48 protein-coding genes and 1 tRNA gene (1 of these 49 running past the window's edge) are annotated in these 57,671 nt (G+C 56.5%); 20 read left to right on the top strand and 29 right to left on the bottom strand.

The window, feature by feature from the left end:
* Window positions 1–284: the end of an ABC transporter permease gene (locus tag AC2TAD_RS13785; RefSeq protein ID WP_480868330.1), read on the top strand. Its footprint begins 970 nt before the window's first position; the window shows 284 of its 1,254 coding nt (coding positions 971–1,254); its start codon lies beyond the left edge, outside the window; the stop codon is at window positions 282–284.
* A 24-nt stretch (window positions 285–308) separates the two neighbouring features.
* On the opposite strand, the gene AC2TAD_RS13780 is transcribed toward AC2TAD_RS13785, so the two are convergent.
* From AC2TAD_RS13780 to AC2TAD_RS13735, 10 genes are all read right to left on the bottom strand, one after another.
* Entirely contained in the window at window positions 309–2,228 is a 1,920-nt protein-coding gene (locus AC2TAD_RS13780; RefSeq protein ID WP_480868327.1) for a beta-galactosidase, read from the bottom strand.
* Window positions 2,225–3,085 carry an SMP-30/gluconolactonase/LRE family protein gene (locus tag AC2TAD_RS13775; protein ID WP_480868326.1) on the bottom strand — a complete coding sequence of 287 codons (861 nt, stop codon included), beginning with the start codon at window positions 3,083–3,085 and terminating at the stop codon, window positions 2,225–2,227. Before AC2TAD_RS13775 ends, AC2TAD_RS13780 begins: the two co-directional genes overlap by 4 nt.
* Complete coding sequence (locus AC2TAD_RS13770; RefSeq protein WP_170355118.1) at window positions 3,082–3,687, bottom strand: 2-dehydro-3-deoxy-6-phosphogalactonate aldolase; 606 nt, start codon at window positions 3,685–3,687, stop codon at window positions 3,082–3,084. Before AC2TAD_RS13770 ends, AC2TAD_RS13775 begins: the two co-directional genes overlap by 4 nt.
* Entirely contained in the window at window positions 3,684–4,577 is an 894-nt protein-coding gene (locus AC2TAD_RS13765) for a 2-dehydro-3-deoxygalactonokinase (RefSeq protein ID WP_170355117.1), read from the bottom strand. The genes AC2TAD_RS13770 and AC2TAD_RS13765 overlap by 4 nt, the downstream gene beginning before the upstream one ends.
* A 4-nt stretch (window positions 4,578–4,581) precedes the next feature.
* Window positions 4,582–5,346, bottom strand: a complete 765-nt coding sequence (locus AC2TAD_RS13760) for an SDR family NAD(P)-dependent oxidoreductase (protein WP_480868323.1) — start codon at window positions 5,344–5,346, stop codon at window positions 4,582–4,584.
* Complete coding sequence (locus tag AC2TAD_RS13755) at window positions 5,346–7,055, bottom strand: IlvD/Edd family dehydratase (protein ID WP_353392030.1); 1,710 nt, start codon at window positions 7,053–7,055, stop codon at window positions 5,346–5,348. The genes AC2TAD_RS13760 and AC2TAD_RS13755 overlap by 1 nt, the downstream gene beginning before the upstream one ends.
* A 13-nt stretch (window positions 7,056–7,068) precedes the next feature.
* Window positions 7,069–8,409 carry an alpha-galactosidase gene (gene melA / locus AC2TAD_RS13750; protein ID WP_480868321.1) on the bottom strand — a complete coding sequence of 447 codons (1,341 nt, stop codon included), beginning with the start codon at window positions 8,407–8,409 and terminating at the stop codon, window positions 7,069–7,071.
* Window positions 8,410–8,431: 22 nt separating this feature from the next.
* Window positions 8,432–9,280: a carbohydrate ABC transporter permease gene (locus tag AC2TAD_RS13745; protein ID WP_170355113.1), complete on the bottom strand. Its 849-nt coding sequence runs from the start codon at window positions 9,278–9,280 to the stop codon at window positions 8,432–8,434.
* Between the two features lies 1 nt (window position 9,281).
* Window positions 9,282–10,205 carry a carbohydrate ABC transporter permease gene (locus tag AC2TAD_RS13740; protein WP_480868319.1) on the bottom strand — a complete coding sequence of 308 codons (924 nt, stop codon included), beginning with the start codon at window positions 10,203–10,205 and terminating at the stop codon, window positions 9,282–9,284.
* Between the two features lie 96 nt (window positions 10,206–10,301).
* Window positions 10,302–11,561 carry an ABC transporter substrate-binding protein gene (locus AC2TAD_RS13735; protein WP_480868317.1) on the bottom strand — a complete coding sequence of 420 codons (1,260 nt, stop codon included), beginning with the start codon at window positions 11,559–11,561 and terminating at the stop codon, window positions 10,302–10,304.
* A 139-nt stretch (window positions 11,562–11,700) separates the two neighbouring features.
* On the opposite strand from AC2TAD_RS13735, the gene AC2TAD_RS13730 reads away from it, so the two are divergent.
* The 8 genes from AC2TAD_RS13730 to AC2TAD_RS13695 all read left to right on the top strand — a co-directional run bounded on the left by AC2TAD_RS13730 (window position 11,701) and on the right by AC2TAD_RS13695 (window position 21,593).
* Window positions 11,701–12,507, top strand: a complete 807-nt coding sequence (locus AC2TAD_RS13730; protein WP_209196248.1) for an IclR family transcriptional regulator — start codon at window positions 11,701–11,703, stop codon at window positions 12,505–12,507.
* The gene (locus tag AC2TAD_RS13725) at window positions 12,504–13,562 is read left to right on the top strand and encodes an ABC transporter ATP-binding protein (protein WP_209196247.1); all 1,059 of its coding nucleotides are present in this window, start codon (window positions 12,504–12,506) and stop codon (window positions 13,560–13,562) included. The genes AC2TAD_RS13730 and AC2TAD_RS13725 overlap by 4 nt, the downstream gene beginning before the upstream one ends.
* Window positions 13,563–13,715: 153 nt before the next feature.
* On the top strand, window positions 13,716–14,675 hold the full coding sequence (locus tag AC2TAD_RS13720) for a dihydrodipicolinate synthase family protein (RefSeq protein WP_480868314.1): 960 nt from the start codon (window positions 13,716–13,718) through the stop codon (window positions 14,673–14,675).
* Window positions 14,666–15,598, top strand: coding sequence for a 4-hydroxyproline epimerase (locus AC2TAD_RS13715; RefSeq protein WP_480868312.1), 933 nt, complete (start codon window positions 14,666–14,668; stop codon window positions 15,596–15,598). The genes AC2TAD_RS13720 and AC2TAD_RS13715 overlap by 10 nt, the downstream gene beginning before the upstream one ends.
* A complete protein-coding gene (locus tag AC2TAD_RS13710) occupies window positions 15,595–16,833 on the top strand; it encodes an NAD(P)/FAD-dependent oxidoreductase (protein ID WP_170754101.1) in 1,239 nt (412 codons plus the stop codon). The genes AC2TAD_RS13715 and AC2TAD_RS13710 overlap by 4 nt, the downstream gene beginning before the upstream one ends.
* 9 nt (window positions 16,834–16,842) lie before the next feature.
* Window positions 16,843–17,868 carry a trans-3-hydroxy-L-proline dehydratase gene (locus AC2TAD_RS13705; protein WP_480868310.1) on the top strand — a complete coding sequence of 342 codons (1,026 nt, stop codon included), beginning with the start codon at window positions 16,843–16,845 and terminating at the stop codon, window positions 17,866–17,868.
* 111 nt (window positions 17,869–17,979) lie between these two features.
* Complete coding sequence (locus AC2TAD_RS13700; protein ID WP_480868309.1) at window positions 17,980–19,140, top strand: tetratricopeptide repeat protein; 1,161 nt, start codon at window positions 17,980–17,982, stop codon at window positions 19,138–19,140.
* 239 nt (window positions 19,141–19,379) lie between these two features.
* Window positions 19,380–21,593, top strand: coding sequence for an NADP-dependent isocitrate dehydrogenase (locus AC2TAD_RS13695; RefSeq protein WP_480868307.1), 2,214 nt, complete (start codon window positions 19,380–19,382; stop codon window positions 21,591–21,593).
* A 227-nt stretch (window positions 21,594–21,820) separates the two neighbouring features.
* Here AC2TAD_RS13695 and AC2TAD_RS13690 read toward each other — a convergent pair whose 3' ends face one another.
* The 12 genes from AC2TAD_RS13690 to AC2TAD_RS13635 all read right to left on the bottom strand — a co-directional run bounded on the left by AC2TAD_RS13690 (window position 21,821) and on the right by AC2TAD_RS13635 (window position 37,579).
* Entirely contained in the window at window positions 21,821–22,927 is a 1,107-nt protein-coding gene (locus AC2TAD_RS13690; RefSeq protein WP_170355103.1) for a transporter substrate-binding domain-containing protein, read from the bottom strand.
* Between the two features lie 44 nt (window positions 22,928–22,971).
* On the bottom strand, window positions 22,972–24,234 hold the full coding sequence (locus tag AC2TAD_RS13685) for a peptidoglycan-binding protein LysM (RefSeq protein WP_480868305.1): 1,263 nt from the start codon (window positions 24,232–24,234) through the stop codon (window positions 22,972–22,974).
* A gap of 19 nt (window positions 24,235–24,253) precedes the next feature.
* Window positions 24,254–25,042, bottom strand: a complete 789-nt coding sequence (locus tag AC2TAD_RS13680) for a PP2C family protein-serine/threonine phosphatase (protein ID WP_480868303.1) — start codon at window positions 25,040–25,042, stop codon at window positions 24,254–24,256.
* Window positions 25,043–25,045: 3 nt separating this feature from the next.
* On the bottom strand, window positions 25,046–26,062 hold the full coding sequence (locus AC2TAD_RS13675; protein WP_480868302.1) for an FHA domain-containing protein: 1,017 nt from the start codon (window positions 26,060–26,062) through the stop codon (window positions 25,046–25,048).
* 207 nt (window positions 26,063–26,269) lie between these two features.
* Window positions 26,270–28,411 (bottom strand): serine/threonine protein kinase, encoded by a 2,142-nt coding sequence (locus AC2TAD_RS13670; protein ID WP_480868300.1) that lies wholly within the window; start codon window positions 28,409–28,411, stop codon window positions 26,270–26,272.
* Between the two features lie 336 nt (window positions 28,412–28,747).
* Window positions 28,748–30,034, bottom strand: a complete 1,287-nt coding sequence (locus AC2TAD_RS13665; protein WP_480868298.1) for a dynamin family protein — start codon at window positions 30,032–30,034, stop codon at window positions 28,748–28,750.
* Complete coding sequence (locus AC2TAD_RS13660; RefSeq protein ID WP_480868297.1) at window positions 30,031–32,073, bottom strand: dynamin family protein; 2,043 nt, start codon at window positions 32,071–32,073, stop codon at window positions 30,031–30,033. The genes AC2TAD_RS13665 and AC2TAD_RS13660 overlap by 4 nt, the downstream gene beginning before the upstream one ends.
* A 67-nt stretch (window positions 32,074–32,140) precedes the next feature.
* Entirely contained in the window at window positions 32,141–32,986 is an 846-nt protein-coding gene (locus tag AC2TAD_RS13655; protein ID WP_480868295.1) for a hypothetical protein, read from the bottom strand.
* 23 nt (window positions 32,987–33,009) lie between these two features.
* Window positions 33,010–33,411: a hypothetical protein gene (locus tag AC2TAD_RS13650; RefSeq protein WP_480868294.1), complete on the bottom strand. Its 402-nt coding sequence runs from the start codon at window positions 33,409–33,411 to the stop codon at window positions 33,010–33,012.
* 32 nt (window positions 33,412–33,443) lie between these two features.
* Window positions 33,444–35,147 (bottom strand): dynamin family protein, encoded by a 1,704-nt coding sequence (locus tag AC2TAD_RS13645; RefSeq protein ID WP_480868292.1) that lies wholly within the window; start codon window positions 35,145–35,147, stop codon window positions 33,444–33,446.
* Between the two features lie 8 nt (window positions 35,148–35,155).
* Window positions 35,156–37,168 (bottom strand): dynamin family protein, encoded by a 2,013-nt coding sequence (locus tag AC2TAD_RS13640; protein WP_170754041.1) that lies wholly within the window; start codon window positions 37,166–37,168, stop codon window positions 35,156–35,158.
* Between the two features lie 3 nt (window positions 37,169–37,171).
* Window positions 37,172–37,579 (bottom strand): hypothetical protein, encoded by a 408-nt coding sequence (locus AC2TAD_RS13635; protein WP_174821893.1) that lies wholly within the window; start codon window positions 37,577–37,579, stop codon window positions 37,172–37,174.
* Between the two features lie 296 nt (window positions 37,580–37,875).
* Between AC2TAD_RS13635 and AC2TAD_RS13630 the strand changes: the two genes are divergently transcribed.
* Window positions 37,876–37,960 (top strand) — tRNA-Leu (locus tag AC2TAD_RS13630).
* Between the two features lie 35 nt (window positions 37,961–37,995).
* Here the strand turns inward: AC2TAD_RS13630 and AC2TAD_RS13625 are convergent.
* A complete protein-coding gene (locus tag AC2TAD_RS13625; protein WP_480868290.1) occupies window positions 37,996–38,238 on the bottom strand; it encodes a hypothetical protein in 243 nt (80 codons plus the stop codon).
* Window positions 38,239–39,309: 1,071 nt separating this feature from the next.
* Between AC2TAD_RS13625 and AC2TAD_RS13620 the strand changes: the two genes are divergently transcribed.
* The 4 genes from AC2TAD_RS13620 (at window position 39,310) to AC2TAD_RS13605 (ending at window position 43,870) form a co-directional block, all read left to right on the top strand.
* The gene (locus tag AC2TAD_RS13620; protein ID WP_170754025.1) at window positions 39,310–40,515 is read left to right on the top strand and encodes a YcaO-like family protein; all 1,206 of its coding nucleotides are present in this window, start codon (window positions 39,310–39,312) and stop codon (window positions 40,513–40,515) included.
* Complete coding sequence (locus tag AC2TAD_RS13615) at window positions 40,512–41,825, top strand: TfuA-like protein (protein WP_480868288.1); 1,314 nt, start codon at window positions 40,512–40,514, stop codon at window positions 41,823–41,825. Before AC2TAD_RS13620 ends, AC2TAD_RS13615 begins: the two co-directional genes overlap by 4 nt.
* A 31-nt stretch (window positions 41,826–41,856) precedes the next feature.
* Window positions 41,857–43,158 (top strand): gluzincin family metallopeptidase, encoded by a 1,302-nt coding sequence (locus tag AC2TAD_RS13610; protein ID WP_480868287.1) that lies wholly within the window; start codon window positions 41,857–41,859, stop codon window positions 43,156–43,158.
* Window positions 43,159–43,297: 139 nt separating this feature from the next.
* The gene (locus AC2TAD_RS13605; RefSeq protein ID WP_170355087.1) at window positions 43,298–43,870 is read left to right on the top strand and encodes a pentapeptide repeat-containing protein; all 573 of its coding nucleotides are present in this window, start codon (window positions 43,298–43,300) and stop codon (window positions 43,868–43,870) included.
* A 54-nt stretch (window positions 43,871–43,924) separates the two neighbouring features.
* On the opposite strand, the gene AC2TAD_RS13600 is transcribed toward AC2TAD_RS13605, so the two are convergent.
* The 6 genes from AC2TAD_RS13600 to AC2TAD_RS13575 all read right to left on the bottom strand — a co-directional run bounded on the left by AC2TAD_RS13600 (window position 43,925) and on the right by AC2TAD_RS13575 (window position 51,738).
* Window positions 43,925–45,670, bottom strand: a complete 1,746-nt coding sequence (locus AC2TAD_RS13600; protein ID WP_209196227.1) for an adenylate/guanylate cyclase domain-containing protein — start codon at window positions 45,668–45,670, stop codon at window positions 43,925–43,927.
* A 110-nt stretch (window positions 45,671–45,780) separates the two neighbouring features.
* Complete coding sequence (locus AC2TAD_RS13595; protein ID WP_480868284.1) at window positions 45,781–46,485, bottom strand: GNAT family N-acetyltransferase; 705 nt, start codon at window positions 46,483–46,485, stop codon at window positions 45,781–45,783.
* Between the two features lie 143 nt (window positions 46,486–46,628).
* A complete protein-coding gene (locus tag AC2TAD_RS13590) occupies window positions 46,629–47,573 on the bottom strand; it encodes an ABC transporter substrate-binding protein (protein WP_170355084.1) in 945 nt (314 codons plus the stop codon).
* A gap of 41 nt (window positions 47,574–47,614) precedes the next feature.
* A complete protein-coding gene (locus AC2TAD_RS13585; protein ID WP_170355083.1) occupies window positions 47,615–48,622 on the bottom strand; it encodes an ABC transporter permease in 1,008 nt (335 codons plus the stop codon).
* Complete coding sequence (locus AC2TAD_RS13580; RefSeq protein ID WP_480552888.1) at window positions 48,619–50,145, bottom strand: sugar ABC transporter ATP-binding protein; 1,527 nt, start codon at window positions 50,143–50,145, stop codon at window positions 48,619–48,621. Before AC2TAD_RS13580 ends, AC2TAD_RS13585 begins: the two co-directional genes overlap by 4 nt.
* Window positions 50,146–50,184: 39 nt before the next feature.
* Window positions 50,185–51,738, bottom strand: a complete 1,554-nt coding sequence (locus AC2TAD_RS13575; protein ID WP_480868283.1) for a UxaA family hydrolase — start codon at window positions 51,736–51,738, stop codon at window positions 50,185–50,187.
* 84 nt (window positions 51,739–51,822) lie between these two features.
* Here AC2TAD_RS13575 and AC2TAD_RS13570 point away from each other — a divergent pair, with 84 nt between their 5' ends.
* Genes AC2TAD_RS13570 through AC2TAD_RS13545 form a run of 6 tightly spaced genes read left to right on the top strand, consistent with a single transcriptional unit; the run spans window position 51,823 to window position 57,484 of the window.
* Complete coding sequence (locus AC2TAD_RS13570) at window positions 51,823–52,560, top strand: GntR family transcriptional regulator (RefSeq protein ID WP_480868282.1); 738 nt, start codon at window positions 51,823–51,825, stop codon at window positions 52,558–52,560.
* On the top strand, window positions 52,557–53,609 hold the full coding sequence (locus AC2TAD_RS13565; protein ID WP_480868280.1) for an aldo/keto reductase: 1,053 nt from the start codon (window positions 52,557–52,559) through the stop codon (window positions 53,607–53,609). Before AC2TAD_RS13570 ends, AC2TAD_RS13565 begins: the two co-directional genes overlap by 4 nt.
* Window positions 53,599–54,027 carry an RbsD/FucU family protein gene (locus AC2TAD_RS13560; protein WP_480868278.1) on the top strand — a complete coding sequence of 143 codons (429 nt, stop codon included), beginning with the start codon at window positions 53,599–53,601 and terminating at the stop codon, window positions 54,025–54,027. The genes AC2TAD_RS13565 and AC2TAD_RS13560 overlap by 11 nt, the downstream gene beginning before the upstream one ends.
* Entirely contained in the window at window positions 54,024–54,854 is an 831-nt protein-coding gene (locus tag AC2TAD_RS13555) for an amidohydrolase family protein (RefSeq protein ID WP_480868276.1), read from the top strand. The genes AC2TAD_RS13560 and AC2TAD_RS13555 overlap by 4 nt, the downstream gene beginning before the upstream one ends.
* A 1-nt stretch (window position 54,855) precedes the next feature.
* Window positions 54,856–55,968: a fumarylacetoacetate hydrolase family protein gene (locus AC2TAD_RS13550; protein WP_480482694.1), complete on the top strand. Its 1,113-nt coding sequence runs from the start codon at window positions 54,856–54,858 to the stop codon at window positions 55,966–55,968.
* Window positions 55,969–55,981: 13 nt separating this feature from the next.
* Window positions 55,982–57,484, top strand: coding sequence for an aldehyde dehydrogenase (NADP(+)) (locus AC2TAD_RS13545; RefSeq protein WP_480868274.1), 1,503 nt, complete (start codon window positions 55,982–55,984; stop codon window positions 57,482–57,484).
* The last annotated feature ends 187 nt before the right edge of the window (window positions 57,485–57,671 follow it).

The following is a 57,671-nucleotide window of genomic DNA, read 5'->3' as shown; positions in this document are numbered from 1 at the left end:
AATGCATCGCCAACGTCAAAGAGCTAAAGCAGCTTGAGGCTGAGCAGCGTATTCAGGAACTGCGCAAGCAACGTGAAGAACGCCGCAAACAGCGCGAAGCGGAAGAGGCCGAACGGGGTGGTGCGCAATCAACGCCGAAACCGTCAAACAATAGCGGGTTTGGCAATGTGTTTGCACCGAACACGTTGGGCGGAGGCGACGAGGAGTCGAGCTCGGAGCCGCAGCCGTCGACAAACGGTGGGTTCGGCGGGGCCTTTGATCCGAACAGTCTGAAGACAGACTAGCGACGTCAATCACGCCCGCCGGGATTATCCTTCGGCGGGCGTTTCTTTCTCAACGATCAGTACATCACAGGCATCAATCACGTGCCCGTTCCACGTGACCGGTGTCGCGTTGTAGTTGATCAGGAACACGTGGTGTTCAGTCTCGCGGCGGCGCAGGCCACCGGGAACAGGATGCAGTTTCAAACCGGTATGTTGGGCCGCCATTTGAACGACGCGATCCCATAGAGGCTCATCGGGAAACCCAGCGAGGTACCAAAGGGTATCTGTACCTGTAAGCGCGGGGGTGCCATCTGCATGAGTCAACAAGGCCGGAGCTGTTCCCGACAACCGCTCAACCCAATGCTGGGCCGCACCACCACCTGTGACGTTTCGTTGGATCGACGGTGGCAAGGTCTCAATCAGATCAACTTCGCTGTCCAATCCGGTTAATCCGGGGCGGCTTGTGCTTGGGATCTGAAAATCGTGTGTGATCGCCCCACTGCGCGGTCCAAGGATCGCCAGAGTGCATCCCTTTTGGATGCGATGTTCAAGGTCTTCGTCGATTGTCGCCAGGCCCGGTGCCAGAATGATTTTGTATCCGTTCTCTGGGATTGTGTCGGGTGAAAGGAAATCCACCGACAGCCCCGCCCGGCGCAGGGCGCGATAGGCCGAGAACACCAGCCGGAAGTAATCAAACCCAGCTCCTTGAGGCTGTGTCGCCCATGCCCAATCCGAGGCATAGTCGAACAGAATGGCAGCGTCTGCCCTTGTTTGGGCCACCGGACCGATTTCGGCTAAGGTGTCTGCAGTTTCCCGCGCTTCAGTTAATCCGGGGGCCGGGCGATCATTCGGCGTCAAAAGCCCGGCATGCATCTGTTCTTGTGCGAACGGTGCCTGACGCCAGCGGAAGTAGCTGACCACCTCGGCGCCATGGGCGACAGCCTCAAGCGACCAGAGCTTGACCATACCCGGCAGCGGCGCCGGGTTGTATGGGGCCCAGTTCACCGGGCCGGGTTGTTGCTCCATCACCCACCAGCGACCCCGCCCCACCGCGCGGTAGAGGTCGTGGTGGAAGGCTTGCATGTCAGGATCACCCTGTTGCAAAAAGGCGGTCTTGTGCGCCTCATCCTCCTCAAGACGGTCCGACAGAAAACCGATCGGATAGCTATCCCACGTGGCGATATCCAAGTCCTCGCCCACCTTGAAATGGTCGAACTCCAGCACGCGACCCATGTAATTGTGCAACAACGGCGCGTCGGTCTGCCCGCGTAACACGTCCACTTGTGCTTTGTTGAACACCACCACCTGATCCGAGCTGAACCGGCGAAAGGCCAGAACATGGGCGGGGTTGGGTTCAGTCACAGTCAGGTTGGGCAGGTCAATCTGGTCGAACCCGTCATATTCCATCGACCAGAACACATTACCCCACGCCGTATTTAACGTGTCAATCGAGCCATATTCCGCTTCAAGCCAGTTCTGAAACGCGGCAAGCGCGACTGGGCTATAGCTGAGGGTGGTTTCGTGGCAGCCGTATTCATTGTCGATCTGCCATGCTGCGATATGAGCGTTTCGGCCATAGCGTTCGCCCATGATACGGGTGATCCGCGCGCATTCCGCGACATAACCTTCATGGCTAAAGCAGTAGTGCCTGCGAGAACCAAATTTGCGTGGGCTTCCATCCGGATTCATTGCCAGCATGTCAGGATGTTTCTCAATCATCCACCGCGGAGGTGTGGCAGTCGGGGTTCCCAGAACCACTTTCAGACCGGCTGCACCGAGTGTTTCAATGGCCCGATCCAGCCAGTCGAATTGCAAATCGCCTGGAGTAGGCTCCATCCGACTCCAGGCGAATTCGCCAATGCGTACCCAGGACAGCCCGGTCTCGACCATGCGGGCGGCATCCTCAGCCCAATTTTCTTCTGGCCAGTGTTCGGGGTAATAGCAGACGCCGAGTTCGGGAGTCATAGGATCACTCTGTGTTCTGGCTGTCCTTGCCCCGCATTTGGTGCGGCAAAGGTCATACCGTTTGTGGGATGGTTTCTAAGCGTTTCGGCATCCAGCCCTTGGCGCGCGGTTGTGCAGAAAAGGGTTGTCAAATCGTCGCCTCCAAACGCCGGGCATGACGTATGCGCCGCGTCAAAGGTCACGGCTTTCAGGAACTGCCCATCAGGAGAATACACTGCGACGCGATGCGCACCCCATTGCGCGATCCATATCTGGCCTTCGGTATCTACCACCGCGCCGTCAGGGTTCAGGTGATCATCGCGCAGGTCAAGGAAAACGGTGCTGTCGCCTTCCGGCCAGCCAGTCTGAGGGTTCAGCGACCAGCGCATAACCTGTTTGGTCATTGTGTCAGAAAAATAGGCACAGGATCGGTCCGGCGCGAAACAGATGGCGTTAGAGATCGTGACATCTGGCACCAAACGGCGGACTTCGCCGCGCCAGAACCGATAGATCGATCCAGCCCCATGTTCCGCGTTCTTGCCCATCGTTCCGATCCAGAACCCGCCCCACGGATCAGCCCGGCCATCATTCGAGCGCGTTATGGAATTCTCTGCCTCTAGTGTTGCGATCAACTCTTTTTCGCAAGTGTCCAGGCTGAACCGCCACAGGCCGGTTTCAGACGCAATAAGCAGCACGCCCCGGTTGACCCACCCTGCGGCTGAGACATGTTCATCGAATTGCCAGCTTTGGGGCACACCGTCACGTTGCGTGAGCAGCCGTTTGCCAAGAATGTCGAACCAGAACAGCTGTCGCCGACCGGGGTGCCACAGCGGCCCCTCGCCCAGCTCGCAGGGGCGATCGTCGTAGACGGAGTTCATCCAACCGCCTTGTCATAGGCCGCAACGATCTTGCGGGCGCGCTCGGCAATCTCAGACACTGACATACCCGGTTTGAACAGGGCTGATCCTATGCCGAACCCATCTGCGCCGGCGTTGATCCACTCGCCAAAGTTTTCAGGGCCTGCGCCACCGACGGCGAAGACTTGTGTGCCTCCAGGCAAAACGGGGCGCAATGCAGCCAAACCCGCGGGGCCTGCCATTACGCCGGGAAACAGCTTAAGGCCGGTTGCCCCGGCCTTGAGAGCATTGAACGCTTCGGTAGGTGTATAGATGCCAGGCCAGCTTTGCAGGTTCAGACTGACCGATCGTTTGATGACATCGATGTCGCAGTTCGGTGAAACGATCAGCTTACCTCCGACAGCGGCCACGGCCTCCACTTGATATGTGGCCAAGACTGTACCAGCGCCAATCAGGGATTTTTCGCCGTATTTGTCGGCTAGAATCCCGATGCTATCGAGCGGGTCGGGAGAGTTCAGCGGAACTTCGATTTTGTCGATGCCAGCGTCGATCAGGGTGGCGCCTACATCTGCAGCTTCGGTAGGACGCAGCCCTCTGAGAATGGCGATGATGGGTCTGCTCATGCTGTTTGCCTCGTGCGGTTCCGGGCTTGCCGCAGACCCTCCAGAGTGGCCTGGGTATTGTTCGCAATTTCAGCAAATGCGCCCTGCTGTTTAAGCGCGTGCGCATAGATTCTAGAAAGGTTGTCGGCCCCGATGATTGCGATTTGTTGCCCCAGCCAGTAGGGGCGCGTGGCGGCCAGTTCTGCCCCGATGAGGTAACCTGACAATCGCGCGCGCGCGGCGCCCGGATCATCTGCGTTCAACAAATCCGATGCGCGCAGCCCAAACAAGCGCGCCGCCATCTGTTCGGGTTTCGACAGGGTGTCCGCCGTGGCCTCGGCAAAAGCGTCCTGATCCCAGCCGTCACTGACTGAGTGTCTGAGAACAGATTGCTCACTAAGCAGACTGAACATCTCGCCTGTCATGAAAGTTCGGAAGCTGACGACCTCGTCGGCGCTGACTTGGACCCATTTGGTATGCGTTCCGGGCAGGCATATCACACCATCCCAGTTCTTGCGCCCAGACAGGAAACCAGCGATTTGCGTTTCCTCGCCACGCATCACATCTGGCGGGGCAGCCTGTTTCAGGCCGGGTACCACAAAAGCGCGAATGCGGGGGTCTGTATTTGGTACACGAATAGGCGTTTCAGGCACCGGGGCCGTTGGCACGGCCGAGTAGGGGGCCTCAACCCAACCCTGGCGCGCACCGACCATGCCGCAGGCGACGACATCGACCGGTGCGTCCCCTAACCAGTCATCGATCAGTTCCAACAGCGCGTTTTGAAACCCATCTTTCGGAAGCTTACCCATCCCTTTGTCGGATTGAGCCTGATCCAGAACGTTGCCGCCCTGCATGGCCCAAACCCGCAAGTGAGAGGTGCCCCAATCCGCTGCAATCCATTCAATACTCATGCTGCTACCCCGTTACCACGACGCCGCCATCTACCACCATGCACTGTCCGGTCATGGCGCGGCTGGCGTTTGAGGCCAGAAACAAGGTAGGCGCAATCATGTCTTCGGGGGTCAAGTGCTCCTTGAGGCACTGCCGTTCCATGTGGGCGGCCAGATCGTCGGGCGTGGCCCACATATCCAGCTGTTTTTGCGTCAGAACCCAGCCGGGGGCTAGGGCGTTGACACGGATGTTCTGGGGCCCGAGCTCACGCGCAAGCGACCGGGTCATGCCGGTGATACCGGCATTCGCGGTGGTGTAGATGGGATAGCCCCCATTCCCCATCATGTAGCTGATGGAGCTGAAATTGATGATCGCCCCGCCCGCCGTCATCTGCTGCACGGCCTGCTGGCAGGCAAAGAAATAAGCCTTCAGGTTGACTTCGATCATCCAGTCCCAGAATTCGGGCGTGGTTTCTTCAAGCGAGTGGCGCTTGTCATTGGCAGCGTTGTTGACCAGCACGTTCAGGGGGCCATGTGCCTGGGCGGCCTGTTGCATGGTGGCGTGCAGCAAGTCGATATCGGTCATGTCGCCTTGCAGGAATAAGGGTGCGCGGCCGTACTTGTCGCGCATCTGCTCGACAAATTCGCTGGCGTCTGAGCGTCCGATAAAGGCTACATTGGCCCCTTGAGCCATAAACCCATCGGTCAGGGCTGCACCCACGCCGGACCCACCGCCGGTGATGTAGACCGAGGCCCCGTTCAGGTCGTGGAAGGTGGCGGGTTGGGTCATCAGTGGCTCTCTCGGGTGACAAGGCGGGTGTCTTTGCCCACCAGAAAATCAAGATCCGCGCCCTGATCGGCTTGCAGCACATGGTCGATGTAAAGCCGGGCATAGCCGCGGGTGTAATGCGGATCGTCCGGTTGCCACGCGGCGCGGCGGGCGTCCAGCTCCTTTTCATCCACCAGCAGTTCCAGTTCGCCATTGCTGGCCGATACACGGATGCGGTCACCGGTCTTGACCAACGCCAGCGTGCCGCCCGCCTGCGCCTCGGGGCTGACATGTAGGATGACGGTGCCGAAAGCGGTGCCCGACATGCGCGCGTCCGAGATGCGGATCATGTCGCGCACGCCTTCTTTGACCAACTTGGCCGGGATCGGCATGTTGCCGACCTCGGGCATGCCCGGATAGCCCTTGGGGCCGCAGCCCTTGAGCACCAGAATGGTCTCGGGCGTCACTGGCAGATCATCGCGGTCGATATTGGCCTTCAGGTCTTCGATGCTTTCAAAAACATAGGCTTCGGCTTCGGTTTCCAGCAATTCATCTGTCGCCGCCGAGGGTTTCACGATGGCTCCGTTGGGCGCGAGGTTGCCGCGCAAGACCCGCAGCCCCGCCGCAGGTTTGACCGGATCGTCAAAGGGCCGGATAACATCGGAGTTATAACACTCAGCACCGTCAAAATGGGCCGAGATATCCTTGTTCAGAACCGTTTTCGCTGGCCGCAGGAAGGGTTTGAGTTCGTTCAGCACCACCGGAACACCACCGGCATAGCAGAAATCCTCCATCAGGTATTGCCCCGAGGGCATACAGTTCACCAGCAGCGGGATCTCTGACCCGATTTCAAAATCCTTCAGCGTCAGGTCCACGCCGACGCGACCCGCCAGCGCCAGCAGGTGAACCACCGCGTTGGTCGACCCGCCCACCGCAGCATTGGTCAGGATAGCGTTCTGGAACGCCTCTTTGGTCAGGATATCCGAGGGTTTGAGGTCTTCGTCCACCATCTCGACAATCCGTTTTCCGGTCAGATGCGCCAGCGCCATACGGCGCGCATCAACGGCGGGCAGAGCGGCATTGGTGGGCAGGGACATGCCCATTGCCTCAACCAAGGACGCCATAGTGGAGGCCGTGCCCATGGTCATGCAGACACCCTTACTGCGCGACATGCCGGATTCGGCGTTCATGAAATCCTGCAGGGTCATTTCGCCCGCGCGGACCTCTTCCGAGAACTTCCACACATCCGTGCCCGAGCCGATATCTTTGCCCTTGAACTTGCCGTTCAGCATCGGGCCGGAACTGACCACGATTGACGGCAGATCGACCGAGGCCGCGCCCATCAACTGGCCCGGCGTGGTCTTGTCGCACCCGCCCAGCAGGACAACACCGTCAATGCCATAGGCGCGGATCGATTCCTCGACATCCATGGCCAAAAGGTTGCGAAACAGCATGGCGGTGGGCTTCATCTGGGTCTCGCCCAGCGACATGACCGGGAATTCGACAGGGAAGCCACCTGCCTCCCACACGCCACGCTTTACGCCCTCGGCCAGATCGCGCAGGCCCGAGTTGCAGGGTGTCAGTTCCGACCATGTGTTGCAGATGCCGATAATGGGGCGGCCATCAAAAGCGTGGTCTGGAAAGCCCTGGTTTTTCATCCACGAGCGGTGGATGAACCCGTCCTTGTCCAGCTTTCCATACCAGTGTTCTGATCGGCGTTTCTTGGTCATTTGCGAAGCCCTTTCAAGCGGCTTTGGCGGGCTGGCACCAGTCCGGCAACCAGTCGGAATGCGCGGTCAGCAGATCACTGACCAGATGGCGGATCTGGCGCAGGTCCAGCTCGGCGGCGGTGTGGGGGTCCATCATCGCGGCGTGATAGATGTGTTCGGGGTTCTGGTCGAGCAGCGCGCGGACTGTCAGTTCCTGCACGTTGATCTGGCTGCGCATCAGCGCGATCAGTTGCGGCGGGATGTCGGTCACGACCGAAGGCTGCACACCGTTGCTGTCCACCAGACAGGGGGTTTCGACCGCAGCGCCCAGCGGCAATTGCGGGATTTGGCCCGTGTTGGGCAGGTTGCCGTAAGCGACATAGGGCGTGTCAGTGACAATGGCGTTCATCAGGTCGGCGGCGAATTCATGGCTGCGGGTCACGTCGATATCGCGCCCATCCGTCAGGGTCTTGGCCTGTTCCTGCCAAGCGGCGACCTGCTCCTCGCAGCGGGTGGGATATTCGTCCAGCGGGATCGAGAACTGCTCGATCAGGTCCGGGCGTCCGTCCTTAATGAACCATGGCACATATTCGGCCAGATGTTCAGAACTTTCAGTGCAGAAATACCCCAGATGATCCATCACCTCATACCGCACCTTGTTGGGGCATCGCGGCATCAGCAGCGGTGGCTTCGGAATTTGCCCACTGGCATATCCCTGCCGCAAGGTGGGGTAGAGGTCGCGCCCCTGATGCTCTAGCCGCAGGAAGAAGGCAACGTGGTTCACCCCGGCGACCTTGTAACGGATGTCGTGCTTGGGCAGATCCAGATCATGGGCCAGCTCTTCGACTGTGTTCTGGACCGAATGGCACAGGCCTACATGCTTCAGCGCCGGAAATTGCTCGGCCAAGGCCCAGGTGTTGATGGCCATCGGGTTGACATATTGCAGTAGGGTGGCATTGGGGCACAGCTGCATAATGTCCTGCGCGATGTCCCACAGCACGGGCACGGTGCGCAACCCGCGCATGATGCCGCCTACGCCCAAAGTATCGGCAATGGTCTGGCGCAGGCCGTATTGCTTGGGAATTTCGAAATCCGTCACCGTGCAGGGCTTGTAGCCACCGACCTGAAAGGCGGTGATCACGAAATCTGCGCCCTCCAGCGCCGCACGGCGGTCTGTATGGGTGGTGACACTGGCCCCTGTTCCAACCGATCGGATCATGGCGCGAGCGACGACCTCGCTTTCGGCCAGCCGGTTGGGGTCGATATCCATCAGGGCAAAGTGGCTGTCGGCCAGAGATGGGGTCAGCAGCGCGTCACCCACGATATTTTGCATAAAGATGGTCGAGCCCGCGCCGATAAAGGCAATCTTTACCATGTTGCAAACCTCTGATTTGATGTCATTTCACGGCCCCCAGCGTCAGGCCTGCGATGAAGTGTTTCTGCATCAGGAAGAACATGGCCACAGGCGGCAGGGCGGCGACGATCGAACCCGCGCTCATCAGTTGGTAGGCTGCGCGGAACTGGGCGTTGAAGCTGGTAATGCCCGCCGTGACAGGCTGGCTTTCGGCGCCTTGGGTCAGCACTACGGCCCAGAAATAGTCGTTCCAGATGAAGGTGAAGATTAGCACGCTGAGCGCCGCAATCGCCGGTTTCATCAGTGGCAGGACCACGTACCAGAAGATGCGGACCTCGCTGATGCCTTCAACCCGCGCGGCTTCGATCAACTCGAACGGCAGGGCGCGGATGAAGTTGCGCATGAACAGCGTGCAGAACCCGGTCTGGAACGCGATGTGGAACAGCACCAGCCCGGTTTTAGTGTTATAGAGGCCAAGTTCCAGCGTCAGGTCGCGCACAGGTACCATCAGGATCTGGAAGGGTACGAAATTGCCGGCGACGAATAGAAAGAAAATCCACAGGTTCGAGCGGAACTTGTAGATGCCCAATGCAAAACCGGTCATGCAGCTGAGTGCCACCGCGCCGATCACGGTGGGGATGGTGATCAGGAATGAATTCAGCAGGTAGCGCGGCATGTCGGAATTGAAGAACACCTGCCCATAGTTGACTGCGCCCTCAAAGCTGGAGGGCAGGCCCCAGTAGTTTGCATTGGTGAAGTCTGCCGCCGGTTTGACCGAAAACAGCGCCACCGCCAGCAAGGGCCCCAGCCACAACAGCAGGGCAATGGGCAGCATGGCCTGATAGGTGATCTGGGCCGCGCGGGGTTGTTTTTCTATGGGTTTGGGGAACATGTCAGTGCCCCCTTTCTTCGCGGTACATCGACCACAGGAAATAGGCGATGAAACACAGCATGATCAGGAACAGGATCACGGCGATGGCAGCGCCATATCCCATGCGGAAGCCGTATTCGGACAGGGCGACCTCGAACATGTAATAGGCCAGTACGCGGGACGATCCGAACGGCCCGCCCTGGGTCATGATCGAGATCAGGTCAAAACTGCGCAGCGCGCCGATGATTGTGACGACAAAGGCGATGAAGGTGGCGGGGCGCAGTTGGGGCAGGATGATGTGCCACAGCATCCGCCAGCCTTTTGCACCGTCCAGACGTCCGGCCTCGATCTGTTCGGGGTCCACGGCGTTCAGGCCGGTCAGGTAGAGGATCATGCAATATGCCGTCTGCGGCCAGAGGCCCGCGACGATGATGCCATAGGTCACGAACCGCTCATCCCCCAGCACGTTCAGCGGACCTAGGCCGAAGAAGCCCAGAAACTCGTTCAGAAGGCCGAAGGTTGGGTCGTAGAACCATGTAAAGACCAGCCCCACCACGACCTGAGAGATTACGAAGGGGAAGAAGAACAGAGACTTATACAGGCGAATGCCCGCAACTGTCTGATTCAAAAATAACGCGATGAACAGGCCCGCCGGGATCGAGGCCAGATATAGGATCAGCCAGATCAGGTTGTTCTTGAGCGAGGTATAGAACGCATCCCGGTCGACCCATTCCCAATACAGGTCTTCGTAATTGCGAAACCCCACATATTCCGCCGCGCCCAGCCCGTCCCATTCGTAAAGCGACAGGTTGAAAGACTGAAAGACCGGGATGATCACATAGACCATGAAGAACAGCAGGCCGGGGGCCAGAAACAGCCACGGTGCGATACGCTGTTGGTTTCTATGGAACCAGCTTTCTTGTTCGGGAACGTCGACAGCGGACATTTTGGATCTCGGGGTTTGGTCAATGGAGTAAGGCGGGTTGGCACCCGCCTTAAGCAGGTTCTGGATCAGAGCGGGCTTTGCCCCGCTCTGCCCGGATTAGTTGTCGTAAATACGCTGGCGTGCGCGTTCCAGCTTGGCCAGGATACGGTCAGCGTTGTCTGGCTTGACCATGAATTCCTGGAACCCTTCCATCGATACTTTGGCCATTTCAGCAGGCGCATCACGATCCCAGAACTGGGCAACGCCGCCGGGGCTGTTCGATGACAGCATGCTGAAGCCCTGCTGCAGGAACTTGTCATTGTCCACCGAGGATTTGGCGTTCACCGGCAACTGACCAAGGTTCGAACCGTTGTTGATTTCGGTCTGTTCATCAGCCGAGACCACAAAGCGCAGGAATTCACGTGCGGCTTCTTTGTTCGAAGCATTGGCAGGGATGTGGAACGTGTCGGTCGGCGCGTCCTCGGCCCGTTCAACGTCCGGGTTAATGGCCACGAACTGGTAGAAGTCCAGCTGGTCGTCGGACAGGCCTGCTTCACGCAGCGGCGCTACGGCGAAGTTACCCATCAGATATGCCGCTGCTTCGCCATTGACCATGAAGGGCAGGGCTTCTTGCCAGCTATAGGTCTGGTGATTGTCGATGAACGCACCCATGTCGATCAGCTGTTTCCAGTTGGCGAAGGTCTGTTTGACGCGGTCGTCTTCCCAGCTGATTTCGCCATTGGCGAGCTGGTTGTGAAAATCGAAGCCGTTGGTACGCATGTTCAGATAATCGAACCAGCCACCTGCGGTCCAAAGGAACTTGGTACCGATCGTGTAGCAGGCGCGGCCTGAATCGACGATCTTCTGGCAGTTCGCCAGTTCTTCTTCCCAGGTGGTCGGCTCGGACAGGCCCAACTCATCAAAGATGTCTTTGCGGTAGTAAACGCCCCACTGGTAATAGGTATAGGGCACGCCCCACTGCTTGCCGTCGATGGTCATCGCACCTTTGGTCGAGGCAAGGTTTTCCGCGATCTCAGGCTCCGCCCACAGGTCCGAGACATCTTCGAACAGGCCAGCTTCGACATAGGGTTTCATACGGTTGGCCGCATACCAAGTGGCAACATCAGGCGTGTCAGCCGTCAGGAAGTTGCGGATCTGCGTTTTGTACGCCTCACGGTCGATCACCGTGGTTTCGATTTCCAGTTCGGGGTGCTCGGCTGCGAAACGGTCGATCATCGCTTCCATCGTCGCGCGGGGCGCCGGGTTCGATGTATCGAGGAAGATTCGCAGCTCGCCGGTCAGTTCGGCATATGCCGGAACAGCAAGTGCAACGCTCATGGCCAGCGCGGCCGTTGTGCGCTTGTAAATGGAATGCATGGTTTCCTCCCTTAGCTTCCATATGGTTCCATATTGTGGAACTCAGTTTTATATGTTGAAAACTACACATCGACTCGGTTAGTCTTGTCAAGACCCTCGTGGCCTCGGCCATTGGGTAAGTGGAGGAGAATGCGCGCCCGTGGCTGGTGACGGAACGATAGGTAAAGCTTGTGATGTGCTGGATCAGGTTGCGGCTTTCGCGCGTCCGGTTCGCTTTGGCGAATTGCTTGAACACAGCGATTTCCCAAAGGCCACGCTATATCGGTTTCTCCAATCGCTGACCAATCAGGGTATGTTGTCTTATGACCCCGACAGACAGACCTATGCGCCGGGGCTGCGTCTGGTGCGTCTGGCCCACGCAGCGTGGACCCAAAGCTCGCTCGCGCCGATTGCCCGGCCATTTTTGGACGCTCTTAGCCGTGAAACCGGGGAAACTGTTCATTTGGCGCAGCTGGATTCCGGTCAGGTTCTGTACGTAGACAAAAGAAACGCGACGCAGCCGGTCGAAATGTATTCGCAAGCGGGGAAGGTGGGTCCTGCCTATTGTACGGGTGTCGGCAAGGCAATGATGGCACATTTGGAGCCTGACCAACTGGCCAAAGCTCTTTCACAGCAGAGCTTTCACCGCTTTACAGACAAGACGCTCGCTTCCGAGCAGCTATTGCGTGCTGATTTGGTTGCGATCCGAGAGCGCGGATATGCTGTGGACGACGAAGAGCATGAGCCCGGCATTATCTGCGTTGCCTGCCCGGTCTTGACAGAAGGGGGGCGCATGCTGGGGGCGATCTCGATCACCGGGTCAACTGAGCGGATGAGTTTTGCCCAGCTACAAGCTTGGGTGCCTCGGGTCCGCCGTGTGGCCGATCAGATCGGAGCTGAGGCGCAATCATGGCGGTTCCCGGAAACCCGCCCAAACGGAAATAGCGACAGGATGCAAGGGACATGACAGGGGTCACTCTGAACGGTGCGATCAAGCGATATGGCGAGACGCAGGTTATTCATGGAATCGATCTGCAGATCGAAGACGGAGAGTTTTGTGTTTTCGTTGGCCCTTCAGGGTGCGGTAAGTCCACACTGCTGCGGATGATTGCTGGACTTGAGGAAACCACCGAAGGCGAAATCCACATCGGCGCAAGAGATGTGACACATCTGGACCCAGCCAAGCGTGGCGTTGCGATGGTGTTCCAGACTTACGCACTCTATCCGCACATGACTGTGGCCGAGAATATGGGGTTCGGTCTGCGCATGAACGGCGTGGCGAAAGCCGAGATAAACCAAAAAGTTCAAGAGGCTTCAGCTATTCTGAAGTTGGATCAATACCTGAAACGGAAACCAAAGGCCTTGTCCGGCGGTCAGCGTCAGCGTGTTGCCATTGGCAGGGCCATTGTACGCGGCCCCGACGTGTTCCTGTTCGACGAGCCGTTGTCGAACCTTGACGCCGAATTGCGGGTCGAAATGCGGGTTGAGATCGCGCGCCTTCACAATGAAATCGGCGCAACCATGATATATGTGACCCACGATCAGGTCGAGGCGATGACTATGGCCGACAAGATCGTTGTTTTGCGAGATGGTCGAATCGAACAGGTCGGTGCTCCGATGGATTTGTACCGCGACCCGGACAACAGATTCGTTGCCGGGTTCATTGGTTCGCCAGCGATGAACTTTTTGGAATGTGACGTGGTTGATGGCCGTGTAACGCACCCCGCGTTCAATCATCCTGTACCGGTGACGTCTTCTGTCCCCGCAAATGCGACGAAAGTGACATTGGGGATACGGCCTGAGCACCTTCTGGTCGATCGTACAGGTGATACCTGCACCGTGGACCTGACCGAAGCGCTTGGCGGTGTCAGCTATTCTTATCTGTTGACCGCAAATGGCGACAAGCTGATCATCGAAGAGCGTGACGATGAACGCAGCAAGCAAGGCGCACGAATCGGAATCTCGTTCTCGGCCGAGCGGGCGATGTTGTTTGACAACGAAACAGGCGAACGGCTGCGATAGTGTTTGTAGATTTTGGGCTAGAAGGGCGTCGTGCATTGAGTTCGACGCCTTTTTAGTCATTTGAGTGTGGATTTTGTATCCAATATCCGATAACGCAGAGAAAAGCAGCGCATGCGCTGCGTTCTCAAACTTGTGTTTTCGAAGGATTGTCCGATGGCCACCAACGTTTTTACCGGCACTATGCCCGCGCTCATGACCCCATGCACAGCGGATCGCCAGCCGGATTTTGACGCTTTGGTTCGCAAAGGACGTCAGATGATCGACGCAGGCATGTCGGCGGTTGTCTATTGCGGCTCGATGGGGGATTGGCCGCTGTTGACTGATGCCCAACGCATGGAAGGGGTAGAGCGTCTGATCGCTGCCGGTCTGCCCGTCGTTGTCGGCACCGGGGCAATCAACACCAAGTCCGCTGTTGCCCATGCCGCCCACGCTCAAAAAGTCGGAGCTGTGGGGCTGATGGTGATCCCACGTGTTCTGTCCCGTGGTAGCTCTCCGACTGCGCAGAAGAACCACTTTAAGGCGATTCTGAATGCCGCACCCGACGTGCCCGCGATTATTTACAATAGTCCCTATTATGGGTTCGCAACGCGCGCTGACTTGTTCTTTGCTTTGCGCATGGAACATCCCAACCTGATCGGTTTCAAAGAGTTCGGGGGCAAGGATGACCTTCGATATGCGGCTGAGAACATCACCAGCCAAGACGATCAAGTCACGCTGATGGTAGGGGTTGATACCGAGGTTTACCACGGTTTTGTCAATTGCGGTGCCACCGGCTCGATCACCGGGATTGGGACTGCATTGCCGCGCGAAGCGCTATTGCTGGCCGCGTTGTCTAAAAAGGCAGCCAAAGGCCACGCGGAAGCCCGTCAACGCGCACAAGAGTTGACCGAAGCCATTCATGTATTGTCCAGCTTTGACGAAGGGCCGGATCTGGTGCTCTACTACAAACACCTACTGGTTCTGAACGGGGAAGCGGAATATCGTCTGCACTTCAACGAAACAGATGAACTGACAGATGCACAACGCAACTATTGCGAACAGCAATACGCGCTGTTCGGTGCATGGTTCGCAAACTGGTCGAAACAGGGTGGAGTGATCGCTGAATGCATGTGATCGACAGCCATACCGGCGGGGAGCCCACGCGGGTCATCCTTGACGGCGCGCCGGATCTGGGGACTGGTCCATTGGCTGACCGTGCACGGAGGTTGGAGTCCGATCACAGAGAGTTCTACCGCTCCGTCCTTCTTGAACCTCGTGGACAACCGGCAATGGTCGGTGCTTTGTTGGTTGAACCGGTCGACCCGACCTGCGTGACTGGTGTGATCTATTTCGACGTGGATGCAGTGTTGGGCATGTGTGGCCACGGCACAATCGGGCTGGCGGTTACACTGGCTCATCTGGGTCGCATTGATGTCGGAGAGCACCGAATTGAAACTCCTGCAGGTGTAGTGGCGGTTACTCTGCATGACGAAAACACTGTGACAGTCAGAAATATCGAAAGCCGACGGGTCCATAGTGACGTGACAATAAGCGTACCGGGCCACGGTGAAATCGTGGGCGACGTTGCCTACGGGGGCAATTGGTTCTTTATCGTTGATCCCAGCCCGATCCCCGTAACGTCTGACAGAATTCGCGCGTTGACCGATCTGACTGTTGCCATCCGCAAGGCGTCGATCGCTCAGGGCATCGGGGGCGAAAAGGGCGAGCTGATTGATCATGTCATCCTTCAGGACACGCCAATCGACCCGGACCTTCACAGCCGCAACTTTGTGCTGTGCCCGGACGACAATCATGACCGTTCGCCTTGCGGGACGGGATGCTCGGCCCTGTTGGCTTGTATGGCGGCAGATGGTGCTTTGGTCCCAGGCGAGGAAATCGTTCAACAAAGCATTATTGGTAGCACGTATCGCCTGTCGTATCAGCCTGGCCACGAAGGTGGAGTTATCCCTTCGATTACCGGGCAGGCTCATATAATGGCTCAGGCCAATTTGATTTTTGCCGCAGCTGATCCGTTCCGCAACGGCATTCAGTTATGACTCAGCAAGTTGTTGTCATTGGGGCCGGAGTCATCGGCATCACAACCGCGCTGGAGTTACAGCGCCGGGGACACTCGGTGCTGGTGCTGGACAAAGACGGAGTCGCCGCGCAAACCTCGGCCGGAAATGCCGGGGCTTTTGCCTTCCCCGAGGTCGAACCGCTGGCGACTCCAGGCATCATGCGCAAAGCGCCGAAATGGTTGCTGGACCCACTGGGCCCGTTGTCGATACCTCCAGCCTATGCGTTCAAGATTGCACCTTGGATGTATCGCTTTTGGCGAGCTAGCCAGCCGTCGCGCTATACGGATTTGTTGGGCGCGCAGTCGAACCTTATGAAGATTTCCAGCGCCGCTCTGGAGCGACTGATCCCTTCTGTCAATGGCGAAGAGATGATGCAGCGCGATGGGCAACTGCAATTGTATGAGTCCCAGACCGAATATCGCGCCAGCCTGCCAACCTGGGATCTTAGACGCGCGCACGGAATCGAATTTGAACTGCTTGAGACACCCGAGGCGATCGCCGAGAAACAGCCGGGACTTAGTCGACGGTTCACCCATGCTGGTTTCACCCCAAACTGGCTTAACGTGATCGACCCAAAGCAGTGGGTCGACCATTTGGCCAAATCGTTTCGTGAAAGGCAGGGGCGGATCGAAACGCGCAATATTCGCGCGTTGACTCCGTTAGAACATGGTGTGCGGATAACCGTTGACGACGGGACACTGGACGCAACAAAAGTTGTTGTGGCTGCGGGTGCCTGGTCGCATCATCTGGCGCAAACACTGGGCGACCATATCCCGCTAGAAACCGAGCGCGGCTACAACACAACCTTGCCACCCGGCGCTTTCGATCTGCGGATGCATCTGACCTTTTCAAGACATGGGTTTGTCGCCAGCCGCATCAACGGCGGCGTGCGCATTGGTGGTGCGGTTGAATTGGGTGGGCTGACTTTGCCTCCTAATTTCAAGCGCGCCGACACGCTGCTGAACAAAGCGACTCAATTTCTGCCGGGGTTGAACACGGCGGGGGGAACGCAATGGATGGGCTTCAGGCCATCCCTGCCGGATAGTATCCCGGTCATTGGGGCGGCTGCGCACGCACCTGATGTCATCTACGCCTTTGGGCACGGGCATCTGGGGCTAACTCAATCGGCGGGTACGGCTGAACTTGTAGCAGGGCTGGTCGACGGCGATGAACTGCCCATCCCGATGACGCCTTACGCGGCTACTCGATTTTAGAGAGGTCAAATGCGCAGCGTCAAAACACTCCACGTCATATCGGCCCATGCAGAGGGTGAAGTGGGTGACGTCATCGTAGGGGGAGTGTTGCCCCCGCCCGGAGATACCCTGTGGGAACAGCGCTCGTTCGTTGCGCGGGATCAGACTTTGCGCAATTTTGTTCTCAATGAACCCCGCGGTGGTGTCTTTCGCCACGTGAACCTTTTGGTGTCGCCCAAACATCCCGACGCGGATGCCGCATTCATCATCATGGAACCCGAAGATACGCCGCCCATGTCCGGTTCGAACGCGATCTGCGTCGCTACCGTTTTGCTGGACAGCGGTATGATCCCGATGCAAGAGCCGGAAACGCATCTGACGCTGGAAGCGCCGGGAGGTCTGGTCAGGGTTCGTGCTGAATGTCGCGATGGCAAAGCCGAGCGTATTCATGTTCGGAACCTGCCCAGTTTCGCGGACAAAATTGCCGCTACACTGGATGTGCCCGGTGTGGGGGAGCTGGTCGTTGACACAGCATATGGCGGCGACAGCTTTGTCGTGGTCGACGCGGCGACATTGGGTTTTGATATCGTAGCGCACGAGGCTCGGGATCTCGCGCGCATTGGGGTAGCGATTACCAATGCTGCGAATGAACAGCTGGGTTTTACCCACCCTCAGAACCCGGATTGGACCCATATCTCATTCTGTGCGTTTTGCGGCCCGGTTCAGGCGACTCCGACTGGCTTGACCGGAAAATCTGCCGTGGCGATTCAACCGGGCAAGATCGACCGCTCGCCAACGGGAACGGCTGTCTCGGCTCGAATGGCCTTGATGGCCGCGAAGGGAGAACTGGCTGTTGGTCAAACATTCGAGGCCGTTTCGATCATTGGTTCGCGTTTCACAGGCTGCGTTACCGGGCATGCGGATCTGGAAGGCAGACCTGCTATTATCCCCGAGATCAGTGGCCGAGGTTGGATCACCGGCACCCATCAGCACATGCTGGATCCCGATGACCCATGGCAAGGCGGGTATCGGTTAAGCGACACTTGGGGCGTTTAGACGACACCGTGCCTTGCAGGCATCACGTGCGATCTGTTGCACGGCTCAAACCTTTTTAGCGGCAGGCCTCATTACTACCTTAAGGAGAGTTGCCTCTGCTAAGGGATACTCTTGAAAATTCGGATTGCCGCCCTGTTTATTGTTGCAACCGCGCTGCTGTTATCAGCAAACGCGCCGTCTCGATCCTCGGTCAATTATTCCGAGCTTTCGCTGACTTGTTTCGGCGGCAAGGCAAAGCACACCGAGGCAGTGTCTGCGTGTACGACGCTGTTGAATGGGAACGGAGCTAACGAGGCCAATCGTAATGCGCTTTTTAGATTCAGAGGGTGGGCGTATCACCGCGACCGGCAATTTGACATGGCGGTTGCGGATTACACTCATGCTTTGGCCGTGTATCCCAATGACGCAAATTCACTCTTAAGACGCGCGTTCGCCTATGACGCCCTTGGTGACACTCAGGCGGCAGCAGCGGATTATGACAGCGCGTTGCAGATAGATCCTGACAGTTTGTTTGCCCTGTACCGCAAATCCGGTTTTGACAGACGGAACGGGCGTCCTCTGGCAGCAAGGCGCGGGTTGCAAACGGCCCTGAAGATCGACTCGGGCTATGGAAAGGCGGGTTATGAGTTGCTGGATCTAAGCTATGAATTGAACGGCTTTGAGGGGGTTGAGGCGTTCCTAAAACAGGCCAAGGATCGCTGGCCGGACGAAGATTGGGTGTATTTCTCTCAACTGCTTTACGACCTGAAATACACCGGGAACCACGACAGTGCGCTTGAGGCGGCACATAACCTTGCGCGGCTAGAGCCGGGCAAAGCATCAGATTTGTACTGGCCGGCTTTGGTTCATCTCAAGATCGGTGATGAGAACAAGGGGATCGAATATATAAAGAAGATTGCCGTCCTTCAGAAGGGTGACGTCGAAAAAGATAAGGGCATCTTTTTCACGCGATGGTATGACGCAGCGATTGATTGGTATATGTGGCGCGGCGAAAGAGAGTTGCTATCGAGCGGTCGGCTTTTTGCTTTGGCAGGCAGGCCTGACTTGGCGAAATCAGAATTGGAATCGGCGCTGCAAAGGTTCGGATATGCCGGGCGAAAGTGGGTTTTGAACTGTTTGTTTGCCCCGGCTGGCGTTTCCGTTCCATGGGCGGCTTATGCCGGGTCCGAAGATCATTTGGATCAGGTGGTCCAGGACTATGTCCTACGAGTTGCCTGGGACATGAGCTTCTTCCAACTTGAGAAACCGGTGTCGGAATCGACTGACCAATAGTTGCGTTTTTTCCTTCGGTTTGTGTTTTTGTCGTGCTGGATGCGGAACAATCGACCCACCCGTGTCAATTTGCGCCCCAGATAGGGAATTGATCCCAAGGCGATCCTGATTTAAGGGAGGCCCTGTCAAATCAGAGTCACCGTTGGGGCGGTAATCTTGTCGCGCCCCGCTTTGGCCACGCAGAAGTGGCCAGCTCTTGGAACGCACGCCCCGAAAGGCTTTAAAAAAGGTAAAAGAATATGGCAGATAAATCAGACTTCGACATATTGTATACCATTGTAGACGAAGCGCCCGAACTGGCCAGCGCCTCGTTCCTGCCCATCATTCGCAAATTCGCATCCGCCGCGGGCGTGAGCGTTGGAACCAAGGATATTTCTCTGGCCGGGCGCATTTTGGCGACCTTCCCAGAGAACCTTACAGATGCACAGCGCATCACCGATGATCTGGCCGCTTTGGGTGAGCTGGTGAAAACCCCCGAAGCCAACGTGATCAAGCTGCCCAACATCTCGGCCTCGGTCCCGCAGCTGGTGGCCGCCGTCGAAGAGCTGCAATCACAGGGTTACGACATTCCGAACTATCCCGAAGAACCTTCGACCGACGAAGAAAAGGCCATTCGTGCGCGCTATGACGCCATCAAGGGTTCGGCCGTGAACCCGGTTTTGCGCGAAGGCAACAGCGACCGTCGTGCCGCAAAAGCAGTGAAAAACTACGCCCAAAAGAACCCGCATTCGATGGGTGAATGGGTCTCGGACAGCAAAACCAAAGTGTCGTCCATGTCCGGCAATGATTTCTACGCAAACGAGAAATCGGCCACCATCACCGCCGCCCAGGCAGGCGATGCCAAGATCGAATTCGTGGGCAAAGACGGCGCCACCACCGTTCTGAAAGACGGCTGGCCGCTGGCCGAGGGCACCGTGGCCGACGCGACATTCATGTCCGTCAAAGCTCTGTCCGCGTTTCTTGCTGAGGCCATTGAGGACACGAAAAAAGACGGCACCATGTTCTCGCTGCATATGAAGGCCACGATGATGAAGGTCTCGGACCCGATTATCTTCGGCTATGCGGTTAAGGCGTGGCTGGCTCCGGTGTTTGACAAATTTGGTGCTGAGCTGGATGCGCTGGGTGTGAACCCGAACTCGGGCCTTGGTGATCTGCTGGAGCGGGTCAAAGACAATGCCGAGATTGTAGCCGCCATCGACGCGATTAAGGCCGACCGTCCGTCCATGTATATGGTCGACAGCGACAAGGGCATCACCAACCTGCACGTACCGTCGGACGTGATCATCGACGCCTCAATGCCCGCCGTGATCCGCGCGGGCGGTAAAGGCTGGGATGAGGCCGGTGCCAAAGGTGACACCAACTGCGTGATCCCCGACCGTTGCTATGCACCCGTCTATGACGAGACGATCAACTTTTTCAAAGCCAATGGCGCGCTGAACCCGGCCACTGCCGGTGCGGTCGCCAATGTGGGCCTGATGGCGCAGAAGGCTGAGGAATACGGCAGCCACCCGACCACGTTCCAGGCACCTGCCGACGGCACTATCCGTATCGTTTTGGCCAATGGCGAGACGCTGCATTCGCACGACGTCGAGCAGGGCGATATCTGGCGGTCCTGCACCGTCAAGAAAGCCCCGATCGAGAACTGGATCCAGCTGGCCATGGACCGTCAGCGCCTGACTGGGTCCGAAGCGATCTTCTGGCTGGACGCCAATCGCGCCCATGATGCTGAACTAATCAAATACGTCACACCGGCGCTTGAGGCGGCTGGCGTGGCTGACAAGTTCATGATCCTGGCCCCGCGTGAAGCGACCCGTCAATCGCTAGAGACGATCACCGCAGGCAACGACTCGATTGCGATCACCGGAAATGTACTGCGCGACTATCTGACCGACCTGTTCCCCATTCTGGAACTGGGCACCTCGGCCAAGATGCTGTCCATCGTCAAACTGATGAATGGCGGCGGCCTGTTTGAAACCGGTGCGGGCGGTTCGGCCCCAAAACATGTGCAGCAGCTGGTCGAGGAAAGCCACCTGCGCTGGGACTCGATGGGTGAATTCTGCGCGCTGGGTGAATCGCTGAACTTCCTGGCCGACAGCAAAGGCAACGCCAAGGCAGGCGTTCTGGGTGCTGCGGCCGAGACCGCAACGCAGGGTATTCTGGATCACAATCGCTCGCCCAGCCGCAAAGTTGGCCAGCCCGACAACCGCGACAGCCACTACTGGTTCGCCCGTTACTGGGCCGAGGCTTTGGCCGCGCAATCGGACGATGCCGAACTGGCCGCCGAATTTGCACCATTGGCGACGGCACTTGCAGACGGAGAAGAGACGATTCTGGCGGAACTGGCATCCGCGCAAGGCAGCGCTGCTGATCTGGGTGGTTACTATCTCACCGATCCGGCTAAGACCGCAAAGGTTATGCGCCCGAGTGCAACTTTGAACGGTTTGATCGATTAACATCGGTTGGCCCGCGTTATGGCGTGAGGCGCAAAGAAACTAGAAAAGTAAAAGGGGCCGACCCCCAAAGTCGGCCCCTTTTAGAGTGAGTGGAGAGTTCGAAACCTCACCTGGTGTGTTAGCTGCATCCTATACTTCCAGAAAAGTCTGGTAATTGGGGGATTCCCTTAGGGGCTGGGTAGTCTAAGAAAGGGCTGGTTTTTCAACCGGCCCTTTCTTGTTTAGCCTTAGTTGGACGCTGCGTTGAGCTTTTCGTTCTGCTCGCGCAACGTATCCGAGATGATCGCATACCATTCGCCGGATTCACGCATCTCATTAAGACCCTTGTTCATCATCGCGATGTATTCACGAGCGAACGGGTTGGTGCGGTGCGCCAGGAAGCTCATCGACGACAGTGTTGAGACATAGGGGTTTTCTACGATGTCGCTCGAGGTCAGGCCCATGTCTTTCATGGTCGCAGCGAACAGTTCCACTTCGAATGCGGCGACATCTGCAGTACCGGTCAAAACCGCATCCAGGCATTCGCGTGCCGAGTTTGGTTGAACCACAGTTGTGTTGTCGTAGTTCAGGCCAACTTCTTCAAGAACGACCATGCTCCAACCCTGCATACGGCAGACAGTTGCACCTTCGAAATCTTTGAAAGTGGTGGCGTTTGTGTAGTCACTTTCGGGCAGGGTATAGAAGCCGCCAACCACATCATAAACCGGCACCGAGGCCACGAATTGCGTACAACGTGCTTCGGTTTCGGGGGACCATTCATAGGTGCGGTTCGTGCAATCCGGCACAGTCCAGGCGATCGAAATGTCAAACGCGCCGAGCGGCAGCAGAGTTTCCAGGTGCGAAGACCAGTCATCGACAAAGCTGACAGAATAGTCACGCTGGTTGCCCGCACGCTGTAGGCTGGTTGTCGCCAGACGGGTCATAATGCCGCCGCCGCTCAGGCCTTCAGTGGTGAAGGGCTCCCAGCCGTTGCCCGCAACCATTTTGATGGGCGGCGCATATACGTTCGAACGTTTGACGCTTGCCGCGCGTTGTTCTTCGGCTGCAATGATCTCTTGCGCGGACTGACCGTTGGGAAGGCTGCCATCTTCACAGGGCAGAGCCAGAACAAGGCCGGGTTCCAGAGCGTTCGGGTTGGTGATGATGTTGCGGTTCGCGTTGAAGATCGGCTGGTAGTTCGATGTGCCATAGGCTGCGATTGCAATGGTCGCCATCGTGTCGCCATCGGAAACGGTGTAGTTTGTGCAGGCTTCCTGTGCCGCGGCGGCTCCGGCGCTCAGGGCAGTGACGGCGGTGGCCGACAGCGCAACTTTCTTCAGATCAATATTAAACATGTCCTCATCCTCCAGACATTATTGTTGTTAGGCCAATTGGGGCCTTAGCCATTTTCCATTTGATACCGCAGAGCGTTTGACACGATGTCGCGCCACTCTCCGGATTGCTGCATGATTGCCAGACCCTGGTTGAGCGTCTCAAGGATCGCTTCCCCATCCGGATTATCTTTGTGGGTCATGACGTTAAGCGACTTGATCGCCGCAAGGTTGGGGTTTTCGATGATGCGGTGTTCGTATCCCAGGCGCGATATCGCCTCGACAGCCAGGTGGGCTTCGATTGCGACGATATCTGCGCGGCCTTCCATGACTGCATGGAAACAGTCGTCAGGGGACACTGGGCGAAAAAGTGAGATTGCGGGTTCGTAAAGGCCAACTGCGTCCATATGGGACAACGTCCAACCTTCGGGTCGGCAGATCGTGGTGCCGGCGAAATCAGCATAGGTCAGGGTCTGCTCATAGCCAGAACCTTCGCGTGCGAAATAGGTGTCGACCACTTCATAGAATGGGTTCGAGAAGTCGTAGGTTTCGCAACGGTTGCGGTCTTTCTCCGACAAGGCCGCGGGTTCGTCGCAATCCGGTCGCGACCAAGGGAAGGTTGCGTCAAAGGCCAGTGTCGGCATCAGAAGGTCCAGATGCGAGGACCAGTCGTTGACGAACTGGATCTTGTATCCCTGTTCCGGCGCTGCACGTAGCATCGCGGTTTCCACAAGGTTTGTGTATAGCCCCCGATGCGGCAGAGCTTCGTCTGTGAAAGGTGCATAGTTGCCGCCGGTAATCAGCAACAGCTGACGGTCGCGAATTTCAGGCCGCTCGCTTTCATCCGCATCCCGGATCAGCGCGGCCGCTTCGGCGCGAGCAGCTTCAATTTCCTGCCGGGCTGCAGCTTTGGCTTCCAAAACTGCTTCCTGGCTGGTTTGCTCGGCTTCTGCCTCGGCTGCCGCGACGCGCGCTTCAGCTTCGGTAATGGCCTTTGCAGCACGCTCCTCTGCGGCCTTGACCAGTTCGGACGCCATCTCGGCGGCCATTGCCTCAGCCTCGGTTGCAGGGGGTGTGGGGGCTCGGCCTACATCTTCAAGACAAGGCAGGGTTAGTACGTCACCCACACGAATTATGTTCGGATTGTTCCCGATTACATCGCGGTTGGCGTCAAAGATGATGCCAAAATCTTCGGTCGAATAAACTTGAATAGCCAGCTCGCGCAGACTGTCGCCGCGCTGAATTTCGTAAGTCGAGCACGCCTCTTGCGCCGAGACGGTGCCGGTCGCAGCCGCAAGAGCCAGGCTGGAGATGATCAGATGAGGTCTCATGTGTCCTGTCGCTTTGCCTTTAATCGTTTCTTGTCAGTTTCAGAACTGCGATGGACGCATTGTCCTGATCGGGGTCGTTTTTGTCGCGCAAGGCGCGCCACAGCGCGTCTGCGATATCTTGTGCCAAAGCCTTCGACTGCGTCTGCAGGATGTGCTCAATCTCGGGGTTGCTAAGATATTGAAGCCCATCGCTGCCAGCGATCAGTACGTCCGATGTGGTCAGTTCCAGCGGGAGTTCAGGGCAATCCACTTTCGGGATAGCGGCACCCATGATGACTGAGGTCAATTGGTTCCGATCCGGGTGCGACAGCGCCTCTTCTCGGGTCAACTTGCCCTCGGCCTGTTGCGCGTCGATGATCGGCGCCATCGAGTGATCTTCGTTGACTTGCCGCAACATTCCGTCCCGAAACAAGTACAAGGGGCTGTCGCCAATCGAGATCCAAAAAACCCGCTGTTCCAAAAGCAGGATGCCCAGCATGGTTGAACCCATGTTGAACCCCTCACCCTGTTCTTCGGAATGCTGTGCCACGGCGGCATTGGCCTGCATGGCGGCCAATGGCAACGCGTCGATCAGCGCACTCTCGGTTGGTACGGTTTCTTCCAGTTCAGCGTCCAGCGCCTCGCGCCATGCGGTTATGACAAGTTCTGATGCTACATCGCCCGCCGCGTGCCCTCCCATGCCATCGGCGACCACGATATACCCGGCTCCCGCTGCATCGAACATGCGCGCAGCGACCGCGTCTTCCTGCGATTCACGCCGACCCTGATCTAGGATCAGCGCAATGTCATATGCCGGGGTTGCCAGCATCTATCAGGCGTCCCGCCAGTCAAAGCCATCATCGCAGAAGGCCGCAAACCGAACTGAGGTTTCGCTGATGCGGATCAAGTCGCCGCTGTTCAGCGCTACGGTGCTAAGGACGGGCTTGCCGTTCAGGCGCACCAGATTGGCCTTGCCGCCATGACCCAGATAGCATTTGCGATCTTCGGGGTCATAGGCGATGACAGCGTGGTTGCTGCGGGAAATGCCGGTGTCGCCAAAGTCCAGCTGAATGGCCTGATCGTCGTTGCGCCCGATTTGCATCAGGCCCTCTGTCAGCGTTATGCAGGCTCCGCGTCCTGGGCCGGCCGTCACAACCAACCAACCAACCGGGAATGTTTGCTGCGCGCTTTCCGTCTTGGCCACTGGTTCGGATGTTTCCATCAGATCCTGCACATGCGTGTCGGCACGCTCAAAGCCCAAGAAGGTGGTTTTGACCCGTCCACGACGATCCGATTGTACCGCTTGCGGGGCGGGAGGTGTCTCAACCACCTCGGCTGTGGTTTCTTCTGACTGAGGCACCAGAGGTCCATCGACCACTTCCGCGGTAACTTCTTCGATCTGGGCTGAGGGTTCCTCGGCAACGACTTCGATCACGGGTTCCGAAGTGGTGGCGTCGACCAGAACGACCTCGGTTTCGGCAATGGTTTCCTCGGTGGCGACGTGGAGCGTTACAATTGGGTCTTCTTCGACCTGTTCTGGCTCAATCTCGTCTGCAGGCTCGTGCGCTTCGGCAACAACTTCAGACAGGATTTTGTCATCCGAGGCGTCGGCCACGGGTTCATTCTCTGCGAACTCTGGCATGTCCTCTTCGGGAAGCAGATCTTCTGTGTCTTCGTAGCTACCCGATGACGGCATGTTGTTACCCGCCAGAGCGACTCGCAGCGCATTGAAATCCGCAATCGGTTCGGGTTTGTCAGCGCTGACCTCGGTAACCTCTTCGGTTTCGGGTTCTTTCGGCTTGCCGGCACCTTCTAGAAGCCGGCTCAGAGGGCTTTTGTATTTGAACATGGTGGCGACACCTTTGCTTCTGTGCACGGGACTTCAGTCCCATGGGGCTGCTACTCACCTTCGCGCAGGTCTGCGCAATGGCACTGATGATTGGAAACCGTAGTCACTGTTACTTTCCGCGACGGGCCGGGCCCCGACAGAGATGTACGAACTTGCGCACGATCCTCAGCAAACACACACTGGCGGATACAAAACGAACCGGGTGAATTACTCCTGCGCTAGTTGCATGACGGCATCGGTTTGGGCTCCGTTGCGCAAAACGGTCAGGCGGGCTTGTGGTTGGTTCTCGGCGACCAGAGCCGTCAGCATTGCATCCAGGCTTTCAGGGCCATCCAACACATTTCCCGTCTGCGCTTCCGATACCAAAACATCGCCTTCGCGCAGTCCGCCTGCAGTGTCAGTCGGTACTGTCTTGACTATCGTTGACCACCCCTGGCCGTCTGAATTTCGGATTGTCAGGCCATAGCCGTTTTCCAGGCCGACCATGCGCATCGCCGGGAATGCCAGAAGGCCGTTCATCGCTCTTTTTTCACCCAGCGGACGATACCGAGCTGTGACGCGGATATAGCCATCGGGGTCGACGTTCAGGTCGTTCAACACCTGTGCTGCAAAACTTGCGTCGGACTGTACTGGCTCTCCGTTGAGGGTATAGATTGCGGCGCCACGTTCGACCCATTCGCCGATCACCGACATATCTTGAGTCGGGTCGATTCCAGTGACGGCGATTACATTGCCAGTCGAGACACGCCGTTTGGAAATCTGAAATGGGATTTCCACGTCCCAATGCGAAAAGGCGAATTGAACCTCGGCAAGGGTAATTTGGGTGTCATCCGCAGGGGCAGGGAGTTCGGCTGTCTGGGCTTCTGCCTCTTGTGTGACAGCCGGTTCAGCCAGGGTCTGCTCGACAGGTTCCGGCTCTGACTCCACCTGCTTGGGTGTCTCTTCGATCGCGACGTTGACTGCGTCGTCTGTTGTGGCTGGTTCTGCAACTTCGGCTTCATCTATAGCGGCGGGTTCCGGGATCTCGGCGGCCGCCTCAATCTGCGCGAGGGCGACCTCGGGGTCGGTTGGCTGTATTGCAGGCTCGTCTTTGCCCGACATTGCGAAAATGCCGCCCGCGGCTAGGGCAATAGCAACAACCGCAACACCGGCCATCATTTTAGCCCCGCCGCCTGAGCCGTTCTTTACGATCGTGTCAACTGCGACCGGAGGCTCCTCGGGTGCTTGAAAAGTCGCCAGTTCGTCCTCTTTCTTGTCTTCATGACCCAGGGCGATGTCAGGATTACCCGCAAGCAAGGCTGTCACGACAGCCTCGGCGTTTTCGCTTTCTGCTTTGACCCGAGCTTTTTCTGCCTCTTCGTCCAAACGATCCATCGCGACGATGACGGAAACAGGGCGATATTCAAACGTATCGAACATCACGCCGGGGCCGCGGAACATACGCAACCAGTCCAATGCCGTTTGCAGACGGTCTGTAGCGTGAACCTCCATCGCTTTGTCGATCGCTTCCAAGAAGCCGTCGGGATATCCCTTGTACCGTCCAGCCAGAGGAAGGTACGGATCTTTGGTGCCATTGTTGAAGGCGTTCAACCGGGATTGCCCATCGACCGGACGCTCGCCACTGATCGCGTGATACAAAGTCGCGGCCAGTACATAGAGATCGCTGCTGGGGCCTTGTTCTGCTCCGCGTACGTAAAACTCATGCGGAGAGTAGCCGTCTTTGATCACCCGCAGTGTCAAAAGTGCAGCAGATTGGTTCGCGGCCTGCTCGCGCGCGGCGCCAAAATCGATCAGTTCGGGTTCACCGTTGCTGTCAATCAGGATGTTGTCGGGCGAGATGTCGCGATGCAACATTCCGCTTTGGTGGATGAATGACACCGCCGACAACATTTTCTCGGTTACCTGAACAATAAAGTCAGGTCCGGCGTTGTTGTCGGGGTTCTCGACGTAGTCCAGAAGATCGCAACCCTGGATGAAGTCCATTGCAATGTAGGCGGTGTCGTTGTCTTCGAACACCTGATGCACGTCGACAATATTGGGATGGACCAGCCGTGCGTGATTGCGGGCTTCCTGAATGAACAGATCAATGATTGCGCGCAAGTCTTCTTTTTGCCGGGGGTCGATGGGTTCGACCGCATCACCGTTACGCTGGCACAGAGCGCCCGGATAGCATTCCTTGATCACGACCTCACGGTCCAGGCTGTTACGCGCCAAATATGTGATCCCAAAACCGCCATTGCTGAGAAACCGCAGGATCTCGTACTGGCCGCGCAATAGCTTTGCGCCCGGTTGCAGACCTTCAATTTTAGGTTCGTCGTGCGTCGCATCGACAGCCTGATTATGGCTCATTTCTTCCCGCCCATTCTAATCATTTTGCGGCCGCATTTTTGCTGAAACAGCGCGTCAACTCACAAACAAACACAACCGCAGGACAACTAAGAATGTTAGACGATTCAAATTTGACTTTATTGGGGCCGCCTCATGGCTTCACTGAGAACGGGAAGGCGCAATAATCAACATCTGGTGGTGCGCTAAGGCAGAAAGCTAAATGTTGATGTGTTGGTGCAAAAGAATGCGGACTGAAGGCCGGTTTTGGAATGATTGTTCACTGATTCCGAAACAATGAACGCATGATTCTTGACACGACGAATCGCAGCTTAAAGGCACAATCCTAACGTGATTGCGTTAAGTGCCGGTACGCGGTTGTGATGACTCAACCCGGCTGCCTGCCCAAGCGAGGTTGTCGCTGAGCTGGGCCAGAATGCTGACCGCATCCTTCAAAGGCGCATCGCCGCTTTCAAATTGCAGCAGCAACAGCAAATCCGTGGCTTTTTCGAATTCAGCTGGAATCCAATCGGCCTGCGGATCTATTTCTCCGCCCTGTTCCAAACGTTCGGCGAAATCCTCGACGATTTCTTGGCAACTGGTCAAAAAGGCCGTGGGTTCAATTTCGGAGGATTCTCGCAAGTCCTCATAGATACTGGCGATCGCGGCAAGCCAGTCTTCAAGGATCGGATTTTCCAGCGGTGGCAGCGCGGATTCCAGGACCGCCTGCATCTTGGCTGTGTCAGGCTGCGCTGGTTCGGGTTCGTCAATATCCAGCGTTTGCAGAAAGGGTAAAAAGTCTTTCTCGAGATCTCTTTGCGCAGCGGAGATGTCATGCTGGCGGCGGTTTGATGCGATTTCCAATACCTGTTCGGCCAAGTTCTGCCCGCCGCAAGTTTCCCAAAGGGCGAAGTCTGGTTCGGGTTCCTGCGCCATGGCCCGTACTGCCACCGGCGTGCCAATTGGCAACACCGAGCGGAACATTTCGCCGTTTTCCTTGTTCAATCGCGCAAGGACCCGGTCCAGTGCATCACGGACAGGCGGCAAATCGGCATGCGTTACGGCCAGCAAACTATTAGCACGCAGTTCCTGCGGAACCTGGGACCACAGATGGCGCTCGGTCTCACGCCAGGCGTGGGTCCCATTGGTACACCAGATCGCGCAATCGACGAATTTCAACAAATCCAGTGTTGGCTTGTAACTGTCGTCCAATGCGCCGGTTCCAGGCAAATCAAACAACGAAATCTCCTGCAGGGCAGGGGTGTTAATCCCCACAGAGATAAAATCTGGATTTTCCTGAGCCGCCTTTTCCAGCGCAATACCGGAATACACTTTGGGTTCTTTGCCCCACCACCCCACTGTCGTTTCAGGAGTTTCGGAATAGGCAACGATCACCAGCGGCAGTTTCAGATGCTGCGGGCCGGTCGGTAGAATGTCGGCACCCGCCAGCATATTGGCAAGGCTGGATTTCCCGGCACCAAATTCTCCGGCGAAGCCGATATTGACCGCGTTCGAAAGGCGCTCGGCATGGGCCAATGCGCGATTGCGCATTTCGTCCAGCTTGGCGTCAGTGGGAAGGTCTTCAGTCGCGGTCAGAAAGTGCTCAAGCTTACGCACTTCCTTCTCGGTTCCCGGAAATTCGATCATTCAGCTGCCTCAGGTAAAGTCTCGTTCGCGGCGTCAGCTCCGAAAACGGTGTCCAGTTCGTCTGCAACACGCCGGGCATTGTTATACGCCTCTTGCGCTTCGGCCTTGGCATTTGTTTCGCTTGAACCAGAGCGACTTTCAAGGTGCCCTGCCAAAAGTGCCATGTAATGATCCAGAACTGTGTTCAACCGCTCAAGCAAGTCACTGCGAGCAGTGTCGACCAGATCATCCCCGATCATTTCAAATTCCTGAACGATCATGTTCTCAGCGCGGGTAACAACGCTTTTACGCGAAATCAGGCGCGACAGCCATGTCACGCGCAGCTCAACCGTAATTCCGCGTGTCAGCGCCGTTGTGTCAGGCCGGAACCACCGTACAGCGCTTGTGTTCATTCGGTTGTCGGTCTGATCCTGCCAGCCGGGCAGGGCGCGCAAGGCGGCGTTGCTTTGCATGTCGATCGCGTATAATTCACTGAGCATTCGCTGGCGAATAACCTGAGTGGCGCCTTGGACTAGTTCGCGCATACGATCGCGCAGCGGGCCGAAATTCAGTTCCGTCTCGCCGCCCTTTGCCAGCAAGGGTGAATCCCCATTGGGTCCACGCACCACGTCCGATACCGCTTCGGCCACTGTATCGTCCATGACACCGCGCAGATTGGCTAGAACTTCATCCATTCCGTCGATGATCTCAGACGTCTTGTCAGCCACTTTCGCGCGCAACCCGGCCAGAGTTTTGTCGTTGTCATCTTCGCTTTCCGGTTTGCCAGAAATTTCTTCCTCGATGGCCCGCAGATGCGCACGAGACCGTTCCAACTCTCCCTTGGCGAAACTGTCCAAGTGTTGCCATGCCATACGAAGCTGTTCATCGCGCGGGCCGTGGGTCAAAGCGCTGGTAACGTGGCGACGCAGATCGGGAAGCCCAGATGCGATCATCGCAGCAAACCTAAGGACGCCTTCGCGGCTGATCGGACCGGGCCCTTGTTTGATTTCTTCAACACCGTCCAGATATTGCTTCATCTGTTCGGGATGGGCGCGAAGCCATGCAAGGACGTGGTCATGGTTGACGCCAGTATCGTCGCCCGTAAGCGCGTAGTGGGCCCACTGCGCACTGCCCATCAGCACATCGATGTCCGAATTGCCAAGCGCCTTGTCCAGCCCATCTATTACGTCGGCGCGCACCTTGACGGCATCCTCTGCACCACCGCCCAACTCGTCCACGCGGTTGATAAACACTACGATTTGACCCAGTTCGAGCGCCTGCATCAAGCGGAACAATTTCAGGTCCGCCCGTGACAAGGCTTGGTGCGCCGACAATACGACAACGAAAAAGTCTGATTCTTTAAGGTACTGGCGCGAGATTTCTTCGCGGATCAAAAGCGGGTCGTTTACTCCGGGCGTGTCCGTGACTGTCAGCGGAAAAGGAAAATGGCCGATGTCAAAATAGACCTCAGCCTTTCGGGTAATGTCGCTGTATAGACCGCGGTCCGAGCCGGGGTCATGGTTCCCGTCGTCAGTCGGGTCGTCGCCTGCACAAACGTACCGCGCCAAATCGTCGGTCGTCAGATTATCGAGGTCGTGGTGCTGACCCAACAGGTCCTTGTAACTCATACCCAGACGCAGTTTGGCGCGCGCTTTCATCGCATCAACCTGCTCTTCGATAATCTCGCGCTTATAACTGTCCTCGTCATCGGGGAACATATTGCGCAGCTCTTCACCTTCGGCGATCAGAGATTGCCACTGCCGGTTGTCAAAGAAATGAAACTCGGCCCCTCTGGTGCGGCCCGAAGGATGCCCGAAATGCATGTCGGTAATGACCGTCGTCCAAGGATTCACATCCGAAGGCAGAAACTCTGCCTGACCGGTGAACCCGTTAATCAGCCGCGATTTGCCCGCTTTGATCTGCCCGACAAAGGCAATAGAGGGCTTGAGATCCGTAAGATCAGCGACAATACGGGAAATAAACTGACGTGTTTCTTCGTTGCTTAGACCTTTCAGATCTTCGGCAACCCTTATTAATTCGCGACGTTGATTTTCACTCATAACATTTACCCTGGTTACTCGAACTCACAGATTGAATTCGCCGAAAATTTGAACGCTTCAGGCCCGGTCATCTGCCTGAGCCTGTTAGAGACTTCCACAAGTTTACCGCGGCACCCAGTTTGCGGCTTTCATGGATCACAATAGCGGTCTGTTGACCATCTTTGAGCGCGGCCAGCGCAGTTCCCCTGCCGCCGGCTGGTCGCATTACGATCAACTGAGGACCGCGATCGTCATTTGTAGAATCCTCGCTCCAACCGACTAGGTCTTTGACGAATTGTTCCAAAACGGTTTGGTCGGCGTAGACTGGCTGCCCTGATGCACAAACGCCGTCGGTGTGGACGTCGAACTTATCCCCGATATGGATACGGCCAAGCGCGAAAGATGCCGCGCCGTCAAAGAACCCGCTCGTAAGTACAGACTGTTCGTCGGCTGGCGCGTCGTCTGTAGCGGGCTCTGGCACGATTGAAACGATCGGTTCAGATGGCAGTTCGACCTGAAAACAGGCTTTCGATATCTCGCTGAAAGTGATGCCGACGTCGTCGGCTTCTAGCACGGCGTCTGGTTGCAACGATATCAAACTCAGCGGTCCAGGAGCTGACGCGATATCCGTAACGATTTCGGCCAGTTTCTTAGCCAGTGTATCACGCGGTTGGGTTTCGAAGTCAGGGGCGATCCCGGTTCGAACGCGAAATACATCCGTCACCCTAGAGCTGTTCACTTCGATAGCCAGGCAATCGCCATTTGCCGCTGTAAACTCCAGACGGCGCGGTAGTATCGTTCCCCGAATGGTGCGCAGGACCTGATCGCGCCGGGTCTGCGCTGAATCACCTGTCAACGTAACGGCGGGGTTCTGGCGTGCCACGGACGAACGTCCAATATCCTCGAGCAGGTCGAGTATTTCCGCATCCATCATACTGTGACCTCCTCTGGTCTCGCTCAAACCGCCGCCGTAACCGGCGCGAGGCTTAGATGTGATTTTGTAAGGGCCAAACCGATATTGGCGCTGCTGCGGCAGATGTAGCAGACAACGTGACCCGGGTACGCAGGAGTGCGCAGGAAGATATTGATCCGGTCGCCAGCCAATACCGCGATTTCGCCAAAGCCCTCTTCCTGTGTGTCTTTCGTTCCAATACTGCGCAAAAGCGCCTCAAACCCACGGACACCGCGCCCCTGAAACAGGTTGGCAACAGCAATTGCCAGAGTGTCCAGAACACTCTGGTCTTGCGGGTCGGGCGCATGAGCACCCAGCAACATGCCCGTTTCCATATCGACATACCCGGCTGCGATGCAGTCGGGTATGGTCTCGGTGGCTGTGATCAAAGCGGCTTCGATTTTCATCTTACGTACTGCTTTTCTATTTCAGAAACCTGTTACAATACATGCCACTCGGCCCCGCCGTTTTTGTTTGCCTCAGGCAATGGTGTCACCGTGGATTTGGTGCCGCGCGCAAAGTGTTCCGCCGCGATCTGATCGTATTCGTCCAGGAAAGACATGAACTTTTTTTTCAAACCTTCGGCGTCCTGCGGCAGCTCCTCATCTTCAGAGATCTCGCGCCACATGGCGGCGGCGCTGAGAGGAGAGCCCGCAGGAGCGTTCAGTACATCCTCCAGTCGCTCCTTGTGGACCGGTGGTTCCGACCCGTTCGGCAGCGAAACGACCTGCATATCGATCAACCCCGAGGTCTCGGGTTCTGGCTCGAACTCTTCGCTATGTTTCGCCTGCTCGGCCATGAGCGCCGTGATAGAAGAAACCGATGTTTCAGCGGGTGTTCCTTCTGCAACTTCCCGGGTGTCTTCCGTCTGTTCAGGTGTTACCGACAGCTTATCTTCAAGCGAAACCATAAAGGTGTCGGAAACGTCTTCATCCTGTTCAGCGTCCTCAGCCGCGACCTCTGCGACTAAGTCTTCGTCTTCTAAGTCCTCTTCGTCCAACAGGTCATACTCATCTTCGTCGGACGTGTTCAGCGGTGCATCGGTCAGATTCAACGTAGGGCTCGGCGACTCGCGGAAGAAAGCGCGCAGATCGTCCTCTTCTTCCTGCGTGTCCGCAATCGGTGCTGCGTCAACTGTACTGGTGGTCATCTCGGCCCTCAGACGATCTGCCTCATCGGGCTCGATACGAGGAGCGCGTTCACTGTCGTCAGCGCGCAATTCCACGCGGGCAGGGCGCACGGGGAAACTGGTGACAACTTCGTCGCGATCCAGTTCGAATGGATCGACTTCCGGGTTCACCAACTGCAATGGAGAAGACTGATCCTGCTGAATCTCGTCAACACGATCATGCAACGCCATGGGAGATAGGCTGTCGTCGATCTGGTACCGCGCCAGAAGATCGGCGCGATGGTCCATGATCTGTTCCGTAATCTCAAGGAAGCTGTCGACCATCTTCCCGCCGCCGCTGCGTGCCCAAAGCTCGGCATCGCCGCTTTTGTCGCGTGCGGTAATTGCATCACGAGCCGAGAACAAGATCGAACGATTGAACAGATGCCCGGCCTCGCGATTGACGCGGCGCAGGACTTTTTGCCGATCCTTGGGGCCCAACACGTCGGCACGCGCCACCAACAGTAACGAGTTATTCTGAAGCCGTTCTGGCAACGCCACCCATGTTGCGCGTTCGGTCTCGCGCCAGGCCTGGGTCGCGTGGGTACACCACAACACACCATTGGCCTGACCAACGGCGCGCCGCCAGACATCGTCCGAGATTTTGGGGTCCGAGATACCGGGCGTGTCAATTAGATCAACGGCCTCCAGAATGTCAGCTTCAAGGAAAATCCGAATGAACTGAGCATCGTTCACTCCGACGGTTTCCAGTTGATCCAACGTGATATCATCGCGCGAGCCATCGTCGCGCTGAACGTAAGCAGATTGATCGCCCCAGCTGAACCAAACCGGCGGCAGTTGAGTTGCCGTCACCTGCGTTGGCAGCGTGTGCGACCGCAGTAGAAAGTTCATCAAGGTGGATTTGCCGGCGCTGAATTCGCCCATAAGAGCGAAGATAGGTTTGCGGCGGGACCATTGCTCGACGCGTTCCCATGCCTTGGATGAAACGAAGCGGGTTTGTGAATCTTTTGCCATGTCGCTACTTATGCTGCCTCGTTGCTAAGATCTTTCAGGATATCGCCCAGGATATCGTCCCGCGATTTCTGGGGCGCCCCACCCGCCAACAGTGCTGCGTTTGGATTTGGAACGGCTTCGGCCGAGGCCGAAATGCTCAGCAATGTCTCTTTCTGCTCACGCAAGAAGTCTGACAGAACAGCACGGACATTTTCCAACACTGCAGCAACCTGGTTTTCTTCGATGTCTTTGGTGATCGAATTCGCCTCGGAAGCTATCAACCGCGTATAGTCCGCAGCATAGGCTTCGAACCCTTTACGACGCTGCCACCAACGACGCCACCATGTGCTTTGCAAATCCAGTGCGATGGTCCGGCCAATTCCCAATGGGGGCGGGACCCGTGGCACGATGGGGGCTTCGATGGCAAACTCGCCTAGATGATTGCCCAAGAGCTTCTGATACAGGGCTTCGACATCCGAGGCCGCGGTTGAGTACAGCGAACCGGCTTCCTTGCGCATCGAGCGTGCAAAGCTGAAATAGGCTGCTTTTTGCAAGGTGCGTAATCCTGCCGGATCATATTGCCACGTGCCTTCTTCTCCATTCTGCTCGAGATGAGAGATCAAAGAGTCCGTTGCACGTTTGACAAAATTGGATTCCGCCGACTTCAGACGTTCGATCACTTTGTCACGTAGTGACGTGGTCAGTTCCGCCACTTTCTTTTCGTATTGTTCGGTGATCTTTGCGATTGCCTCTTCGGTCGACACACCATCCAGGTCTCGGACAATGCCGTCGCTATTAGACAGGCTCTTGGCGACTGCAGTGGCGCGGATTTGGCTTGCAATATTGCGCGCCCTGTGGCGGACGCGCTCGAGAAGGCGGTTGCCTGCCCCCTCTGCGATCCGTTCATTCATGGCCAGCAAAAGGTCTGGCAAGCCCGAAAGCGCCCAGATTTTGTCGAGTGAGGGTGCCTGATCGCCAAACCCGGCGGCCAGATAGAAAGTGTTCAAAGCCTCGCGCGATTCCTCGGTCAGGATATCGGGATTCCCGGTGATCGCTGCCTCGGCCCAGAGCGCGCTGCCAAAAACGACGCTGGTGTTGGCGTCGATGTTGTTTTGCTTGAGCGTGTCTTGGATGCGATCTCGGATTTCCGGAACCTGATTTACAGGGTCCGCCAGTTCGTCAATTCGGTTGACGAAAAGGATAATCTGGCGGTTTTCAAACTGTGCGATAATGCGCATCAGCGCCATATCCATAGTTGTCAACGCCTGGCTTGCAGCCAGAACGACAACGCAGACTTCGGACCCCCGCAGGCTGCGCAGAGTGATCTGCTCGCGCACCATGAAGGTATCGTTCACGCCGGGTGTGTCGCAGAGCTTCAACGAAATGGGGTACTGCGGAATGTCCATGAATAGGTCAGCGGACTTGGTGACGTCGGCAAATCGTCCGGTTTTCGGATTGATGTCCGGATCATCCTCATCACCCAGACAGACATAGCGCTGGATAAGCTCTTCGTCGAAGTAGTCGTATTGGTGGCTTTGCCCCAGGATCAGGTCGAAATGCTTGCCCAAGCGTTCTTCTGACTTATCCTTCATCTCGCCGATTTGACGGCGGATATCGTCCATTTCGTCGTCTGCCCCAGCACGATTTGCCAGTTCGCCCAAACGACCACCACCGATCATCAGGTTGTCCCATTCTTCCTGCTCGAAGAACGTGAACTTGGACCGTGTATCGCCTTCGGTCCGGGTGTTGATGTTCAACGTCGTGACCACCGAGGTCCACGGGTTTACATCAGAGGGCAACAGGGCAGGGCGCCCGGCCAAAATGTTCACAATCGAAGACTTGCCCGCCTTAACCTGACCAACCAACGTAACGCTGGCAGTGAAATTTTCGATCTTAGTTTTCAGCGTGGCAAGCCGGGCGGTCGAGCGCGCGTCTGCCACCTCAGTCAGCTGGTCGATCTGCGTCGTCAGCGCGGACATGGCCGACGTCATAGGCGTCAGAGCTTCGTTGCCAACGGACAAAAGATGGTCATTGCGCGCCATAGTTCAGCCTCCGGTTCCGGTCGCGGCGATATGGTGTGGGACCTGATCGGGCTGGGTGCTGGTCAGCGTATCGATGCGTGCGATCAGGTTCAAAGCATTCCCCAGTATCGCCGCTTCGTCGACAGGGGTGATTGTTTCATAGGCTCCGGAATCGGCAAGCACTTCGATCGAGCTGAAACACTCACTGTTTTCCAGGCAGGCAAGACGACGGCCGGTCGGGAAACCTGCGGATTTGGTCTTGGGCAGAGGCATCCGGGAATTGGCTAACAGGTAGTGGCCACCCGAATGGGTCCGCAATGAGATACCAAACCCTGTGTCGGGATGATCTTTGGTCAGGGTTTTGAGTTCACCAAGAAAACTTTCGCGTGCAAGACCAACGGCGTCTTGCTCGGTAGCAGCAGAGTTCATCATGTTGGTCACAGTTACGACCCTTTTGTTGAAGTTGAGCTGGAAACTCGTATGTGGCCCAGAGGCAAAAAGACTCGGTCAGTCCTCAGCCCCCATCAACTACTGGCAAGGCGGTGTTATTTTGACGCGAATAAGATTTTTTGGCGTTTGAATTGTGGCGCAAATGTGGTGCGTGAATTTCGTGCGTAGGATTCTTTGAAAATCGTGGAATAAACCTTTGCTCTGGATGAAATTCCCTCTCGCACTTGCTTTCAAGCTTTGCTATTCACCCGATCACTCTGACAGGTTCTGTCTAGGATGCGGGTGTGGCGAAATTGGTAGACGCACCAGATTTAGGTTCTGGCGCCGCAAGGCGTGGGGGTTCAAGTCCCTCCACCCGCACCAAGTATTCATTGTAATCATTAATTAAATTAGTGTTTTTATAGTTTTGGCCCCCGCTGTGGCCCCGCCTTTTCACACGCTAGGGGCTGAAAAACGGCGTCGATTTCTTCCACGTAATAGAGCGGCCGGGCGCCGGCATGCGCGAAATGCGCCTTTACGAGATTCGCTTTAACCATCTCATGGAATTTGCGTCTGCCGAATGGCCAGCGGGTTGACCTAATGGCTTGAATGCCTGTCACGAACTTAGCTTCGTCTGTGATTATCGGTGTCTGAATCGTCATCCTTCCCCTCCTGTGTTGACTAGGGCGGCATCCATCGCCTTAGCGGCTCAAATGGTGGAGGGGCAGGGCGAATGAAGGACTTTGCCGAAGTTGTTGCCTCCTGGCCCACAGAGCTGGCAAAACTGGACCGCAGGGATCGCGCCATGATGACTACAAGGGCCTGTTTTGTGCTTGGTGATACCGAAAATTGGCTAAGGTCTCAGAACGTCCTTGCGCGCCTGTTGTCCGAAGAAGATTTGGCAGGATTGGCTTACATTTGCCTCAGATCGTTACCCACTGAGACCGCGTATAACGTAGCAGAGAGAGCCAACGGACACCACAGCGACTGGTTCCGCCATTGGACCTCAAGGTGCGTCAGAAGCGCTGAGTATCACGCTTCTATGGGCAGCTGGTGCCTCTGATACAGAGCTAAAGGCCGCAGCAATGGTTGCTGTAAAAAATGGCTCCAATATCTCGTGGCGGCTTTGTGGGCTGGCTTAGAAAGAAGGGGCTGCTATGAACGCAAAGCACCAGATTTTGAACATGGCCGAAAGGTTGGCAACAACCAATGCTCAGGGTGTCGAGCGAGCTTTGGTAAAGAAAATGCTCGTCGGTTTGAGACGGGTTTTACCTGTTGCGGACAGGCAGCAATTCCACGGCAGGGCCGATATCAACTACTCCTGCGACTTTGTCGGGCGGGACAAGCGGTTACCGATTCCGATGACCTTGACCTGGAAAAAGTGGCCCGCCATTGGGGCCGTACGATGAGCCAGAAACTCGCTCATATCAAATCGACCCGAACTGTCCCATTGGCGCTGACATCAGACAGACACTCACATAGACTGAGCTCTGTTTGGGCCCATCCTCGTTTCAGTTGCTTTGAGCAAGGTAGGGTATTTGTGGCGACCCTAGTTTAGGACGTGTTCGCTTCCTCTCGCCAGATAGGCTTAATGATAGTTATGTTAAAAATCGTGACAACTCTGCTTGGCTCTACGTGTTACTGTTGACCGCTGATCTTTGATCAACCATCGTGTTTCATATTGATTTCAACATCATGTTAAACACCTGATTGGTTTGTTCTGGGTTCGTCTCATGTCCTTAAACTCACAGAAAAAATACATTTTGGACACGCATCGGGCGCGTGACCCTGAACAAACGCTCAGCTTGGTCAAGCCACACCTGAAGGCGATGGGTATTACGCGAGTGGCCAACCTGACAGGTCTGGATCGAATAGGCTTGCCGACGGTTATGGTGACGCGACCAAACTCTCGGTCGGTTGCAGTGTCTTTAGGAAAAGGCTTGTCGCTTAGCGCGGCCCGGGCTTCAGGCGTCATGGAGGCGATCGAGTCCTGGCATGCAGAACAGATTCAACTTCCGCAACAGTTGGCCCGTTACAATGATCTGATCCGGCGGGCCTTTATTATTGACATTGACGCCCTGCCCCGTGTGGCCGGAGGGCGTTTCGATCCAGATCAAGCTATTATGTGGGTTCAGGGCCATGAACTGAATACACAGTTAGACTGTTGGGTTCCTTTAGAGATGGTAGACACGGATTACACCAGTGCCCCAGTTGGAGGGCATTGCGCTTTTCCAAGAACCACCAATGGGCTGGCGTCTGGAAATACGGTGACCGAAGCAAGTTGCCATGCAATCTGTGAAGTGATTGAGAGAGACGCGACAACCCTCTGGCATCATATGGTAAATCCACATCGGATAGATGTCAGGACAATTGAAGACGACCGATGCCAACAGGCTCTGAACATGATCTCACATGCGGGGTTGGAGATTGGTCTTTGGGACACGACGTCTGATGTTGGCATCGCTTGTTTTCGCTGTGTGATCTGCGAACCAGAAGGTAAGACCGGCCATATTGGCATCGGAGATGGGTGTCACCCGGATCGTGCGATTGCACTTTTGCGCGCGGTGACCGAAGCTGCGCAGACACGTCTGACCTATATCTCTGGGGCACGGGATGATTTGGATCCGTCAGAGTTTACTGATCAGGCAAAAATTGATCGGAGCGCTTTTGTACAGAACCTGATCAAAGAAACCTCTCCGCTGCAGGATTTTTCAGAGTGCGCCACCTACTCAACCGATTCATTTGACGAAGATATAGAGTTGTTACTGAACCGTTTGCGCGAGGTTGGACTTGCTCAAACAGTAGTCGTCAATCTGTCTCGCTCAGAATTGGATATTTCGGTTGTCAGGGCGATTATTCCCGGTCTTGAGGCCCCGCATGATGACCCCGATTATGTTCCGGGGCGCCGTGCGAACGCTGTTGGCGGTGCCCAGGCATGAGTGTCGTTGTATTTGTCGGCCCCACTCTGCCCCATGAAAGGATAGCAGAGTATTTGGAGGCCACGATACTCCCTCCGGTTCGGCAGGGGGATGTTTATCGGGCCGCGCGCGACCGACCAAATGCTATCGGGATTATCGACGGATATTTCGAAGGGGTGCCGTCGGTTTGGCACAAGGAAATTCTTTGGGCTATGGAGCAGGGTATACCAGTCTTCGGAAGCGCCAGTATGGGTGCGCTCAGGGCTGCAGAGCTGTCGGACATGGGAATGATCGGTGTCGGGCAGATTTTCGAAGACTACCGCGCGGATGTTTTGCAGGACGATGATGAAGTTGCCGTCCTGCATGGACCAGCAGAGCTTGGATATCCTGCGCTTAGTGTCCCGATGGTGTCGGTGCGTGCGACGGTGGCAAAGGCGGTGGCCGACGGGCTGGTGTCTTTGGCGAATGCTGATGAAATGCTAGGCGTGGCAAAAAGCATTCATTACCAGCAAAGAAGCTGGGAAAGTATCTGCCAGGCCCTCAGTCATCTTAAGGGTATCGCTGACTTCCAAGCTTGGGTGCAAACCGGGCAGGTCGATGCGAAGGCTCAGGACGCTTTTGCAATGCTTCGAAAGATGGCCGAACACTTGGCCAGATCTACCCCATCATTAGAAAACCCAATTCGAATGGAAAGGACGCTGGTTTGGAAGGGGTTGCGCGCCCGGGTTGATGGAGAAACAACCAACGGTCACGCGGTGTTGGATGAATTGCGTCTGAACCCTCAGCTTTTTTCCAGATTGCGCGAACGCGCCGCGCTAAGCCTATTGGCGCAGGAAGCGGATGTGCGTACTGGAAACTCGCTAGACCGAGACGCGGTCATGCACCAAATGTCGCTCCACCGGGCCAGCGTGGGTCTGCCACGTCATTCCGATTTAATGCGGTGGCTCGATGACAACGATCTAAGTCTTGATAGTTACGAGGCCATGCTGATCGATAATACTCGAATTGAAGGGGCGATTGCCGATAGAAAAAACCGGATTGAGGTTCAGCTCATTTCTGAACTATGCCGTGCCGGCCGTTATGCCGAGTTTCGCGACCGGGCAAAAGAAAAGGCAGCCTTATCCCTCTCGACCAGCCAAATGGCGAACGCCGAAAGGTTGTCGATGGTGTTGTGGTATTTTGAAACAATACTTGACCGGGACATACCGGATGATTTTGACTCATACGCAGTTTCATTGGGACTTCCCGATCGGGATGCCTTGTTCGATTTGATAGAAGCCGAGTTTTTATTTTGCCATAGGACCGATAGCTCGTCGCCTTCTGACGCGTGACGGACCAGCGAACCAAGCGGGAGGGCGCATTATGAACTTACCCGAAGAAACGGAGAATGAGGAACCAGGCACTCGGTTTTTGCTTTTTCCACAGTCGCCTTTTCTCGAACCTGACGCAGAATTGGAACTGGTCGAGATATCTGCACCACAAGGCAGCATCGGTCCCGGACCTTCTGGTCCGCGTATGTACACGGTGAATCCGGTTGGTAAAACGACACCCTATGGTGCCATTGTTCCAGGTCCCAACGGACCGGGCATGTACCTACCCCCGTGGGATGGCTATATACAACCGCCCGCAATGCCAGATGAACTGGGAAATTTCATCCATATCGACCCATCCGATCCGTCCTTCGAAGCGGCGCATCTTTTCGGTTCCGCTCATTTCACCATGGATGTGTGGCAAGGCTATTTCGACCGCCCCATCCCGTGGCATTTCGCGCGTGATTTCGACCGTTTGGAACTGTCTTTATTACCCAGCCTAGACAATGCTCATATTGGGTGGGGCTTTCTGGAAACCGGTGGAACATATGAGCACGGTAACGAATACCGACCCTACAGTCTGAATTTCGATGTCGTGGCGCATGAAATTGGTCACGCCATAATTTATAGCGTGATTGGAATGCCAGCCGATGGCGACGCTTCGGGCGAGTATTACGGGTTTCATGAATCCGCTGCCGATCTGGTCGCGCTGTTGGCGTCTTTGCATTTTGGATCAGTTGTTGAAAAGCTGTTGGAAAACACTCGGGGCAATCTCTACACATTCAACCGATTGAATCGATTTGCAGAATTGTCCGAAAACGCGCAAATCAGAACGGCGGCTAATAACAGATCCCTTTCGGAATTTTCCTCGGGTTGGTCCAGCGAACATGCCCTTTCTGAGCCGTTGACCGGAGCAATGTTCGACATTTTCGTCGACATTTATCACGAACGCCTTTTGCTACACGGTCTGATTTCACCTGAGGAAGAGGATCTGTCGGACCAATTGGAAGACTCGCCCGATTACAGCGCTGTCATGCAAAACGTTTTTGACAAGCGATACGCGGAAAACCCCGAGGGTTTCCGCGTTGCCCTACTTGAGGCGCGCGACTACTTGGGGACCTATTTAGCTGATACCTGGAGCCTATTGGATGCTGATACCCTCAGTTATTTTGGGGTCGAAAAAGCACTAGTTACTGTGGATCAAGAAATTACCGGCGGCGCATTCCGGCAAATAATCGAGGGTAATTTTCGGATGCGCGATATTGGTTTGACGACGGCAGGTCCGCGCTTGCCGAACCCAGACGAAGACAGTCATGCCAATTCGGTTCGAACTTTGGTGCCGGATACAGAGTGAGTAAGTTCTTTTTTTTCAATTCAAATTATGGCATTTAGGAATAGGATGATTTTTTGGATTTGTTGGCCCGTCGATAATTTGGGTCGTGGTGGAGGGCGAGGTGGTTGGTGCATCTCGACCGCAATTGGGAGATGAGTTTATGGCGGAGACATTACTCAGTTTTTCAGAAGTGTTGATTTACGGAAGAGTATTAGAAGACTTAAGCTATACAGCAAAGTCGAACAACGGCCAGGGCAACAACAAGCATCTGGAAAAGCAATTGGGCGATGAAGGAAACAACAAAGCACAATTCGCAAAAATTTATGGGTTTGCTTACGAAGGCACATATTATGACCTTCCCGAACCTGTGATTTTTCTAGTGCATGGTGACGGTAAGGAAGTTGCAAAAGCAAACGTTCCAGACGACAACGCATCACGGGCCCCGAAAAACCCGTCTATTGGTGGGGTTGCAGCCGCAGACTATCAGGTTGCTGATGACATACGTGTTTGGAACTACGACAAGTCCGATCAGACCATGCGCATGGATGTGATGGCTGGCCAGTTCGAGCAAGTCCTACTGGATATCTATTTCGGCTTCGATAGCCCGGCGATCAGTGGCGCAAAGGTATCTGGAGCCAAAGTGAGCGGGGCTAAGGTAAGCGGTGCCAAAGTATCAGGCGCAAAGGTTAGCGGCGCCAAAGTAAGTGGGGCCAAAGTCCGGGGCGGCGACTGAGGGTCGCTTACGATCAATGTAACGAGGGCGCGCTCGTCGCGCCCTTTTTCTTATTCAGAACCCAGCCTTTTTCAATCCTTCGACAAAATGCTGGGTATCGTCTTCCAAACGGTCGGGCATAACCTTGGCCCACCGTTGCAAAGAAAAATTTGGATGCGCTTCTCGGTGTTTGTCAGCAATCAACCGGGCCATCTCCATATTGCCCAACTGGGCGTGACTCGCTGCAAGCATTCGTTGACCTTCGGTTGGGTTGTTCATTTTGTTGACTGTTTCGATAACATCCTCGTAGCGGCGAAGGTTGTAATATGCCCCGCCAAGGTGCCACAGATACTGATCCGGGAAATACGGGTTCAGCCGCATTGCTTGTTGCAGATGGGTGATTGCTGTTTCGTTGTCGCCCGAATGCGCCAGCGCGTCGGCATAGTCCGAATGCATATCTGCATCATTTGGGTTCAGCGCCAAGGCGCGCTGGTATGACTGGATCGATGCATCGTGATCTTTGCGATACAGGTGGACATAACCCAGTTCGCCAAACCCACGCGCGTCAGTCGGGTCGAGCTCGATAGCACGTTGCGCAAATCTCAGAGCCTGATCCAACGCGGTGCTTGGGTCTTCGGTCCAGGAATACCGCCAGTCTATATTCAGTGTGCGCGACAGCGCTGCGGCCGCGCGGGCATACCCTTCGTCGCGTTCCAGTGCCGATTGATAGAAGCTTTGCGCCTTGCGATTGTCGTTTCGCGTGTACTTGAAGATGTGATGCTGCCCCTGAAGAACCGAGCTGTACGCTTCGAGGTCGGATGGCATCGCCTGGATCATTCGCTGCTTTTCATGGGACTCGATCATCACGGCGGTCGCTGCGACGATGCACTCGGTCACCTCGTCCAATATGTCGAAAATATCGTCGATTCTGCGGTCGAACCGTTCCGCCCAAATCGTCCGTTCGGTGGTGGCGTCCACCAGTTCCGCCGAAATGCGAATTCGACTGGCCGACCGGCGGACGCTACCCCGCGCGATGTAGCGTACATTCAATCGCTGGGCGGCCTCTTTTGGAGGCATCGATTGTGCCTTGAAAAAGAAAGAGGAGTTTCGCGCGATTATGAAAAGGTTCCTGAACTTTGACAGATTCATGATGATGTCGTCGGTCATGCCTTCGGCAATCCAACTGTCGGATTCATCTCCGCCTTGGCTGCCGAAGGGAAGCACCGCAACGGACGGAGTGTCCGGTCGTTCCAGAACCTGACTCGTGGGCGTTTCCGGGCGCATGGTGCCGGCCATTGTCGCGCCTGCAACTTCGCTGCGCACACAATAGGTCGAGACAGGATTGAGTATGTTTTTTAACTGCTTGGGGCCCAGGAATTCGTAGCCGTACCGCAGCCTGTTGCAGACTTGGTCATAGACTGCAGAGCTGACGTAAACACGCTCGGGTTCTGCAATTTCCTGCAACCGCGCCGCGATATTGACATTGTCGCCGTGAATGCCGCGATCATCGATCAGAATTTCACCGAGATGAACGCCTGCGCGGAATTTGATTCGCTGATCATCTGTTCGAGTTTCGTTGTGTTGGCTTGCGATCCGATGCAGTTCGATGCCAAATTCAACTGCGCTTGTGGCCGTTTCAAATAAGGCAAGCAGCCCATCTCCACGTACTTCGACGACCCGCCCCTGATATTTTGCACAACATGTTTCAAGATGAGATAGTAACGATTTCAGAGCGTTATATGTGTCCAGCTCATTCTCGCTCATCAAGCGGGAATAGCCGACCACGTCGGCGAACAAAACAGCACCGAGCTTTTGCGTCATTGAAAAATTCGGACTAGAGGTATTCACAGGCAATACTCGTTTAGTTGGTGCCAAATAGGCACCCGTTTCAACATATAGCAATTTTTAGTTTTTTCGACTGTCGGCTGTTTCTACCTTTCGCTGCCTGTTGCCAACCTGGGTGGCCATGACCAGTTTGATGAGGCCGATGCTCCCATTTCCACGACAGTATCCGTGGATAATTCCGAGGCGAGAACTTCTCTGTGCTGCATCCAGTCGTCCTTTAGGATGCCCACAACAATCATGTCGTGGAACTCTCCATCCGCAAACCAAGCTTGCCGCATTGTACCTTCGACCTGGCAGCCAATTCTACTGACAAGGTCACGGCTGCTGTGGTTGTCGGCGCGGTAATATGAAGTCAAGCGATTCAGGCCGAGTTGTCGGAACGCAAAGTCAACGATCATCGCGGTTGCTCGGATTCCAACTCCGTGTCGACGTGCGGACTTGTGTACAAACATTGCAACGACCGCGTCGCGATTGATATTTGAAATCCCCTCTAGACCAGCCATGCCCAAGGCTTCTTCTTCCTCGGACTCAACAATGAACCAGCATTTGCAGCCGGAACTTTCAGATGTGAAGGCATCTTTCCAACTGTCTTCAGTCTGGAGGCGGTTTTGGGGAATGCGGGATGTTCGATCAAACAGAGCGAGGTCTTCAATGTTTTGGAACCAAGGCGCGACGGTTTCTACATCAGCCCTTTCCAAAGGTCGAAGCCGAAACAGATTTTTCGATTTATCGGACACAGAAGTAATAACCTTTAACGTATAAAAACAACTATATCGGGAACAGTAGCACATTCCTTGCGCAATTTCTAAGTTTCATTGCGAAACTGGCAGCGATCGCCAGATCGATTCTTTAGTTTAAACTGCGTTTTGAAAATCCAAACGAAATCCGGCCCGCCAAATTGGCGGGCCGGAAAAGTCACCGTGAGTGGGTGGTTTTAGTCGTACAGAACGGCCGAGATCTTCGGGTCGTCCATGTTCGACGCGTCGTAATAGTAGAAACCGGTGTCAATCAGGGCCGGGACTTCTTCACCATTCAGCGCGGAGACCGCCGCTTTTACAGTCTCGTAACCGATGCCGACGGGATTTTGCGTGATCGCGCCAGCCATCAGGCCGCTTTTGATCGCATCCTTTTGCGCTTTGCCGCTGTCATAGCCAATGATGACCAGACCTTCGGTTCCCAGTTCCTGAACACCATTCACAACGCCAATGGCCGAACCTTCGTTGGTGCCAAAGATACCGTCCAGATCAGGGTTGGCCGTCAGGATCGCTTTGGTAACTTCAGTCGACTTCAGGTGGTCGCCTTGACCGTATTGAACGGTGACAACTTCGATATCGGGATATTTTTCTTCGATACGGTTCACAAAGCCATCACGGCGGTCGATACCGGTCCGGCTGGTTTGGTCGTGTGCTACAACGGCGACTTTGCCTTTGCCGCCGATTTTCTCAGCCATTTTGTCGGCAGCCAGCCCGGCCGCAGCAAGATTGTCGGTGGTAGCTGTTGAAAGCGGGATGTCGCTGTCAACACCGCTGTCGAACGCGATGATCGGGATACCCTTGTCATTCGCCTGACGCAGCAGCGGGATAGCCGCCTGGCTGTCCAGTGCAGCAAAGCCGATGGCTTTGGGGTTGTTGGCCAGTGCAGCGGCCAGCATGTCGATCTGACGGTCCACCATGGTTTCGTTATCGGGGCCTTCAAAAGTAATTGTGACGTTGTATTCGTCTGCCGCCTGCTCGGCCCCGGATTTCACGGCCTGCCAGAACTGGTGCTGGAAACCTTTGGATACCAGCGGGATATAGATTTCCTCTGCAGTGGCCATCGAGGCCGGGGCTGCAAGGGTGGCAGCGCTCAGCGCCCCCAGAATGAAACGACGTGAAAACATGTTTTTCTCCTCCACAGTTGGTCGTTTGTTATTTGGTTTCTTCAGCCGGACTTTTTGCGCCGCGCCATGTCGGCATAGACCGCCAGAATGATGATTGCGCCGGTGACAACGGTTTGCCATTCCTGCGCCACGGACAGCACGCGCAGGCCGTTGGTCAGGACCGCCATGATCAGTGCGCCGATCAGCGTGCCTAGAATGGTACCGCGTCCACCCGAAAGCGACGTGCCGCCGATCACCACGGCCGCGATGGCCTCAAGCTCGTATCCCAGACCCAGCGCAGGCTGCGCCGAGTTCAGGCGCGAGGCAATCAAGATGCCGCCGATGCCGCAGATTGCGCCCGCCAGAGCGTAAATGCGCATCTTCCAAGCGTCGGTGTTCACACCGGACAAGCGAACTGCTTCTTCGTTCGAACCCAAGGCAAAGGTGTAGCGGCCAAGAACCGTGCGGCTCAGGATGTACGACGCTGCAATCGCCACCAGGAACAGGATCAGCACGCCGTTCGGGATGGGCAGAGCCGGGAAGATCTCTCCGATCAGCGACCCGCGTGAGATCTGGTCAAAGCCCGGCGTGTCGTTGAAATAGATCGGCCGCGTACCCGAGATGACCAGCGAAAGGCCTTTCAGGATCAGCATCATGCCAAGCGTGGCGATGAAAGGCGGGATCTTCATTTTGGCAACGAAAGTGCCCGAGCAAAGCCCACAGAACGCGCCCGCCGCGATGGCTGCCGCCACGCCCAGCAGCAGGGGCATCCCCAGATAGGTCAGCACCACGCCTGCAATTACGGCGCAGAAGGTCATCAGCGTGCCCACCGACAGGTCGATCCCGCCGGTGATGATCACCAGCGTTGCCGCCACTGCCAGCACCCCGTTGACCGAGGTTGCCTGCAAAATGGCGATCATGTTCGAGGTCTGCATGAAGTTTGGCGACGCGATCGAGAAGCCGATCAGCAGCGCGATCAAACTGGCGAATGCCAGTAGTTTTTGATACGCGCCGCTGTCGGACAGTCCCGCGAGTGGTTTCTTCTTTTCAACGTCTGTTGCCGTGGTCATTGTGGTGCCCCCGTTACCTGCATCGCCGCCGCACGTTGGGTGGCCAGATGCATGATGTCTTCCTGAGTGGTGTCTTTTCCGCCGGGCAGAATGCCGGTCAGTCGGCCTTCGCACATCACAGCGATGCGATGGCTCAGGCGCATGATCTCGGGTAGTTCCGACGAGATCACGATGATAGTCTTGCCCTGCTCTGCGAGTTCTTCGAGCAGCTTGTAAATCTCGGACTTCGCACCGATGTCGATGCCCCGCGTGGGTTCGTCAAAGATCAGGATATCGCAATCGCGCAGCAGCCATTTTGCAATCACAACCTTTTGCTGATTGCCTCCTGACAGCAGTCGGACCTCTTGCACGTCCGAGGGCGTGCGAATGCCCAGCTGCGCGATATATCCCTTGGCCGTGGTGCTGATTTCACCGTCATTCAACACTCCTCCGGTGCCGGTGAACAGATCCATCGAAGCCAACGCGATATTGTCGCGCACGTTCATGCCGGTGGCCAGCCCGAAATGTTTGCGGTCCTCGGACAGATAGCCGATGCCCGCAGTCACGGCATCCTTGGGCGACTTGATCGAAACCTCTTGGCCATGAACGCGGATTGTTCCGCTGTCCTTCACATCCGCGCCGAAGATCGCGCGCGCAACCTCGGTCCGACCGGCCCCCATAAGGCCCGCGAACCCAAGAATCTCGCCCTTCTGGACCGAGAAGCTGACATCCTTGATCTCTTTGCCGCGATTTAGACCGGACACCTCAAGCGAAACTTCGGCGTCGCCAAGATCGGGCACGTCCAGAGGTTTCTCGTTCACTTCACGCCCCACCATCATGGCGATGATCTGGCTGATTGGTGTCTCAGCCGCGCCTACGGTGCCCACATATTCGCCATCGCGCATCACGGTGACGCGGTCGGCGATCTGCTTAAGCTCGTCCATTTTGTGACTGATATAGACGATGCCCACGCCCTCGGCCTTGAGGCGGCGAATGATCACGAACAGCTCGGCTATCTCGGCATCGTTCAGGGCCGCTGTGGGTTCGTCCATGATAAGAACCTTGGACCGGAAAGACAGCGCCTTGGCAATCTCGACCATCTGCTGTTTCGCAATGGTCAGGCTGCCTACCAATGTCTTTGGATCCAGCGACAGGTTCATCGAGGCGAAAATCTCGGCCGTCTGTGCGTTTAGCGCGGCCTCGTCCAGTCTACCAAAGCTCTTGCGGGGCTCTCGACCGATAAAGATGTTCTGCGCTACGGTCAGGTCATTCATCAGGCTCAGTTCCTGATGGATGATACCGATGCCCAGATCCTGCGCTTCGCCGGGCGTGCTCGGGCTGACCGACTTGCCTTCGATCACCAGATCACCACCGTCGCGCTGATAAATCCCCGACAGGATCTTCATCAGCGTGCTTTTCCCGGCACCGTTCTCGCCCATAAGTGCGTGAACCTCGCCCGAAAACAGATCGAACTGCACTGTTTTCAGCGCGTGCACGCCGGGGAAATACTTTTCGATCCCCGTCATGTCGACCAGTTTTGTCATGTTCCCTCCCATGCTACCCTCATCCCCCAGGGTGCGTAATTACATTACCGCGCCGATCTGCCAGGGGACAAACTCGACCCCCCCAAATCCAAGCTCTTCGCTTTTAGTTTTCTCGCCTGAGGCAACGCGGATCAGAATTTCGAACAATTCCTCTCCTTTCGCCTCGATGCTGACACCATCGGTGACGATGTCACCGCAGTTCAGGTCCATATCGTCGGCCATCCGTGCGTACATCTCAGAGTTCGTTGCCAGCTTGACGCAAGGCGTCGGCTGATAGCCTGAGACCGAACCCCGTCCGGTGGTGAACACGATCAGGTTTGCGCCTGAGGCCACCTGCCCCGTCACCGAACACGGGTCGAAACCTGGGCTGTCCATGAAGACAAAGCCCTTCTTGTCCACGATCTCGCCAAACTTATAGACGTCCCGCATCGGAGCGGTGCCGCCTTTGGCAACCGCGCCCAGAGATTTCTCGAGGATGGTTGTCAGTCCACCGCGCTTGTTGCCGGGGCTTGGATTGTTGTCCATCTCGCCGCCGTTGCGTTCGGTGTAGTCTTCCCACCACTGGATGCGCTCGATCAGCTTGGCGCCAACTTCGGGCGTTTCGGCGCGGCGAGTCAAAAGATGCTCGGCGCCGTATACTTCGGACGTTTCCGACAGGATTGTCGTTCCGCCGTGACGCACCAGCAGGTCGGATGCATATCCCAATGCAGGGTTTGCAGTGATGCCCGAATACCCGTCTGAGCCTCCGCATTGCATTCCTACCGTAATTTCGCTGATTGGCGCGGGTTCGCGTGTTACTTGATTGGCAAGTTCGGCAATACCCTTGATCTCGGCCAAGCCCCGGTCAATCGTGCGCCGCGTGCCGCCTTCGTTTTGAATAGTCATATAGCGCAGAGCACCATCGGGGCGGATCGGACGACCCCCCACCAGATCGGCCACCTGCATGACTTCGCATCCCAAACCGATCAGAAGAATACCCGCGAAGTTCGGATGCTGTGCATAGCCCGCAAGAGTGCGGAACAAGGTCGCGTACCCTTCATCCTTACCGGACATTCCGCAGCCTGTGCCGTGCACAATCGGGACCACGCCGTCTACATTGGGAAACTCGTCAAGCATTCCGGATTTCTCGGCTGCCTCGGCGATGAACCGTGCAACCGAGCCCGAGCAGTTCACCGTGGTCAGAATCCCGATGTAATTCCGTGTTCCCACTCTGCCATCCGCGCGGTGGTAGCCCATAAATGTGCGCTCTTCCGCAATTGCGGGTAACGCGGAGTTTGCAGATGCGTAGGCATAGTCCTGTTGATGCGCGCCCATGCCCAGGTTGTGGACGTGAATATGTTCTCCCGGCTCAATATCCGATTTCGCCTGACCAATGATCTGACCATAGCGAATCACGTTCTGCCCTTTGGAAATTGGCGCAACCGCGATTTTGTGGCCTCGCGAAATCTGAGAGACCAGCGGAACCGGCACGTCATTGGGCTGCTCGCCTGCTTGCAATTCACGCAGTGCGATAACGACATTGTCATCGGGGCTCAGCTTCACCGTATCGCGAGTCGGGGGCGTGAAAGCCTTTATTTCTTGATCTGCTTGCATCGTTTTCCTGCTTGCTTGCCAGTGATTGCTAAACTGCGATCACATACTTGTCAACTAACATGTTAGTATGCTAGATCAACTTTCATGAATAAGCCACAAGATATCGACGCGACGCTTTTGCGTGACATTTCATCGACCGAAGGTTCGTTGGCCAACCGAGTTTATTTGTCTATCAAACGCGCAATCCTGTCTCTGGACTTTGCGCCCGGAGCGAACCTCAGGAAAGCGCCGATATGCGAACGGCTTGGCGTGTCGCGCGCGCCGGTTGCCGAAGCCATCGCGCGACTGGATGCAGAAGGGTTGGTGGACGTCGTCCCGCAATCCGGAACCCGAGTTTCTTATTTTTCGATGTCAGAGATACGCGAGGGCATGTTTCTGCGCGAAGCGTTAGAATTGGCGACAATTGCCAAAGTCGCCCGCGACCTAACCGAGGATCAGCGCCGCAGGTTAAGCCGCAATATGCGTTTGCAAGAGCTTCTGGTCGAGGATGAGGATATCACGGGCTTTTATCAGGCGGATGAGGAATTTCATGCTCTGCTGATGGATTTCACGGGTTTCCACCGTTTGGCAAATGTTGCACAGACCGTTTCCCTTCAGGTTAGCCGCGCACGTATGCTGCTGCTGCCGACGCCAGGCCGGATCGTTGAAACGCTTGATGAACACCGGTCGATATTCAACGCAATACTAGAGCGCGATGAAGACATGGCGCAGCAGGCCATGCGCCGCCATATGGGCCAGCTCATGCCTCGGATCGAAGTTTTGCGTCAGGAAAAACCCCACCTTTTCAACTTATCGCTCCAAACCGAACGAGAGGCAGGATGACCGCTTCAACTACAGAATTACTGAACAACCGCACGGCGCGCCCTGTACCATTGACCCGTATGGGTTTCGGTGGCGCACCATTGGGGAACCTCTATCGTAAGGTTTCCGACGAAGACGCCCAGGCGGCCCTGCAGGCGGCCTTTGATGCGGGTATCCGCTTTTTTGATACAGCACCGCAATACGGGCTTGGACGCTCCGAGCATCGTTTTGGCGAAGCAATCGCCCGCTTTGGACGCGAAAATATCCAGCTGTCGACCAAGATCGGGCGACTTCTGCTGGATTGTGAACCGCATGAAGTGACCCCCGAGGCATTTGTTGACGTGCCGCAAAAGCGGATCGTGTTTGACTATACCTATGACGGAGTGATGCGTTCCTACGAGGCCAGTCGCGAACGGATCGGGGTGGCCAACGCGGATATTCTGCTGATCCATGACGTCTGCGTTTTCAGCCAGGGCAGTCAGGAGCTGTCCGATGCCAAGGTGCGCGAGCTGTTTGACGGCGGCGGCTACAAAGCGCTGGTAGAGCTGCGTGACGCCGGTGAAATCGCAGCCATCGGAGCGGGCGTGAACGAATGGCAGGTTTGCGAAAAACTACTTGGTCTTGGCGATTTCGATGGCTTCCTGTTGGCGGGGCGCTACACCCTGTTGGAACAAGAGGCGCTGGACAGCTTTTTGCCGCTTTGTGAAAAGCGTGACGTAGGAATTATCCTGGGCGGTCCCTACAATTCGGGGATTCTGGCAACCGGTGCAGTGCCGGGCGCAAAGTACAACTATGATGATGCACCAGAAGAGATTTTGCGGCGCGTCCGCAACATCGAAGCTGTATGTCAGGCGCACAAGACACCTCTGATCGCGGCGGCATTACAGTTCGTGTTGGGGCATCCGTCCGTCAAAACTGTGATCCCGGGCGCGGTAAACGCCGCCGAGGTGCAGGCCAATGTCGCGTTGCTGGATCGCGAGATTCCTGCCGGCCTTTGGTCCGACCTGCGCGGCGAAGGACTTATCCGGCCTGATGCCCCGCTTCCTTCGGAGGCCGCCGATGCTGCGTGACATCGACCCGATCCTGTCTCCCGAATTGCTGCACACCTTGCGTGCGATGGGCCATGGCGATGGAATCGTGATCGCGGACGCCAATTTTCCGGGAACGAGTACAGGACCGCTCTGCATTCGGGCCGACGGATCGTCGGCCAGTGAGATCCTGCGCGCAGTTTTGTCGGTGATGCCACTGGACAATTTTGTGCCGGACCCAGCACTGACGATGCAGGTGGTCGGAGACGCCGATGCTGTGCCAGAGGCGGTCGCGGATTTTCAGCAGATCATCAATGAAACGGCAGACAACCCGGCTGTGGTGCAGGGTCTTGAACGCTTCGCGTTCTATGATCGCGCCGCAACAGCTTTTGCCGTTGTTCAGACAGGTGAGCGCAGGTTGTATGGCAACATCATCCTGAAAAAGGGTGTGATTGGATGAAGATCGACGCGCACCAGCATTTCTGGGCTTTGGCTCGGGGCGATTATGGTTGGCTCACTTCGGAACTGGCCGCGATTTATCGGGACTTTGGTCCGTCAGACCTAGCCCCTTTGATCGAAGCGGCCGGTATCGAGGGGACCGTTCTTGTACAGGCGGCGCCGACTGTGGCCGAGACGGAATATATGTTGTCTCTGGCTGACCACACGCCTTTTATCAAAGGGGTAGTCGGGTGGGTCGACTTCGAAGCGGAGGACGCGGCCGATCAGATCAAGGCGCTGTCCGCGCATCCGGCGCTTGTCGGTTTGCGGCCGATGATTCAGGACATAGCTGATCCCATTTGGATGTTGGACGACGCATTGTCTGCTGCGTTTTTTGCCATTCAGAAGAACGACCTGACATTTGACGCTCTGACTTTGCCCCAACATCTGGCCCCTCTGCGTCAGTTGCTGGCGCGCCATCCCGAGATGCGCGTGGTCATCGACCACGGCTCCAAGCCTTTGATACGCGATGGTGTGATCGACGGATGGGCTCAGGATATGGCGACCTTGGCGCAGGAAACCTCGGCATATTGCAAATTGTCCGGCCTTGTGACCGAAGCAGCTGCGGATTGGAGCACTGACGACTTGCGCCCGTATGTCCAGCACCTCTTGGACACGTTCGGCCCGGAACGCCTGATCTGGGGCAGCGACTGGCCAGTTTGTACCTTGGCAAGCACATATCAGCGCTGGTTGGACACCACCGACACACTTCTGAGCGATCTCTCGGAAAACGAACGCAATGCGGTTCTGGGCGGTAATGCCGCCCGTGCCTATAACCTCAGGGACTGAAATGACTTCTCCTAAACTGGATTCAGACGGGCTGTGGCTCGGGCGTGTTGAACGCCCCGGTGTTGGCCCTGCTGTCGTAACCCTGCGCGATGGTCAGGTTGTCGACATCACCTCGAAAACTGCACCGACCGTGCGCGACATCCTCGAAATGGACGATGCCGCGGGGTACGTGCGCTCGGCTTCGGGCGAGACGCTCGGGCCGCTAGATGGGGAACATCAATGGCTGGCGCCTTGTGACCTGCAGGCGGTGAAAGCCTGTGGTGTCACGTTCGCCGGCTCTATGGTTGAACGTGTCATCGAAGAGCAGGCAGCCGGCGACCCGGCCAAGGCCGAAGCCATCCGCAAGCGCATTGGTGCCCGTATTGGTGACAGCCTGTCCAATATCGTGCCCGGTTCGGAAGATGCGGCACAGGTAAAGGCGGCGCTTATCTCGGAAGGTCTGTGGAGCCAGTATCTGGAAGTTGGCATCGGGCCAGACGCCGAAGTGTTTTCCAAGGCGCAGGTACTGTCCTCGGTTGGATTCGGTGCGGATGTTGGGCTCCACCCAATTTCGACGTGGAACAACCCCGAGCCCGAAGTCGTGCTGGCTGTGACGTCCAAGGGTGAAATCAAGGGGGCGACGCTGGGCAATGATGTGAACTTGCGCGACGTTGAGGGGCGCTCAGCCTTGCTGCTGAGCAAAGCCAAGGACAACAACGCCTCTTGCGCCATCGGACCCATGATCCGCCTGTTCGACGACAACTTTGATCTGGACGACGTGCGCAATGCCGAATTGACCCTGACTGTTACCGGCCCTGATGGGTTTGTGCTGAACGGAAATTCGTCGATGTCCCAAATCAGCCGTGATCCCGCGGATCTGGTGAAGCAAACCGTCGGGCGTCATCACCAATATCCGGACGGGTTCATGCTGTTCCTCGGAACGCTTTTCGCTCCGACGCAGGATCGAGACACTCCGGGTGGCGGGTTCACTCACAAGATCGGTGACGCTGTCACGATTGCAAACGACCAACTGGGCGCTCTGACCAATACGGTGCGCCTGTCGACGGAATGCCCGGAATGGACGTTCGGGGCGTCTCATCTGATGCGAAACCTGGCCCAACGCGGGCTGATTTAAGGAAAATTTGAACATGTTGACCGGAAAACACCTGATCGCGGGCGAATGGGTCGCGACCGACGCTTCTTTTACCTCGGAACCGGCGCACGGGCCCAGCCACGACTTTTGCGTGGGCACGCCTGCGTTGGTCGATGCAGCCGTCGAAGCCGCTGAAGAGGCATTTGCCAGCTTTGGTTGGTCTTCGCGTGCGGATCGCGCCGCGTTGCTGCGCAAAATCGCTGATGAGATCGACGCCCGCGGCGATGCCATCACCGAAATCGGAACGCAAGAAACCGGCCTGCCCGAGGCGCGTCTGCAGGGTGAGCGTGGCCGCACCGTCGGCCAGCTGCGCCTGTTCGCAGATCATATCGAAAAGGGCGACTATCTGGACCTGCGCCACGACCCGGCTATGCCGGACCGCGCTCCCCTGCCCCGCCCCGATCTTAAGATGATCCAACGCCCGCTGGGCCCCGTCGCCGTGTTCGGCGCATCGAATTTCCCGCTGGCGTTCTCGGTCGCGGGTGGGGATACCGCTGCGGCGCTGGCCGCAGGTTGTCCGGTGGTGGTCAAGGGCCATTCGGCGCACCCCGGCACGGGTGAGATCGTGGCGCAGGCCATTGATGCCGCGATCAAGGCGACCGGTGTGCATCCGGGTGTGTTCTCGCTGGTTCAAGGCGGTAAGCGCGATGTGGGCACTCGTTTGGTGCAGCACCCTCTAATCCGGGCCGTGGGCTTTACCGGCAGCCTTGGCGGTGGTCGTGCCCTCTTCGACCTGTGCGCGCAACGCGATGAGCCGATCCCTTTCTTTGGTGAGCTGGGCTCGGTCAATCCGATGTTCATCCTGCCTCAGGCCGCCGCTGCGCGCGGGGCCGAGATCGGGACGGGTTGGTCGGGTTCACTGACCATGGGTGCGGGGCAGTTCTGCACCAATCCGGGTATTGCCGTTGTGATCGATGGGCCGGATGCAGATGCGTTCCAGTCGGCGGCCGAAACCGGCCTGTCCGCTGTTGCCAACCAGACCATGCTGACCGACGGGATTGCCGCCGGGTATCGCGATGGCGTATCGCGCGTTGCGTCCGGCACCGGCGTGACTCAGATCATTGGCACCAGTTGCGAAACCCGCGACGCGGCACCCTATCTGTTTACCGTCTCGGGCGACGATTGGCTGGCCGACCACAAGCTGCAGGAAGAGGTCTTTGGCCCTCTGGGTATAGTTGTACGTGTTCGCGATGCCGACCAGATGCTGCAGGTGGCGCGCGCCATCGAAGGTCAGTTGACTTGTACCCTGCATTTGGACGCGGGTGATACGGCCGACGCACAGGCGTTGCTGCCGTTGCTAGAGCGTAAAGCAGGGCGTCTGCTGGCCAACAGCTTCCCTACCGGGGTCGAGGTGTGTGATACCATGGTGCATGGTGGCCCCTACCCCGCGTCGACCAATTTTGGTGCAACTTCTGTGGGCACTCTGTCGATCCGTCGCTTCCTGCGTCCGGTCTGCTATCAGGATATTCCTGTCGCGCTTTTGCCCGAGCAGATGTAACCGAAGGCAAGTCCGCCCGCTCCCATTTATGATGTATGTGGCAACCCATCTTTCGGGTGCCGCGGTCATCGGGGGCGGGTAATCACAGTTTAAAAGGATGGTGGAATGAAACTGCTGCGCTATGGGCCTGTTGGTCAAGAAAAGCCGGGACTGATGGACGGAAACGGGGCGATCCGTGATTTGTCGG

This window comes from Ruegeria sp. HKCCD7628, from assembly GCF_057221005.1.
This window is presented reverse-complemented; position numbering and strand designations above follow the sequence as displayed.

Coding starts and splice junctions, on each gene's coding strand:
- AC2TAD_RS13780 (WP_480868327.1), bottom strand. CDS start 2,228: ATGACTCCCGAACTCGGCGTCTGCTATTACCCCGAACACTGGCCAGAA.
- AC2TAD_RS13775 (WP_480868326.1), bottom strand. CDS start 3,085: ATGAACTCCGTCTACGACGATCGCCCCTGCGAGCTGGGCGAGGGGCCG.
- AC2TAD_RS13770 (WP_170355118.1), bottom strand. CDS start 3,687: ATGAGCAGACCCATCATCGCCATTCTCAGAGGGCTGCGTCCTACCGAA.
- AC2TAD_RS13765 (WP_170355117.1), bottom strand. CDS start 4,577: ATGAGTATTGAATGGATTGCAGCGGATTGGGGCACCTCTCACTTGCGG.
- AC2TAD_RS13760 (WP_480868323.1), bottom strand. CDS start 5,346: ATGACCCAACCCGCCACCTTCCACGACCTGAACGGGGCCTCGGTCTAC.
- AC2TAD_RS13755 (WP_353392030.1), bottom strand. CDS start 7,055: ATGACCAAGAAACGCCGATCAGAACACTGGTATGGAAAGCTGGACAAG.
- melA (WP_480868321.1), bottom strand. CDS start 8,409: ATGGTAAAGATTGCCTTTATCGGCGCGGGCTCGACCATCTTTATGCAA.
- AC2TAD_RS13745 (WP_170355113.1), bottom strand. CDS start 9,280: ATGTTCCCCAAACCCATAGAAAAACAACCCCGCGCGGCCCAGATCACC.
- AC2TAD_RS13740 (WP_480868319.1), bottom strand. CDS start 10,205: ATGTCCGCTGTCGACGTTCCCGAACAAGAAAGCTGGTTCCATAGAAAC.
- AC2TAD_RS13735 (WP_480868317.1), bottom strand. CDS start 11,561: ATGCATTCCATTTACAAGCGCACAACGGCCGCGCTGGCCATGAGCGTT.
- AC2TAD_RS13725 (WP_209196247.1), top strand. CDS start 12,504: ATGACAGGGGTCACTCTGAACGGTGCGATCAAGCGATATGGCGAGACG.
- AC2TAD_RS13720 (WP_480868314.1), top strand. CDS start 13,716: ATGGCCACCAACGTTTTTACCGGCACTATGCCCGCGCTCATGACCCCA.
- AC2TAD_RS13715 (WP_480868312.1), top strand. CDS start 14,666: ATGCATGTGATCGACAGCCATACCGGCGGGGAGCCCACGCGGGTCATC.
- AC2TAD_RS13710 (WP_170754101.1), top strand. CDS start 15,595: ATGACTCAGCAAGTTGTTGTCATTGGGGCCGGAGTCATCGGCATCACA.
- AC2TAD_RS13705 (WP_480868310.1), top strand. CDS start 16,843: ATGCGCAGCGTCAAAACACTCCACGTCATATCGGCCCATGCAGAGGGT.
- AC2TAD_RS13695 (WP_480868307.1), top strand. CDS start 19,380: ATGGCAGATAAATCAGACTTCGACATATTGTATACCATTGTAGACGAA.
- AC2TAD_RS13690 (WP_170355103.1), bottom strand. CDS start 22,927: ATGTTTAATATTGATCTGAAGAAAGTTGCGCTGTCGGCCACCGCCGTC.
- AC2TAD_RS13685 (WP_480868305.1), bottom strand. CDS start 24,234: ATGAGACCTCATCTGATCATCTCCAGCCTGGCTCTTGCGGCTGCGACC.
- AC2TAD_RS13680 (WP_480868303.1), bottom strand. CDS start 25,042: ATGCTGGCAACCCCGGCATATGACATTGCGCTGATCCTAGATCAGGGT.
- AC2TAD_RS13675 (WP_480868302.1), bottom strand. CDS start 26,062: ATGTTCAAATACAAAAGCCCTCTGAGCCGGCTTCTAGAAGGTGCCGGC.
- AC2TAD_RS13670 (WP_480868300.1), bottom strand. CDS start 28,411: ATGAGCCATAATCAGGCTGTCGATGCGACGCACGACGAACCTAAAATT.
- AC2TAD_RS13665 (WP_480868298.1), bottom strand. CDS start 30,034: ATGATCGAATTTCCGGGAACCGAGAAGGAAGTGCGTAAGCTTGAGCAC.
- AC2TAD_RS13660 (WP_480868297.1), bottom strand. CDS start 32,073: ATGAGTGAAAATCAACGTCGCGAATTAATAAGGGTTGCCGAAGATCTG.
- AC2TAD_RS13655 (WP_480868295.1), bottom strand. CDS start 32,986: ATGATGGATGCGGAAATACTCGACCTGCTCGAGGATATTGGACGTTCG.
- AC2TAD_RS13650 (WP_480868294.1), bottom strand. CDS start 33,411: ATGAAAATCGAAGCCGCTTTGATCACAGCCACCGAGACCATACCCGAC.
- AC2TAD_RS13645 (WP_480868292.1), bottom strand. CDS start 35,147: ATGGCAAAAGATTCACAAACCCGCTTCGTTTCATCCAAGGCATGGGAA.
- AC2TAD_RS13640 (WP_170754041.1), bottom strand. CDS start 37,168: ATGGCGCGCAATGACCATCTTTTGTCCGTTGGCAACGAAGCTCTGACG.
- AC2TAD_RS13635 (WP_174821893.1), bottom strand. CDS start 37,579: ATGATGAACTCTGCTGCTACCGAGCAAGACGCCGTTGGTCTTGCACGC.
- AC2TAD_RS13625 (WP_480868290.1), bottom strand. CDS start 38,238: ATGACGATTCAGACACCGATAATCACAGACGAAGCTAAGTTCGTGACA.
- AC2TAD_RS13620 (WP_170754025.1), top strand. CDS start 39,310: ATGTCCTTAAACTCACAGAAAAAATACATTTTGGACACGCATCGGGCG.
- AC2TAD_RS13615 (WP_480868288.1), top strand. CDS start 40,512: ATGAGTGTCGTTGTATTTGTCGGCCCCACTCTGCCCCATGAAAGGATA.
- AC2TAD_RS13610 (WP_480868287.1), top strand. CDS start 41,857: ATGAACTTACCCGAAGAAACGGAGAATGAGGAACCAGGCACTCGGTTT.
- AC2TAD_RS13605 (WP_170355087.1), top strand. CDS start 43,298: ATGGCGGAGACATTACTCAGTTTTTCAGAAGTGTTGATTTACGGAAGA.
- AC2TAD_RS13600 (WP_209196227.1), bottom strand. CDS start 45,670: ATGACGCAAAAGCTCGGTGCTGTTTTGTTCGCCGACGTGGTCGGCTAT.
- AC2TAD_RS13595 (WP_480868284.1), bottom strand. CDS start 46,485: ATGTGCTACTGTTCCCGATATAGTTGTTTTTATACGTTAAAGGTTATT.
- AC2TAD_RS13590 (WP_170355084.1), bottom strand. CDS start 47,573: ATGTTTTCACGTCGTTTCATTCTGGGGGCGCTGAGCGCTGCCACCCTT.
- AC2TAD_RS13585 (WP_170355083.1), bottom strand. CDS start 48,622: ATGACCACGGCAACAGACGTTGAAAAGAAGAAACCACTCGCGGGACTG.
- AC2TAD_RS13580 (WP_480552888.1), bottom strand. CDS start 50,145: ATGACAAAACTGGTCGACATGACGGGGATCGAAAAGTATTTCCCCGGC.
- AC2TAD_RS13575 (WP_480868283.1), bottom strand. CDS start 51,738: ATGCAAGCAGATCAAGAAATAAAGGCTTTCACGCCCCCGACTCGCGAT.
- AC2TAD_RS13570 (WP_480868282.1), top strand. CDS start 51,823: ATGAATAAGCCACAAGATATCGACGCGACGCTTTTGCGTGACATTTCA.
- AC2TAD_RS13565 (WP_480868280.1), top strand. CDS start 52,557: ATGACCGCTTCAACTACAGAATTACTGAACAACCGCACGGCGCGCCCT.
- AC2TAD_RS13560 (WP_480868278.1), top strand. CDS start 53,599: ATGCTGCGTGACATCGACCCGATCCTGTCTCCCGAATTGCTGCACACC.
- AC2TAD_RS13555 (WP_480868276.1), top strand. CDS start 54,024: ATGAAGATCGACGCGCACCAGCATTTCTGGGCTTTGGCTCGGGGCGAT.
- AC2TAD_RS13550 (WP_480482694.1), top strand. CDS start 54,856: ATGACTTCTCCTAAACTGGATTCAGACGGGCTGTGGCTCGGGCGTGTT.
- AC2TAD_RS13545 (WP_480868274.1), top strand. CDS start 55,982: ATGTTGACCGGAAAACACCTGATCGCGGGCGAATGGGTCGCGACCGAC.